Here is a 55,338-nt window from a genome sequence, read left to right on the forward strand (position 1 = left end):
GCCCTTTCCGTTCATCGTCGACACCGGTGCGCAGCGGACCGTCATCGCGCGCGAGCTGGCCGCCACGCTCGGCCTCGCGCCGGGCCGGACGGTGCGCGTGACGGGAATGACCGGATCGGAGCGGGTCGCCACCGTCGTCATCCCCTCGCTCAAGGTCAGCGTGATTGGCAGCGCGCCGATCGAGGCGCCGGCGATCGGCGCGATCAACCTGGGCGCGCGTGGGCTGCTCGGAATCGACACGTTGCAGGATCACGCGGTGACGATCGACTTCGACACCAACGTGATGACGGTCACCCCGTCGCGCAAACGCCGCATCCGCGAGCGTGCCGCCCCCGACGAGATCGTCATCCGCGCGCGCAGCCTGTTCGGGCAGCTTGTCGTCACCGACGCCTATTGCAACGGCATCCGCATCCGCGTGATCCTGGATACCGGCACCTCGATCAGCATGGCCAATGGCGCGCTGCGCCGGAGGGTGACTCGCAAGGCGCTGGGGGGCGCGGATCGGACTCAGACGGTCTCGCTGACCGGGGTCACCGGCGAGACGGTGGTGGCCGACTATACCACGATGGACCGGGTCTCGATCGGCAGCCTGTCGCTGGGCGACCTACCCGTCGCGTTCACCGCGGTCGACGCGCCGCCGTTCGCGGTGTTCGGTCTGGCCGAGCGGCCCGCGATGCTGCTGGGGATGGATGTGCTGCAACTGTTCCGCCGCGTCGACATCGATTTCGCCAACCGCGAGGTGCGGCTGGCGCTGCCGCGCGACACCCGACGCCGCTGAGGTTGCGTAACCGCGCATTCGCTGCAACTCTCCTGCACGACACGAAAAAGGGGACGATGATGCGCGCTACGGGCTGGCTACTTACGGCGGCGATACTGACCACGCCGATCTCCGCGCAGGCGCAATCGCGGCCCGACCAGAAGGCGTTTTTCGGGCTCTACAAGGAACTGGTCGAGACCAACACGACGCTGTCGGCGGGCAGCTGCACGCAGGCCGCGGCGCAGATCGGCGCGCGGTTGAAGAGCGCAGGCTATGCGGATGCCGACATCACCTATTTCTCGGTGCCCGAGCATCCCAAGGACGGCGGGCTGGTCGCGGTGCTCAAAGGATCGGACGCGAGCGTCAAGCCGATGCTGCTGCTCGCGCATCTCGACGTGGTCGAGGCCAAGCGCGAGGACTGGGTGCGCGATCCGTTCAAGCTGATCGAGGAAGGCGGCTATTATTACGCGCGCGGCACCGTCGACGACAAGGCGCAGGCGGCGATCTGGTCCGACGCGATGATCCGCTTCAAGATGTCCGGGTACAAGCCGAAGCGCACGATCAAGCTGGCGCTGACCTGCGGCGAGGAGACCACGTTCGCGTGGAACGGCGCGCAATATCTGGCGAAATCGAAGCCCGACCTGATCGCGGCGGAGTTCGCGCTGAACGAAGGCGGCGGCGGGCGGCTCGACGACAGCGGCAAGCGCCAGTTGCTCGCGATCCAGGTGGGCGAGAAGGCCGCGCAGAACTACACGTTCCTTGCCACCAACCCCGGCGGGCACAGCTCGCAACCGACGCCGGCGAACGCGATCTACGAACTCGCTGATGCGGTGAAGGCGGTGCAGGGCTATGAATTCCCGGTGAAGTTCACCGACACGACCAGGGCGTTCTTCGCGGCGAGCGCAAAGGCGATGCCGGGCGAGATGGGGGCCGCGATCACGAAGCTGCTCACCAATCCGGAGGACAAGGCGGCGGACGCGATCGTCAGCCGTGACAAGGCGATGCATTCGACGCTGCGCACGACCTGCGTGGCGACGCTGCTGAACGCAGGGCACGCGGAGAACGCGCTGCCGCAGCGCGCGACCGCGAACATCAACTGCCGGATCTTTCCGGGGGAGACGGTCGACGGCACGCTCGCCAAGCTGAAGGAGCTGGCGGGCGCGAAGGTGACGGTGACCGCGAACCAGCCGGTCCGCCCGACCGCGATCCCGCCGACGCTCGACCCGAAGATCATGGGGCCGATAACCAAGGTCGCGGCCAAGCACTTTCCCGGGCTGCCGATCCTGCCGCTGATGTCGACCGGCGCGACCGACGGGATCTTCTTCGAGGCGATCGGGATACCCGTCTATGGCGCGCCCGGCGTGTTCATCGACAAGGATATGGGCGGGATCCACGGGCTGAACGAGCGGATCCGCGTGGCGTCGCTCTATGACGGCCGGGATTATCTGTTTGATCTGGTGAAGGCGTTTGCGGGGTAATTGTTACGTCCCTCTCCCCTTCGGGGAGAGGGAGGGAGGAGCCGCAGGCGACGGAAGGGTGAGGGGGAGTTGGGACGAGCTCCCGAGCCTCACGCCCCTCTCCCTTCCCACCCGGCTTCGCCGTGCGGGCCCCTTCCCTCTCCCCGGAGGGGCGAGGGAGGTTAGACGGTGACCTGTTCGCCTAGCTCGAGCACCTTGCCGGGCGGGATCTTCAGGAAGTCGGTCGGGTCGCTGGCGTTGCGCTGCAGGAACAGGAAGATCCGGTCCTGCCAGGGCGGCATGCCCTTTTCCGCATCGGGCTTCAGCGTGTTGCGGCCGATGAAGAACGAGGTGCGCATCGGGTCGAGCCCGAGCTGCTCGGTCTTGTTGCCCACCCCGAGATCGCGCGGCACGTCGGGCGATTCCATGAAGCCGTAGGTCAGCACGACGATCGAGAAATTCTCGTCGACACGCTCGACCTTGGCGCGGCTCGCCTCGTCGACGAACGGGCGGTCGGCGGTGCGGATGCTGACGATCAGGTTGCGCTCGTGCAGCACCTTGTTGTGCTTGAGGTTGTGCAGCAGCGCGCCCGGCGTCGCATGCGGGTTCGCGGTCAGGAACACCGCGGTCCCCGAGACGCGCTCGGGCGGGCGCTTCTCCAGCGCGGCGGCGAGGTCGCTGAGCGGGATGCTCTGACGCTTCTCGAACGCGCTGACGATTTTCTTGCCGCGGACCCAGGTGTAGATGATGAGGCCGATCGACGCGGCGATCACGAGCGGCACCCAGCCGCCCTCGATCACGCGGAGGATGTTCGCGCCGAAGAAGATCAGGTCGAGCGTCAGGAACGGCAGGATCGCCGCCAGCGCCAGCGGCCGCGACCAGTTCCAGCGATGCCGCACGACGATGTAGGCGAGCAACGTGGTGACGACCATCGTGCCGGTCACCGCGATGCCGTACGCCGCGGCCATCGCCGACGAGGTCTTGAACTGGACCACGAGCACCAGCACGCCGATCAGCAACAGCCAGTTGATCGCGGGGAGGTAGATCTGGCCGGCGAACACCGCGGAGGTCTGGCGGATGCGCAGGCGGGGCAGCAGGCCGAGCTGGATCGCCTGCTGCGTGAGGCTGAACGCGCCGGTGATGACCGCCTGGCTGGCGATCACGGTGGCGAACCCGGCGAGGATGATCAGCGCCGGGCGCAGCGATTCGGGCGCCATCAGGAAGAACCAGTCCTGATTGACAAAGGGGATGCCCTGCCGCGCCGCATCCTCAAGCTTGGCGAGCGCGAACGCGCCCTGCCCCAGATAGTTGAGCGCGAGCGCGGGGAACACGAGGAAGAACCAGCCGATGCGGATCGGCAGCTTGCCGAAATGGCCCATGTCCGCGGTCAGCGCTTCGGCACCGGTGACGGTCAGGAACACCGCACCGAGCACGAACAGCCCGGTGACGCCGTGCGTGGCGAGGAACGAAATGCCATAGGTCGGCAGGAACACGCGGACGATCGAGGGCTCGTCGGCGATGTGCCAGATTCCGAGCGCGCCGATCGTGACGAACCAGAGGATGCAGACCGGGCCGAACAGTTTCGACACCTGTGCGGTGCCGCGCGCCTGGATCATGAACAGCGCTATCAGGATGCCGATCGTCAACGCGCGCACGACGCCTTCGTTGAAGATGTGCGCCGCGCTCGGGATCGTCCGCAGGCCCTCCATCGCGGACAGCACCGACAGCGCCGGGGTGATGATCGCATCGCCGTAGAACAGCGACGCCCCTGCCGCGCCGAGCACGATCGCGATCCGCGACCGCATGCCGAGCGCGCGACGGGCCAGCGCCGCCAGCGCCAGTACGCCGCCCTCGCCCTGGTTGTCCGCGCGCATCAGGAAGATGACGTATTTGACGGTGACGACGAGGAACAGCGACCAGAGCGCGAGGCTCAGCACGCCGAGGATCTCGCTCGGGTCGATGCCGCCCGCCGACGTCTGGCCCAGCGCCTCGCGGAACGCGTAGAGCGGGCTGGTGCCGATATCGCCGAACACGACGCCGATCGCGCCGACGGTCAGCGCGGCCAGCGCCGGATGAGGATGCAGATGCGCCGCGGACAGATCGGCCGGCGCCGATTGCTCGGCGGTCGGTTCGGTTACAACTGCGGTTTGGGGTGTTCCGGCTACGGACGTCATGGCGCGAAGAGCGCTCCTCCTGATGGGACGGCGCGCTTTACGCCGATTGGGGGCATGCGCAAGTCCTGCCGACCTCTCGCGACTTTGCGGCGAAGGCGGGTTGATTCACTGCGCGCGCAGCGGCATGGCAGGCAAATGGTTCCCTTTTCGTTCGGCGGACATGCGCTTCTGGCGTTGGCGCAAGGCGCGCTGTTCTGGCCGGAGCGGCGCGCGCTGCTGGTCGCCGACCTGCATTTCGAGAAGGCGAGCTGGTTCGCACGGTCCGGCCAGATGCTGCCCCCCTATGATTCGATCGCGACGCTGGCCGATCTGACCGCGCTGGTCGCGGCGACCGGTGCGCGCGAGGTCTGGTGCCTGGGCGACAGCTTCCACGACAGCGACGGGTGCGAGCGGCTGCCGCAGCGGGCGCAGGCGATGCTCCAGGCGATGACGCAGGCCACGCGCTGGACGTGGATCACGGGCAACCACGATCCGGCGATCCTCGACCGGTGCGGCGGGACCGTGGTGGACGAGGTCGTCGTCGATGGGCTGATGCTGCGCCACGAAGCGGACCGTGCGGAGACTAGGCCCGAGCTGTCGGGGCATTTCCACCCGAAGCTGCGGTTGCGCGTGCGCGGGAAATCGGTGGCGCGGCGGTGTTTCGTGGCGACCGCGACGAAGCTGATCCTGCCCGCGTTCGGATCGCTGACCGGGGGGCTGGATGTGGACCACCCCGAGATCGTCCGCGCGGTCGGGGCGGGTGCGGAGGCGATGGTGCCGGTGGCGGACCGGATGCTGCGGTTTCCGGTCGCGGCCTGACCGCGTCCGTCATCCTGACGCCCCATGACAAAGAAGCACCGTCATCCTGACGAAAGTCAGGATCCAGGATCACGAGCGTAGCCCCTATTGGCTCTGGATCCTGACTTTCGTCAGGATGACGGGGGGGGGGGGGGGGGGCGTCGAACGCTGTCAGTTCGAAATCGTCGGGAACGCCGCGCGGAATGCGGCGACCTTCGGCTTGTCCCACGTTACGACATACGGATGCGTCGGGTTCCGGTCGTAGAAATTCTGGTGATACGCCTCGGCCGGGTAGAAGGCGCCGGTCTCGAGCTTGGTCACGATGGGCCCGGAGAACACGTGCGCCGCCCCCAGCTGGGCGATGTACGCACGAGCCACTTGCGCCTGCGCGGGCGACTGCGGGAAGATCGCCGAGCGATAGCTGGTGCCGCTGTCGGGGCCCTGGCGGTTCAGCGTCGTCGGATCATGCGCAATCGAGAAATAGACGCGGAGCAACGTGCCATAGCTTATGACTCGGGGATCATAGGCGATCCGGATCGCTTCGGCATGCCGAGTCGTCTCGGCGGAGACCTGATCATAGGTCGCGGTCGCCTTGGTGCCGCCTGCATAGCCGGTCGTGACCGTCTTCACGCCCTTCACATGCTCGAACACCGCCTCCATCGTCCAGAAGCAGCCGCCGGCGAGCACCGCGGTCTGGATACCGGGCGCGGGCGGCAGGTCTGTCTTGACGGCGGGGATGACGACGGCGCGGGCGCCTTGCGCTGCACCAGTGGAGAGAATCGCACCGGCGATACCGACGGCGGCGAGCGTGGCGATGAGCGGCTTTTTCATGTTTAGATACATGGGGTTGCCGCTCCGTTTCGCCAAGCCGTCCGGGTGTTTATCGCGTGATGGACGCGCTGTGTTCGAAATGGCTTGCGAAGGTCTGGCGCGCCTCGGCTGGCTGCAGCGCGAGCAAGCCGATGGCGCCGAGGACGAAACCGCCGCTGAACTGCCAGAAGAAACTCGACTTTACGATGCTGCGCATGATGCGATCCCAATGAAACCAATGACGATGCCAACCGGATAGGTCAGCATCAGCTACGTACCGGCATGTCGTGGAGATGCCGGCCAACCACAATGTCGTTTTTAGAAACTCTCGATTAACGCGGCGTGGCCGATGCGTTCATCGTGCAGCAGGCATCGCCCGGCAGGATTGCCGGGCGATGTCGCCGCGTTTCCGAAATGTTGCTCCAACCTCAAATCCTCCCCCGCCAGGGGGAGGTGTCGCCGAAGGTGACGGAGGGGGAGGACACGGAGCAGAGGTTATTCCTTTCCTCCCCCTCCGTCTGGCAAGGGCCAGCCACCTCCCCCTTGCGGGGGAGGATCAGGCAGTTATTTCAGCGCGGCGCAGGCTGTCTGGATGCGCGTGCATGCCTCGCGCAGCAGCGCGTCCGAGGTCGCGTAGCTGATCCGGAACGCCGGGCTGAGGCCGAACGCAGCACCCTGCACCACCGCGACCTTCGCATCATCGAGCAGATAGCCGACCATCGCCTCGTCGGTGTCGATCAGGCGACCGTTCGGCGTCGTCTTGCCGATCAGTTCGGCGAACGACGGGTAGACGTAGAACGCGCCCTCCGGCGTCGGGCAGTGCATGCCGGGGATCTCGTTCAGCATCGACACGACAAGGTCGCGGCGGCCCTGGAACGCGGTATTGCGCTCGGCGAGGAACGACTGGTCGCCGTTCAATGCGGCGACGGCGGCGGCCTGCGCGATCGAGCACGGGTTCGAGGTCGACTGCGACTGGAGCTTGGCCATCGCCTTGATCAGCCACGCCGCACCGCCGGCATAGCCGATCCGCCAGCCGGTCATCGCATAGGCCTTCGAACAGCCATTGACGGTCAGCGTGCGCTCGAACAGCTCGGGGCACGCCTCGGCGATCGTCGCGAACTTGAAGCCGTCATAGACGATATGCTCGTACATATCGTCGGCGAAGATCCAGACATGCGGGTGCTTCGCCAGCACCGCGCCGAGCGCCTTGAGCTCGTCGATCGTGTAGCCGGCGCCGGTCGGGTTCGACGGCGAGTTGAGGATCACCCACTTGGTCTTGGGCGTGATCGCTGCGTCAAGTGCTGCGGGATCGAGCTTGTAGCCGACATCGGGGCCGGCCTTGACGATCACGGGCACGCCACCGGCGAACTGCACGACGTCGGGATAGCTGACCCAATAGGGCGCGGGGATCACTACCTCGTCGCCCGGATCGATCGTCGCGACCATCGCGTTGAACAAGGTGTGCTTGCCGCCGACGTTCACGCTGATCTGATCGGTGGTGTAGGTCAGGCCGTTGTCGCGCGCGAACTTGGCGACGATCGCCTGCTTCAGCTCGATCGTGCCGTCGACATTGGTGTATTTGGTCTTGCCGTCGCGGATCGCCTGGATCGCGGCTTCCTTGACGAAGTCGGGCGTGTCGAAATCGGGTTCGCCCGCGCCCAGCCCGATCACGTCGACGCCCGCGCGCTTCAGTTCGAGAACGCGGCTGGTGATCGCGAGCGTCGGCGAAGGGCTGATGCGACCGAGCGCGGCAGATGCGTGCATGCTGGAACCTTTGCGGTTGTCCGCAGATTTCGCCTGCGGAATTCGCGCGGGCTATACGCCCCGCGTCACCGATTTCGCAACCGCAACAATCGCCGGAATGAGGCCACGAACCGCATTTCCGATGAAGAATCCGCCGGCAAGGTCCGCGCGGGTGAGCGGCGCCTCGATCGCGCGCGCCGATTCGACCAGCTCGGCCCGCAATATGCCGGGGAGCAGGCCGTTCCGTAGCGGCGGCGTCACGAGCACGTCGCCGCGCGGCACGAACAATGAGGTGAAGCTGCCTTCGGTGAGGAAGCCGTCGGCATCCTCGAACAGCACCTCGAACGTGCCGGCAGCCTTGCGCGCCGCGTCGTAGAAGCCGCGCGCGCTCGTCTTGTGGCGGAGGCGGAAGTCGGCGGGCGCGACCGGCAGCGGGACGATCGCGACGTGCGCCTCGGGCGGCGAATGCGGCAGCGGTGCCGCCTCGATCGCGATCGCGCCCGACGGGCTGAGCAGCAGGCGGATCCGGCGGGGGCCGCGCAACCGGAAGGTCGCGGCCTGCAGCTCGTTGCGCGCGGTATGGCGATCGAAGGTGAAGCCCAGCCGTTCCGCACTGGCCTTCATGCGTGCGAGATGCGCTTCGAGGCGGGTGAGCCCGTCGTCGGGGTCGAACGCCATCGTCTCGATCAGGTCGAACGGGCGCTGGCCGGCGGTGACGAACGCGCCCTTGGCGTGGCATTCCGCCCATTCGGCGTCGGCCGCGCTGTCGGCGACGATCCCCGAGCCGAGACTCATCGTCGCCGCACCGTCTGCGATCGCGATCGTCCGGATCGCGACGTTGAAGATCGCATCGCCACTGGGATCGAAGCGACCGATCGCGCCGGTGTAGATGCCGCGGGTGCGGGCGTGTTCGACCTCGGCGATGACCTCCATCGCGCGTTGCTTGGGCGCGCCGGTGATCGAGCCGCACGGGAACAGCGCGGCGAGCACATCGACCGCGTCGCAATCGGGCTTGAGCGTGGCGGTGACGGTCGAGGTCATCTGGTGGACGGTCGGATAGGTCTCGACGGTGAACAGGTCGGGGACCGCGACGTGGGTCGCGACTCGCGACAGGTCGTTGCGCATCAGATCGACGATCATCAGGTTTTCGGCGCGCTGCTTCGGATCGGCCGCGAGCGCCTCGGCGGCCATGCGGTCGGTATCGGGCGTTTCACCTCGTGATGCCGTTCCCTTCATCGGGCGGCAGGTGAGCGTGTCGCCGTCGAGCGCGAAGAAGAGTTCGGGGGAGAGCGACAGGAAGCGCGTCTCGCCGGTATCGATTAGTGCGCCATAGCCCGCCCGGGCCTGGCGGCGGAGCCGGGCGTAGAGCGCGAGCGGGTCGCCGACGAACGGCACGGCCGCCGCAAAGGTGAGATTCGCCTGGTAGATGTCGCCTGCCGCGATGAGGTCGAGCACGCGATTGAGGCTGGCGTCGTAGGTGTCGCGGTCGATGAGTGGGCGTGGCGCGCCCGTCCATGCGCCGGCGGGATCGGGGAGCAAAGCGGCGACGTCGTGCGGGGCGATCGTCTCGTACCCGGCGAACAGGCCGAACCAGAGCAGCGGCCCCTCGGTGCGGACGTCGAGCGGCTTCGATGCGAGGGCGGCGCCAGCTTCGTAGGTCAGGTAGCCGGCGGCGTGGAGACCGTCCGCACGGGCGGCGCGCAGGGCGTCGAGCGCGGGGCGGACCTCGGCGAGCGTGTCGGCGCGGACGATCCGGATAGGATCGCGGTACAGCCGTGCCGGAGCCCCGCCCTCGCGGGCGTCGTCGAGCAAAACGAAGGGCGCAGTCCACATCGTTGCGACTGTTGCACGGGCCGCGGGGCAAATCGCAAGCGGCGATTGCTCCAACCGATGCGCTATCCTATTTCGAGGCCATGACAAATCCTCCCCTCCGCGCCGCGATCGTCCCCGTCACGCCGATCCAGCAGAACTGCACCATCCTCTGGTGCACCGCGACGATGAAGGCGGCGGTGATCGATCCGGGCGGCGACCTGCCGCGGATCATGGCGGCGGTCGAACAGGCGGGCGTGACGGTCGAGAAGATCCTGCTGACGCATGGCCATATCGATCATGCGGGCGGCGCCAAGCGGCTGTCGAACGATCTGGGCGTGCCGATCGAGGGGCCGCACGAGGCGGACCGGTTCTGGTTGCAGCGGCTTGATCAGGATGGGCCGAAATACGGGATTTCCGGCGTGAATTTCGAGCCCGACCGGTGGCTGGTCGAGGGGGACACGGTGTCGGTCGGGGATCTGGTGCTCGATGTGTACGAGACGCCGGGGCATACCGAGGGGCATGTGATATTCCACCATGCGCCCTCGAAGTTCGCGCAGGTCGGCGACGTGCTGTTCCAGGGGTCGGTCGGGCGGTCGGACATGCCGGGTGGCAATCACCAGGTGCTGGTGAAGTCGATCGTCGAGAAATTGTGGCCGCTGGGGAGCGATACGAGCTTCATTCCGGGCCACGGGCCGGCGAGCACGTTTGCGCATGAGCGCGCGACGAACATGTTCGTGAGTGATCGGGCGCTGGCGGCCTGACCGCTATGCTTACCTGTTCCCCCGCGGAGGCGGGGGGTCAGGGTACCGGGCGGTAGCGTTCGTGATCCTGGGCTCCCGCCTTTGCGGGAGAACAGGAAGGGGCTGGAGAAGCGCCGCCTCCCTACCGCCCCACCCCGGCGAAGGCCGGGGCCCAATTGGGGGGCGACGATTGGCGGAGGTGGCGCTCCGTCACAGTACCCTTTCCAATTGGGCCCCGGCCTTCGCCGGGGTGGTGGGGAGTGTGGGTTAAGTCCTACTTCCGCTCGCCCGCCGTCTCGGCGCGCACCGACTTGAACTCGGAGCCATCGCGCCATTCCGGCCACAACCGGCTGTTTGCCAGCTTCGACCCGATCGTCTGGAACAGCCCGACATCCTGCGCGGCGCCGCGCAGATCCCAGTCCGGGCCCCAGGCGTCGCACGTCTGGTGATAGCATTTCATATAGCCGTCGAGCCACGCCTGCCCCGCCGTCCGCCCGCCCGTCACCAGATCGGGCGCACCGCTGATCGCCATCAGCAGCAGCGTCGGCACGCCGCGGCGCGCGACCGAGAAATGATCGGCGCGGTAGAACAGCCCGCGTTCGGGGAGCGCTTCGGGGGTTACCGCGCGGCCCTGCGCCTTGGCGGCATCGCCCAGCATGTCCTCGAGGCTGTTCTGGCCTGCGCCGACGAGCATGACGTCCTTTGCGGGACCCGCGGTCTGGAGGATGTCGAGCGTCAGGTTGGCGACCGTCTTGGCCGCCGGATAGACCGGGTTCACCGCATAGGTTTCGGAGCCGAGCAGCCCGCGCTCCTCGCCGCTCCAGAGCGCGAAGACGAGGCTGCGGTCGGTGCGCGGCGCCTTGGCGAAGGTGCGCGCGAGTTCGAGCACGCCCGCCACGCCGAGCCCATCGTCGTTGGCACCGGGCCGGATCGTGCGGCCCTGCGCGTCGGGCGCGCCGATCCCATAGGCATCCCAGTGCGCGCCGAACATCACGACCTCGTCGGGGTGGGTCTTCCCCGGCAGCTTTGCCAGCACGTTGCGGCTCTCGGCGGTGTCGTGCTTGACCGGCAGGTCGGTGGTGAACGCCTGTTTCAGCGGCACCGGGCGGAAGTCGCTGCGGCGTGCCGCCTTGCGCAAGCCGGCGAGGTCGAGGCCGGAGGCGGCGAACAGCCGAGTCGCAGCGCCACCCTCGAGCCAGCCCTGGAGCATCACCCGCGATTCGGGATCCTTCCGCACGATGTCGTAATTCTCGCCAGCCGGCGCCGTCACCGTGGACCAGCCATAGCCGGCGCCCGGCGTATCGTGGACGATCAGCGCCGCGACGGCACCCCGCCTTGCCGCCTCCTCATATTTGTACGTCCAGCGGCCGTAATAGGTCATCCGGCGATCGCCGAACTTGCCCTTCGAATCGTCACCGGCGATCGCCTCGAAGTCGGGATCGTTGACGAGGAAGACCGCGACCTTGCCCTTGAGGTCGAGCCCCTTGAAGTCGTCCCAGCCGCGTTCGGGCGCGCTGACGCCGTAGCCGACGAACACCATCGGCGCGTTGGCGATGGCGACGCGGTCGACCCCGCGGACGGTGCTGAGATAGACGTCGCGGCCCTGCACCAGCGTCGTGGTGCCGGCGCGGACGGTGCCGGTGCCCATGCGCGTGTGGACGAGCGGTACGGGCTGAGTCCAGCTGCCGTTCGGGCCGCCGGGCTGCGCCTTCATCGCCTTGAACTGCGCGATCAGCCAGTCGATCGTCTTGGTCTCGCCCGGCGTGCCGGGGGCGCGGCCTTCGAACGAGTCGGACGCGAGCGTCTTCACGTCGGCGGACAGGCGCTCGGGCGAAATCTGCGCGACGGCAGGCGATGCCGTCAGCAGCGCTGCGGCGGCAAACAGGCGAAGCGCGCTCATGCGCGGCCTCCCGACGGCACGACCTGGAAGGTCTTGGCGGCCGGGACCGTGTTGGCCTGATAGGCGATCGTCAGCGCCCAGCCCGCGAGCAGCGCCATCAGCGCCCAGGTCGCCAGCGCGCCGCCTGCGCGCGGTATGCTCGACGTCGGCCGGTCCATCCCGAACGCGTGCGCGACTCGGGCGATCACGAACACCGCGCCGGCGATCCAGAGCCAGGTCGTCGACCCGCCCGCGAGTTCGATAAGGCCGATCAGGATCAGGATGAACGGCGCATATTCGGTGAAGTTCGCATGCGCGCGCATCCGGCCCTGCAACAGCGCATCGCCATTGTCGCCGATCAGGACGTTCCCCTTCACGCGCATCGGCACGATTCGGAACGCGAGCCATAGATTGACGACGGCAGCAGCCGCTGCGATCGTCAGCGTCACGGGTAATATCACGGCGTTGCCCCTCGTTGGATGTCGGATCGGGTCCTGCCACCCCGGACCAATGGTTGCAACGCGGGGGGCCAATGCTTGCAACGCGGGACGAAATCGCTATAGCGCCACGCTTCGCGAGCGTCAGGCCGCATGGGTTGCTTCAGGCGGCCGGCATTCATGTCGGTTGCCGAGTTCCGTGTCCAGGCGTACTCGGAGCCCCGACCTTTAGATTGAACAAGGTGCCGAAATGGCCGTCCCCAAAAGAAAAACCTCGCCCTCCAAGCGCGGCATGCGCCGTGGCCACGACTCGCTCACGATCGCGTCGTTCCAGGAATGCCCCAACTGTGGCGAACTGAAGCGTCCGCACAATCTGTGCGGGTCGTGCGGTCACTATAACGGTCGTGAAATCCTCTCGATCGAGGGCTGAGGCTTCCGTCCGGAACCTCTAACTTGAACGAAGGATTGACGATGCCCGACAGCGGCTGGATCGCGGTCGATGCGATGGGTGGCGACGACGGGCTGGCAGTAATGCTCGCCGGCGTCGCGCGCGCGCGTCATCGATTCGAGGGCATGCGCTTCATACTGGTCGGCGACGAAGCTGCGATTCGCGAAGAGCTCAAGGCTCATCCGAACCTGTCGCAGAATTCCGAGATCGTCCACGCCCCCGAGGTCGTCGGCTCGAGCGAAAAGCCGAGCCAGGCGATCCGGCGGGCGAAGAAGACGTCGATGGGCATCGCGATCGACTTGGTGAAACAGGGTCGCGCCGCCGCTGCGGTGTCGTCGGGTAACACCGGCGCGCTGATGGCGATGGCGAAACTGTCGCTGCGGATGCTGCCCGGGATCGACCGGCCGGCACTCGCGGCGCGTCTGCCGACCCTGGGCGATACCGACATGGTGATGCTCGACCTCGGTGCGAACACCGAGTGCGATGCGCGCAACCTCGTCCAGTTCGCGATCATGGGCGCCGCCTATGCGCGCACTGCGCTCGACATCCCGCACCCCCGGGTCGCGCTGCTGAACATCGGCAGCGAGGACATGAAGGGCACCGACGAGATTCGCGACGCCGCAGCTCAGCTGCGCGCGACGCCGTCGGTCGACATGCAGTTCAACGGCTTCATCGAGGGCGACCGGCTGTCGCGCGGCGAGGTCGACGTCGTCGTGTGCGACGGCTTTTCGGGCAACATCGCGCTCAAGACCGCCGAGGGCACCGCGCGATTCGTCGCCGACCTGCTCAAGCGTGCGTTCCGCAGCTCGGTACGGTCGAAGCTCGGCTTCCTGATCTCGAAGCCCGCGACCGAATTGCTGCGCGATCACCTCGATCCCAATAATCACAACGGCGCGGTCTTCCTCGGGCTCAACGGCATCGTCGTGAAGAGCCATGGCGGCGCCAACGAGCGCGGTGTCGCGACCGCGATCGGCAATGCCGCCAAGATGGTCCGCAACGACCTGGTACGGCGGATCGCCGACGATCTCGGCAATGTGGAGAAGGCGGCATGATCCGTTCGGTCGTCATGGGCACCGGCTCCGCCCTGCCCGCCCGTCGCGTCTCGAACGCTGAACTCGCGGAGACCGTCGATACCAGCGACGAGTGGATCGTCGAGCGCACCGGCATCCGCTTTCGCCACATCGCCGGCGAAGGCGAGACGACCGCGACGCTGGCGGCCGACGCGTGCAAGGCCGCGCTGGCCGCAGCCGGGATCGACGCGCAGAGCATCGACCTGATCGTGCTCGCCACCGCGACTCCCGACCAGACGTTTCCGTCGAGCGCCACCAAGGTGCAGGCGATGCTCGGGATCGACGACTGCGTCGCGTTCGACGTCGCCGCGGTGTGCTCGGGTTTCCTCTACGCGGTCCAGGTCGTCGACAGCATGATCCGCAGCGGCGTCGCCAAGCGCGCGCTGGTGATTGGCGCGGAGACGTTCAGCCGCATCCTCGACTGGGAAGACCGGACGACCTGCGTGCTGTTCGGCGATGGCGCTGGCGCGATCGTGCTCGAGGCACAGGACACCGCCGACGCGGACGGGCGCGGGATCCTGACGACCAAGCTGCACGCCGATGGGCGGCACAACGAGCTTCTGTACGTCGATGGCGGCGTCTCGACGACCGGGACGGTCGGCAAGCTGCGCATGAAGGGCCGCGAGGTCTTCCGCCATGCGGTGACCAACCTGGCGTCGGTGATGACCGAGTCGCTGGCGATGGCGGGGCTCGGCGCGGACCAGGTCGACTGGGTCGTGCCGCATCAGGCCAATGCGCGGATTCTCGATGCGACCGCGCGCAAACTGGGCCTCGCACCGGCCAAGGTCGTCGTCACCGTCGACCAGCATGCCAACACGTCCGCGGCGTCGGTGCCGCTCGCGCTGGACGTCGCGGTCCGCGACGGGCGCATCCAGCAGGGACAGATCGTCATCCTCGAAGCGATGGGTGGCGGCTTCACCTGGGGCGCTGCGGTTATCCGCTTCTAATCGTTTCCAAACATGCCGGGCCGCTTGTAGAACAAAAGTTCTTCCGCTCGCCTTCGCGCATGTGTAGGAGAAGCGCCGGGTGTGGGAGCTTGCAATGACGATGACCGGTACTTTGACGCGGGCCGATCTGGCCGAATCCCTCCACCGCGAGGTGGGGCTGTCGCGTGCTGATTCCTCCAAGATCGTTGAACAGATCCTTGCCGAGATGTGCGGTGCACTGTCCGGCGGCGAGAACGTCAAGATTTCGGGGTTCGGCACGTTCGTGCTTCGCGACAAGGGCGAGCGCGTGGGGCGCAACCCCAAGACCGGCATCGAGGTGCCGATCGCACCGCGCCGCGTGCTGACGTTCCGGGCGAGCCAGATGATGCGCGAGCGCATTGTCGGCGCCACCGATCCGCGTGCCTGACGACGCCGATGCCGTCTCGATGAACGACGATACCCCGCCGTCGGCGACCAAGGCGGGGGCAGCGTTCCGGACGATCGGCGAATTGTCGCGCGATACCGGTCTGCCACAGCATATCCTGCGCTATTGGGAAACGCGCTTTCCCCAGCTCAAGCCGCTGCAGCGCGCGGGCAACCGGCGCTATTACCGCCCTGAGGACGTTGCGCTGGTGCGGCGGATCGACCAGTATCTGAACCGTGAGGGCTATACCGTCCGCGGAGTCCAGCAGCTGCTGGCGGGCGAGAAGACCACGCCGCCTGCAATCCCCGGCCCCGCCGAGATCGTCGCGCAGGCCGAATCGCCGATGCCCGCGCTGCGCGCGATCCGCGACATGCTCGCCGAGGCGCTGGCGGCGGACTGAGCTTAAGACCACCGGGTTCGTCATCCCCGCGCAGGCGGGGATCCATATTGGCTAACCTTAGCAATCGATCCGCACGCGTTTGAGCATATGGGTCCCCGCCTCCGCGGGGATGACGACCGATTGCGGTCGCGGTCCCTTACCGTTCCCGCGTGGCGGCGAAGCGGATCTTGGAATAACGCTCGGCGATGTAGTTCACTTCCCATGCGCTTTTCGCGAGGAAGACGGGGTTGCCGTCACGGTCCTTGGCCATCGCGCCGCGGTTGATCTCTGCGAAGGTCTTGAGCTCCTGCGGGTCTTCCGCCGAAATCCAGCGTGCGGTCTCGTAGGGCGCGGGTTCGAGCCCGGCTGCGACCTTGTACTCCGCATCGAGCCGCGAGAGCAGCACTTCGAGCTGAAGCTGCCCGACGACGCCGATGATCCAGTTCGAGCCGATGTCGGGGTAGAAGACCTGCGTCACCCCCTCCTCCGCCATGTCGTCGAGCGCCTTGCGCAACTGCTTGGTCTTGGTGAAGTCCTTGAGCACGACACGGCGCAGGATTTCGGGGGCGAAGTTCGGCAGCCCGGTGAAGCGGATTGCCGCGCGTTCGCTGAGCGTATCGCCGACGCGCAGCGTGCCGTGGTTGGGGATGCCGATGATGTCGCCCGGGAACGCCTCGTCCGCCAGCTCGCGATTCTGCGCGAAGAACAGGATCGGCGAGTGGACCGCGATCGGCTTGCCGTGGCCCGTGGGGGTCAGCTTCATGCCGCGCTTGAACACGCCCGAGCACAGCCGCATGAACGCGATGCGGTCGCGGTGGTTGGGGTCCATGTTCGCCTGCACCTTGAACACGAAGCCGGTGACTTCGGGCTCGTCGGGCGAGACGGGGGCAGGCTCGGCGGGCTGCGCGCGCGGCGGCGGGGCATAGTCAGCGAGCGCGGCGATCAGCTCGGCGACGCCAAAATCCTTGAGCGCGGAGCCGAAATAGACCGGGGTCAGGTTGCCCGCACGATAGGCTTCGGCGTCGAAGCTCGAATAGCCGCCCTGGGCGAGTTCGGCTTCGTCGTTCAGGCGGACGATGCCTTCGGGGCTGAGGATCTCGGCGAGCTTGGGGTCGTCGATGCCCTCAAAGGGGATCGCCTTGCCCATGAATTCGCGGCTGTCGCCTTCGGGGCGGCTGAGCGTGTTCGCGTACAGGTCGTACACGCCCTCGAACTCGCCGCCCATGCCGACCGGCCAGCTCATCGGGCAGACGTCGAGCTGGAGCATTTCGGCGACCTCGTCGAGCAGCGAGAACGGGTCGCGCCCCTCGCGATCGACCTTGTTGACGAAGGTGATGATCGGCACGTTGCGCAGGCGGCAGACCTCGAACAGCTTGCGCGTTTGCGGCTCGATGCCCTTGGCCGCGTCGATCACCATGACCGCCGAGTCGACCGCGGTCAGCGTGCGATACGTGTCTTCGGAGAAGTCCTCATGGCCCGGCGTGTCGAGCAGGTTGAAGGTGATCCCCTGGCGCTCGAACGTCATCACCGACGAGGTGACCGAGATGCCGCGCTGCTGCTCGATCTTCATCCAGTCCGAGCGCGCACGGCGGTTCTGGCCGCGCGCCTTCACCTCGCCCGCGAGATGGATTGCGCCGCCGAAATAGAGCAGCTTTTCGGTCAGCGTCGTCTTGCCGGCGTCGGGATGCGAGATGATCGCGAAGGTGCGGCGGGGAAATTGGGTCATGGCGTGGATCCGGGGAGCCGAGTCGGGGCTCGCAAAGAAGGTTAGGCCGGGGGGCGGCTGTCATGCTGCCGCTCTTGGCAGATGCAGCGCGCGGAGGACAGGGGTGTCCGTGACCATACTCTTATCCTCCCCCGCCAGGGGGAGGTGGCGCCGAAGGTGACGGAGGGGGAGGACACGGGACAGAGGCTTCCCTTACCTCCCCCTCCGTCTGGCTAGCGCCAGCCACCTCCCCCTGGCGGGGGAGGATCGTTGGGGTCAGCGTTCGTGTGGGACCAGCGTCACGCTCATGGTGATGATCTTCGTGTCGCCCGCCGCGACCTCGAACACGCCGGGTTTGGCGCGATAGTCGCCGGTATAGCCTTCGGGGTCGGCGATGCCGTGCCAGGGTTCGACGCAGACATAGGCTGCGCCGGGCTTGGTCCAGATGCCGAGCTTGGGCGTGTCGGGGAAGGCGATCCGCAACAGCGGGCCGGTCTTCGCACCGTAGGTGACCGAGTCGGAATGGATCGGGTCCCAGACGAGCGCGTCCTTGGCGAACAGCTCGTCGCGTAGGGCGATCACGCGGTCCTCGACCGGCGAGGGGCGCTCGTCGACGGCGATCTGGCCGTCGGGGCTGATCGCCTTGAGCGTGCCGGGCTCGTCGGCGTCGAACGTGATGCGGTGGTCGGCGCGGGGCTCGCCGTACGGCAGCGGCCAGGCGAAGGCGGGGTGGAAGCCGAAGCTCGCCGGCATGGCGGCGTCGGTGCGGTTGTGGATATGCGCTTCGATCCCGAGCGTCGCGCCGTCGAGCGTGAAGACGATGTCGAGCGCGAAGGCGAACGGGTAGGCGGCGCGCGTATCTGCGCTGTCGGTTAGACGGAAGGTGGCGGAGGTATCGGTCTGCGCGACGACGTCGAACGTCGCGTGGCGGGCGAAGCCGTGCTTCTGCATCGGGTAGGTCTGACCGTCGAGGCGGATGACGCCTTCGTTGACGACCCCGACGACGGGGAAGAGGATCGGCGCGTGGCCGGTCCAATAGGCGGGGTCGGCGTTGGTCATCAGCTCGCGACCGGCGGCGTCGTGGAGATGCGTGAGCTCGGCGCCGTGCGGGTTGATTTTGGCAGTGAGCTGGTCGTTGGCGATCGTGATCAGGTCGGTCATGGGGTTCCTTCCGTTGGGCTCGAACGCACGAGGGTTAATAAGGCTCACCCCACACCACCCCGGCGTAGGCCGGGGCCCAAGCGGGAAAGCCATGGTAACGGAGCGGTGCGCGCCGTTAGCGACGTTTCCCAATTGGGCCCCGGCCTTCGCCGGGGTGGTACCGTTCGGGGCACGCTTACCCGCGCAGGCTCGCGCCCTGCTTGCCCGCCGCGGCGACGACCTTGTCGGCCACCGCCTTGATCTCCTCGTCGGTGAAGCTCTTGGCGGTGGGTTGCAGGACGATCTCGACCGCGACCGACTTGTGGCCGTCCTCGACGCCCTGCCCGGTGAACACGTCGAACACGCGCGCCGAGACGATCGCGGCCTTGTCGGCGCCCTTGACTGCGCGGACCAGCGTGTCGGTGGCGAGCGCCGCCGGCACGAGGAACGCGAAGTCGCGGCGGACTGCCTGGAGCGCGGGCGGCGTGTAGGCGGGACGCGCGAAGCCGGACGCGCGCTTGGGTGGGATCGCGTCGAGATAGACTTCGACGGCCGCGACCGCGCCATCGAGGTCGAACGCCTTCAGCACCGACGGGTGCAGCATGCCGAAGCTTGCCAGCACCGTCTTCGGCCCGAGGCGCAACGTGCCCGACTGGCCTGGGTGCCAGGCATCGCCCGCCTCCCCCATCACTTGCAGATTGTCGACGGGTGCGCCCGAGGCGGCGAGCAGTGCGATCGCTTCGGCTTTCGCATCATACGCGTCGAAGCTGGCGGCCTTGCCGTCGCGCCAGCCGCGCGGGCGGCGGTCGCCCGCCAGTACCACGCCGAGCGTCGCGCGTTCGGCGTCGGCGAGGTAGCGGCGACCGATCTCGAACAGGCGGACGCTTTGCTGGCCGCGCTTGAGGTTGCGGCCGGTCGCGGCGAGCAGGCCGGGGAGCAGCGAGGGGCGCATGACCTTCAGGTCTTCGCTGATCGGGTTGGCGAGCGTCCACGCGCCGCCGCCGAACGGTGCGGCTTCGGCGTCGGAGAGGAAACTCCACGTCACCGCTTCGTCGAGCCCGCGGGCGGCGGCGGCGCGGCGCGCGCGGCGTTCGAGCTTCTGCTCGGGCGTGGCGGTCGGCTTGGCGACGCCCGGCAGGCGCGGCAGTGGGGTCGAGGGGATATTGTCGATGCCCTCGATCCGCACGACTTCCTCGACGAGGTCGGCGGGGCCGTCGACATCGCGGCGCCAGCTCGGGACCGTCACCGGCCATTTGCCCTCGATCGTCGAGAACAGCGCGTCGCTGAACGCATCCGCGCTCTTGATCGCACCGATCGTGAAGCCGAGCGACAACAGCGTGCGCGCCTGGCGTTCGGGGGCGACGTGGAGGCCCCCCAGGTCTGCGCTGAGGCGTGGATCATAATGCACGACGCGAGGTTCGAGCGGTGGCTCGCCCGAGCGCGTGACATCGCTCGCCGTGCCGCCGCAGACGTGCAGTACGAGCGCGGTCGCGATCGCCAGACCATCGTCGAGGAACGCCGGATCGACGCCGCGTTCGAAGCGGCTGCGCGCGTCGGAGGTGAGCGTGAGCCTCTGGCCGGTGCGCGCGATGTGGTCGGGATCGAAATAGGCGCATTCGATCAGCACGTCGGTGGTGTCCGCGGAGACGCCCGAATGCTCGCCGCCCATGATGCCGCCGATGTCGTGCACGGCCACATCGTCGGCGATGACGGTCATGCTGGCGTCGAGCGTGTAGGTCTTGCCGTTGAGCGCGACGACCTGTTCGCCGTCCTTGGCCTTGCGCGCGACGAGGCCGCCGGACAGCTTGGCACGGTCGTAGACGTGCAGCGGGCGGCCGAGGTCGATCATCAGGTAATTGGTGATGTCGACCAGCGCGGAGATCGGCTTCTGGCCGATCGCGAGCAGGCTGCGGCGCATCCACTCGGGCGACTCGCCGTTCGTCACGCCGGTGACGGTTTGGGCGAAGAAGGCGGGGCAGCCCGCGGTGTCGTCGGTGCGGACCGATGGCCCTGCCCCTTCGGTGACGATGGGATCGAAGATCAGCGGCGTGAGCGTGCCCATGCCGGCAGCGGCGAGGTCTCGCGCAATGCCGCGCACGCCCATGCAGTCCTGGCGGTTGGGCGTGATCGCGACGTCGATGACGGGGTCGGTGAGCCCGGCATAATCGGGGTAGGGCGTGCCGATCGGCGCGTCCGCGGGCAGTTCGATGATGCCGTCATGATCCTCGCCGAGCTCCAGCTCGCGCGTCGAGCACATCATGCCGTTCGATTCGACGCCGCGGATGCTCGCGAGCTTGAGTGTCACGTCGAGGCCGGGGACGTAGGCGCCGGGCGCCCCGAACACGCCGATCAGCCCGGCGCGCGCATTGGGCGCGCCGCAGACGACCTGGAGCGGGCCGTCACCGGCGTCGACCGAGAGGATCTGGAGCTTGTCGGCTTGCGGATGGCGTTCGGCGCTGAGCACCTTGGCGACCTTGAACGCGGCGAGCTTCTCGCCGGGATTCTCGACGCCCTCGACCTCGAGGCCGATACGCGTGAGCGCATCGACGATTTGGTCGAGCGTGGCATTGGTGTCGAGGTGCTGCTTGAGCCAGCTGAGCGTGAACTTCATGCGCCGACTCCTGCCGACAGAGTGGGGACGTCGAGGCTCGAGAAACCATAATGTTTCAGCCAGCGGATATCGCCGTCGAAGAACGGGCGGAGGTCGTCCATGCCGTATTTGAGCATTGCGAGCCGGTCGATCCCGCAGCCGAACGCAAAGCCCTGCCATTCGTCGGGGTCAAGCCCGCACGCCTCGATCACCTTGCGGTGAACCATCCCCGAGCCGAGGATCTCGAGCCAGCCATCGGGCTCGGCGCCGCCGACGACGCGCTTGCCCTTGACCAGCGTGTAGCCGACGTCGATCTCGACCGAGGGCTCGGTGAACGGGAAGTAGCTCGGGCGCATCCGGAGCACGATGTCGTCGCGCTCGAAGAACGCCTTCACGAAGGTTTCGAGCGTCCACTTCAAATGGCCGAGCGTGATGCCCTTGTCGATCACGAGGCCCTCGACCTGGTGGAACATCGGCGTGTGCGTCGCGTCCGAGTCCGACCGGTAGGTGCGGCCCGGCGCGATAATGCGGATCGGCGGCTTCTGCGACAGCATCGTGCGGATCTGGACGGGCGAGGTGTGCGTGCGGAGCAGCGAGAAGGTCGTCTTCTCGTCGGCGGTGCCCGCGGCCTTCGCGTCGATCCCCTGCTGGATATAGAAGGTGTCGTGCATCGCGCGCGCGGGATGCGTCTCGGGGATGTTGAGCGCGGAGAAATTGTGCCAGTCGGTCTCGATCTCGGGACCGGTCGCGACCGCGAAGCCCAAGTCGGCGAAGATCTCGGCGAGTTCGTCCATGACCTGGCTGACCGGGTGGATCGTGCCGGCGGGCGCGGCGTCCGCGGGCAGCGTCATGTCGAGTGTTTCGCTGGCGAGGCGGGCGTCGAGCGCGGCGCGTTCGAGCGTTGCCTTGCGCTGAGCGATGCCGTTCGCGACGGCTTCGCGGAGGCCCTGAATGATCGGCCCCTGCACGAGGCGCTCGTCGGGGGTCATCTTGCCGAGCGTCTTCAGCAGCGCGGTGATCGTGCCCTGCTTGCCGAGCGCCTCGACCCGGCACGCCTCCAGCGCGTCGAGGCCGGATGCCGCGGCGATCGCCGTCAACATGTGTTCGCGCATCTGGTTCAGGTCTTGCGTCACTGTGTCGAAATCCTAACTTCGTCATCCCCGCGGAGGCGGGGATCCATACTGGCTGCCGTAGCGCCTCTATACCTGGCCCTTGAGACGAAGCCCCCCGCCTAGCGGGAACTACGACCTGAAACGGGGTCCAATCCCAGGCCGATCGCCAGATCGTCCCAGTCCGGATTGTCACGCTCGATCAGGGTCACCTTCCAGTCGCGGTTCCACTTCTTGAGCTGCTTCTCGCGCGCGATCGCAGCGTCCATCGTGTCGGCCATCTCATAATGCACCAGCCGCACTACGTCGTAGCGGGACGTGAACCCCTTGATCAACCCTTCGCGATGCTGTTGCAGCCGTCCGAGCAGGTTCGACGTCACGCCGATATAGAGCGTACCGTGCTTGCCGCTGGCGAGGATGTAGACGCAGGGTTGCCGGTCCATCACTTCTCCCGTCATTCCCGCGAAGGCGGGTACCCATAGTGGCGGACCGTGCGGATAATCACAACGGCTTGCCAATATGGATTCCCGCCTTCGCGGGAATGACGAAAGTGGGAGCGGCGCAAATCATCGCCGCCAAATGCGAAAAAGGGCGCCGGTGGTTTCCCACCGGCGCCCTTTCCGAAACCCAACCTCAGTCGCGAATTACGCGGCCTGGGGCAGTGCCGCCTTCGCCTGGGCGACGATCGCGCTGAAGGCTGCGCCCTCGTGCATCGCGATGTCGGCCAGGACCTTGCGGTCGAGTTCGATACCCGCCAGCTTCACGCCGTGCATGAACTGCGAATAGGTCAGACCCTCGGCGCGGACGCCGGCGTTGATACGCTGGATCCACAGGCCACGGAACGTGCGCTTCTTAACCTTGCGGTCACGATAGGCGTACTGTCCGGCCTTTTCGACGGCCTGACGGGCGATGCGGATGGTGTTCTTGCGACGGCCATAATAGCCCTTCGCCTGAACCAAAATACGCTTGTGCTTGGCGCGGGTGGTAACACCCCGTTTTACGCGTGCCATTGTCTAATTCCTTCTCAGCTCAACGCAGGCCGTAAGGCGCCCAGGCCTTCACTGCTGCGGTATCGGCCTTGGACAGCAGCTTGGTGCCGCGGTTCTGACGGATGTACTTGCCGTTGTGATGCGCCAGACGGTGACGCTTGCCGGCGACGCCGTGCTTGAGCAGGCCGGTGGCGGTGAGCTTGAAGCGCTTCTTGACGCCGCTCTTGGTCTTCAGCTTGGGCATTTTTATCCTTTCGGTTGACGAAGGAAAACGCTGAAATCGCCGCGGCAGCCCACACTGGCCGGGCGATTCGTCGAACGCGTATCCCTTCGAGGAAGCGGGGCGCATAGACCGATGTGCGACAAGACGCAACCGCGTGTGGAACTGGCGTCTTCCCCGTGCGATAGGCTTTCCATGGACGCCAGCCCGACGCAGCCGATCGACGCCCCCCCGCCCGCCGCGGCGCAGACGAGGCGCAAGCGGCGGATCGCCCGCAACATTCTGATCGGGATCGTCGCGGTGATCGCCGCGATCTGGCTGGTGCTCTACATCACCAAGGGCCGCTTCCTGAAGCATCCGTTCGAGCGGATCGTCGGGTCGATGACGCACCGCACGGTGACGGTCGGCGGCGATTTCCAGCTCTATTTCGCGCCGTTCCGAATCAAGTTCTACGCCGAGCGCTTCACGCTTTCGAACCCCGACTGGGCGAGCAGGCCCAACCTGTTCAAGGCGGACAAGCTCGACACGCGGATCGCGCCCTTGTCGCTGCTCTTCGGCAAACGTCGGCTGTACTGGCTCGATCTCGTCAACGGCGCGGTCGATCTGGAGTGGAATGCCGCGCATACCGCCAACACCTGGACGTTCAGCGAGAAGAAGGGCGGCAAGCCGCTCGAATTTCCGCGGATCGACGTGGCGACGGTGACGGGCACGACGGTGCGCTATCTCGATCCGCGGATGCGCGTGCTGGCCAACCTCGAAGTCGCGGACATCCGCTCGGTCGATGCGACGATCGGGCGCGCGGTCGGCCTCAAAGGCACCGGCCGGCTGCGCGAGACGCCGTTCACGGTGACGGCGCAGCTGCTGTCGCCCGACGCGACCGCCAATCGGGGGCAGAACAAGCTGGTCGCGCGGATGCGCGCGGCGGGCAACGTGATCGACGTCGCGGGCACGCTGCCCAGTATCGCCGATATCGAGAACGTCCCGCTCGCGGTAACCGCACGCGGCGCCAATCTGTCGACGCTGCTCGGCGTGATCGACGTCGCGATCCCGAACACGCGGACCTATCGGCTGCGCGGGCAGCTCGTGAAGCAGGGCGACGAATACCGCTTCACGCGGATCACCGGGATCGCGGGCAAGACCGATCTGGCGGGCACGCTGACCATCACCAATGGCGAGCGGATCCACCTCGATTCGGTGCTGGCGACCAAGAGCCTCGACATCGTCGATGCCGCGCCGTTCATCGGCTATAATCCGGACATCGTCGAATCGAAGGGCGCGGTGGCCGCCGCCGCGGCGACGGGTGCGGGCGCCCAGCGCCTGCTGCCCAATGCAAATCTCCCGATCGAGACGATGCAGATCTTCGATGCCGACCTGAAATGGACGATCGGCGTGGTCCGGTCGAAGAACATCCCGATCTCGAACGTCGACCTGACCCTCGATCTCGAGCGCGGGCGGCTTGCGCTGTCGCCGCTGACGTTCGCGATGGCGCGCGGCAACGTCGCCTCCGACGTGGTCTTCGACACGCGGTCGCGGCCGAGCGCGGTGTCCTACGACATCCGCCTCGCGCCGACGCCGCTGGGGCGGTTGCTCAAGGGCTATGGCCTTGCCGAGGCGGGGACGACGGGAACGATCAAGGGGCGGATCGAGCTGAAGGGGCGCGGCGATTCGATCCACGAGTCGCTGGCGTCGTCGCGCGGGCGGATCGCGTTCGTGATGCCGTCGGGCGCGCTGTCGGTGCGCAACGTCCAGCTCGCCGAGCTAGACATCGGCACGTTTGCGCAGCGGATGTTCCAGGGGAAGCTCAAGGAGCCGGTGCAGGTGAATTGCGGGCTGATCGGCTTTACCGTGCGCGGCGGCGTCGCGGCGGCGGATCCGATCCTGATCGACACGCGCAAGAACGTGATCGTCGGGCGCGGCGGGTTCAGCTTCCGCAACGAGGCGGTCGACCTGGCCTTCCGCGCCGATTCGAAGAAGTTCAGCCTGTTCGCGGGCCAGTCGCCGGTGGGAGTGGGCGGCATGTTCGCCGCACCGCAGCTCAACGTGATCTCGAAGGATCTGCTGGCGCGGGTAGGGACCGGGCTCGGGCTCGCGCTGGTGGCGACGCCGGTGGCGGGGATCCTGGCGTTCGTCGATGTCGGCGATGCGAAGTCGACCGCCTGCGGCCCGGTGCTGGCGGGGGCGACCGCGCAGGCGCAGCGGACGACCAAGGGCCAGCCGCGCGACGACGTGGGACACGGCACCACCGCCAAGGCCGAGGATGGGAAGCCGTCCACTGCCGAGGGGAAAGCGCAGAAGAAGAAGTTCCTCGGGATCTTCTGAATTATGCGCGAGGCTCGCGGGGCGATCGACGGGGTTTGCTCTACCACCCCCGTTACCCCGGCGAACGCCGAGGCCCATGGTTGCGGTTTGGACCGTTAGCGGGCGCTGCGTGTCCGTGGGTCCCGGCGTTCGCCGGGATGACGGAAGGGGGGGAGTTAGTGCCCGTGTCCTTCGTGCCCGTGTCCTTCGTGGTCGGCCCCGTGGTCATGCCCGTCCTGCTGCCGGTGCATCGCCTCGAGCACGTCGTCGAGCCGCGCCGGGTCGCCGATCGCGAGCACATGGCCTTCGCTGTCGGCGGTCAGCGGGTCGCCGTTCCAGTCGCACATCATGCCGCCTGCCCCTTCGACCACCGGCACCAGCGCGGCGAAGTCGTAGATCTTGAGACCCGACTCGCACACGACGTCGAGATGCCCGCTCGCGAGCAGCCCGTAATTATAGCAGTCGCCGCCATAGACCGGGCCCTGGCGCGGATTGCCGCCCGAGATCGCCGCGACCAGCGCGAGGTACGGCGCGACGTCGACCTCGTCGAACAGGTGCGGGCTGGTGGTGGCGATCGTCGCGCCCGTCAGTTCGCGGCACATCCGCGTCCGCACGGGCACGCCGTTGAGCGTCGTCGGACGGCCCGCGACGCCGACCCAGCGTTCGCGCTGGATCGGCTGGTCGATGATCCCGAGCACCGGCCAGCCGTCCTCGACCAGCGCGATCAGCGTCCCGAAGATCGCGCGGCCGACGGTGAAGCTGCGCGTGCCGTCGATCGGGTCGAGCACCCATTTGCGGTTGGTGACGCCAGCCTTCTCGCCATATTCCTCGCCGATGATGCCGTCACCCGAGCGCTCGGCATCGAGCAGCCGGCGCATCGCGGCTTCGGCTTCGCGGTCGGCGCGCGTGACGGGGGACTGGTCGTCCTTGATCTCGACGCCGTGCTCGTGGCGGAAATAGGGTCGGATGACGTGGCCCGCGGCATCCGCGAGGCGGTGCGCGAGATCGATATCGGCTTGGGTCACTGGCATTGTCCCTGCCTATCGGCGACCGGCATCAGGAGCAATGGCGCGAGCAATGGACGGATCGTCCGCGGCGGCGTAGGCCGTTGCAATCCAACCGGAGTATCGTCCATGCGCCTCGTCTCGACCCTCGCCACCGCCGCTCTTCTCGCCGCAACGCCGGCGTTCGCGGCGCTCGCCCCCGGCGCCAAGGCGCCCGACTTCACCACGCGCGGCGCGATCGCCGGCAAGGTGTTCACGGTGCACCTCGCCGACCAGCTGAAGAAGGGCCCGGTCGTGCTCTACTTCTTCCCCGCGGCCTATACCGGCGGCTGCAACGCCGAGGCGCACGCGTTTGCCGAGGCGATTCCCGCCTTCACCAAGGCTGGCGCGACGGTGATCGGCATGTCGGCGGACAATGTCGAGACGCTCAGCAAGTTCTCCGCGGAGAAGTGCGCGGGCAAGTTCGCGGTCGCCAGCGCAGGCCCCAATGTGGTCAAGGGCTATGACGTCGCGCTCGGCCAGCAGATTGCGGGTCGCGACGTGACCAAGCGCACCAGCTACGTCATCGCCAAGACCGGCCGGATCGCATTCGTGCACGACGAGATGAACCCCGCCGCGCACGTGTCGTCGACGCTCGCCGCGGTCGAGAAACTGACGGGCAAGTAAGCGGCAGCGTCGCTCTCTCGGAATGCCCGCCTGTCCGGCATGTGCTGGTAATGACCGGGCAATTACAACCAAACCGGCAAATACTTGCCGGTTTGGTGACGTAATCCTAACGCTTTCGGGTGTATCGGGCGATCTGGAAAGGCGGGGGACGTAATGCGCGACGTACAGGCGGCCAGACCGATGGCCGGGTCATTGCAGGACGCCTCGCTGTTCCAACGGATCGGCCGGTTTCTCGACGAGCAGAAACTGAGCCCCGATCCGGCGCATTATGCGTTCGCCTTCGCCGTCCTGTCGGCACCCGATAGCGAGCTTGCAAAGGCGGTACGGGAGCATACCGATCTCGACCTGCGATTGACCAGGCAGGATATCGAACGGCTCGGCGGCCGGGTGGTCGAGGGGCCGCCCCCTGCCCTTGCGCGGTCGGCTGCGGATACCGCCGGACCCAGCCTTGCCGACCGGACCGATTCGGCGATCGCGCTGGTGATCGAGACCCAGCAACAGGTCGACGGGTTCGCGCAGATCGTCCGGACGATCCAGGCCGAGACCGAGGATTTCGGGCATGACCTGGCAAAGAGCGCGGCGGCGCTCACGCAGCTCGCCGAGCTGGACGAGATCACGCGAATCACGAGCTCGATGATCGCCAGGATCCACGACAGCGAGGTCCGGCTGGCGCTGGCCACCGCCGAAACCGATGCGCTGCGCTCGAAACTGGCGGAGGCGCGCGACACGGCGCGGCGCGACGTGCTGACGGGCCTGCCCAATAGGCGCGCGTTCGAGGAGGCCTATGCCGCGCGCGATGCGAAGGCGGGGCCCTATTGCCTCGCGGTCTGCGACATCGACCGGTTCAAGCGCGTCAACGACATCCACGGCCACAGCGTCGGCGACCGCGTGCTGACCGCGATCGGCCAGGCGATGGCGGCCGAATGCGCGCCGCATCTGGTCGTGCGCCACGGCGGTGAGGAATTCGCCGTGCTGCTCGCCGGGCTGAGCCTGTCCGACGCGGCGGCGCTGCTCGATTCGGTGCGCGCGGTCGTCGCGGCCAAGCGGTTCCGCAACCGCGAGACCGATACCCCGCTCGGGACCATCACCTTTTCGGCCGGCGTTACCGCGATCCACGCCGCCGAACCCGCCGAAGCTGCGTTCCTGCGCGCAGACCGCCTGCTTTATGCCGCCAAGGAGCATGGCCGCGACCAGATTTGCGCGGGCTGATCCCGGTAGTTGGTGGAATCTACGATCATTTACTGGTGGATTTCACCAGTTGGCGGTCGAGCATAACGGAAAAATCAAGTAAATCAGCGCGTTCCGAAATTGGCACGGCGCATGCAAATCCCTCGATATCGGCAACCGGATGGTCCGGAGCCTGAAAATCGAGGATAATCACCATGTCGTTCCGTTTCGAAGCCGCCCAGCGCATCGCCGTCTCGTTCGTCGGCGCGGTCCTCTTCGCCGCGATCGCTGTCACCTCCGCCACGCCGATCATCCCGATCGCCTGATCCCGTTTCACAGGAGAGCCATCATGGGTCGCAGCATCCTTATCGGGCTTGCCGCCTTCTCGACCACCATCCTGCTGATCGTCACGCATAGCGGCGCGGCGCTGGTCTGACGTCAGCGCGTCGGGTTACGCCGACGCAGTCACGCCTACCGGACCGACCGGCGCCTCGGTCTCGCGCGAGTAGGTCCCGATCAACAATCCCGCCGCCAGGACATGCCCGCTTATGGCGTCGATCACCGCCGAGCGTCCAGGGGTCTCACCGACCGCGCCGGCGCCCGCATCGACCGCAAACAGCTGAAATGCGTAGCGATGCTCGCCATGCCCACTGGGCGGATCGGGCGGCAACCAGCCTTCGCGCAGATAGGAATTACGACCGACGTCGCTCCCGGCGGACTCGGCGCCCGCCGCGTCACCAGCGCCATCGGCGACGATCGCACCCTCGGGCAGGCGCCCTGCATCGGCGTCGAGCCCCCATATGATCGCGTGGACGAGCGGTTGCGGAGTCGGCGCGTCGGCATCCTCGACGATCAGCACCATATGCGCGGTTCCGGCCGGCGGTGCGTTCCAGACGAGCGGTGGTGAGACGCCTTCGCCGTCGGCGGTGAAGCGCGGTGGCATCCGGGCTTCGTGCGCGAACGCCGGGCTGTTCAGGTCGAGCGTCTCGAAACTGGTACCGAGCTGGGCGATCGCGAGTTTGTCGGCGCCCGCGCGCAGACCGCTCATCGCGTGGCCGAGCCAGGCCGGGATATGCTCGAGCATCTTCTATCCTTCCGAAGGGCAGGTTTCGGCACGGCGTACGGGGGCGGCGCCGTCATACCAGTCGCTGCGCGTGCCCATCGTCGCGGCATCGTGGTAGCAGACCTGGGTCTTGGCCGCCTTGCTGTCGACGATCACCGTCCAGTTGTGATCGCCGCAATTATGCTCCTCGCAGCCCCAGGCGGCGACTCGCTCGCCCATCCTGAACACCGGTGTGGCGGGTCCCGACCGACCCCGGATCGTCTCGCGCAGCTTGGCATCGCCGACCGCCGTCACGAGCCCCGAGGCGACATCGGTGCGATCGTAAAACGCGACCCCGCCGACCGCGTCATGCGGGTATTTGCCGACATAGGCGGTGATCGGCGTGGTCTGCGCCTGCCCCGGGAGCGGCGTCGGCGCGCGCGTCTGCGGCGGCGTGAAATTGCCCGCGGCCAACGTGTCGGTCGGATCGTCCTTCTGCCCGCAACCACCCAGCAGCGGGAGGGCGAGCATCGCGACCATCATCATCGTCTTCATGCGCCATCCTCTTCTTCGTCGATCAACGCATCGGCGCTTCCAGGGGTTGCGTCGAGCGCGATCGCGACCATCTCGCGGGCATGTCGCAGGACCTGACCCGCTTCGTCGCCGCGCAGGACGGCGTGTACCGCCAGGCGATCGCCGAACTGCGCGCCGGCGCCAAACGCAGCCACTGGATGTGGTTCATCTTTCCGCAGATCGCAGGGCTTGGCCAGAGCGCGATGGCGCGGACCTATGCGATCGCCGATGCGGACGAGGCTCGGGCGTATCTGGCGCACCCGGTGCTCGGGCCGCGGCTGATCGAGGCGACGGAGGTCGTGACCGCAGCGCAGGGCTCGGCAGAGGCGATTCTCGGGGGCATCGATGCGGTGAAGCTGCGCTCGTCGATGACGCTGTTCGCCGCGGTCGCCGAAGGGCCGGCGCCGTTCCGCGCGGCGCTCGCGCGGTTCTTCGACGGGGTCGAGGACGCGGCGACATTGCGCCTGCTGCGATAACAGGCGCGCCTCGCCCTATAAGGGTGTAGGACCGGGTCGAGGCCTCCCGCCTCACGAGGTGTCGTCATGGCCAAGAGCCAGAAGAAATCGAACAAGGAAGTCCGCAAGCCCAAGGCCGAAAAAGCGCCCAAGGCAAACGCGTCGAACCCGACCTCCAAGGGCAAGGCCGTGGAGATGACGACGCTCAACTGAGCGTCCGTCGCGCCCATCGCCTGCCCCCATCCAAGGATGGGAGAGGCGATGGGCAGGCCGCCCCCCAGTTAGTCTAGCGCCGCCCGGATCGCCGCCGCGGCGATGAACGGCGCGCCTGCGACCAGCACGAGGCTGACCGCCGCGAGCAGCTTGATCGCGCCGGCCCCGCCCGCCGCATCGAGCGTCCCCGCGCCGAAGATGAGCAGCGGCACCGCGAGCGGCAGCATCACCAGCCCGGTCACCGCACCACCGCCCCGCACGCCCGCGACGAGCGCGCTGGTGACGACCGCGAGCGCCGCCAATCCCGGCGTGCCGATCGCCAACCCGATCTCGACCCGAAGCAGCGTCTCCGCCGACAGGTTGAGCAGCCCCGCCGCGAGGATCGCGGCCAGCATCAGCGGCGGCCCGAAACTGAGCCAATGCGCGATCGTCTTGGCCATCGCGACGGACACCATCGACAGCCCGCGCACCGCGAACTGGTCGAAGATCCCCGCCTCAAGGTCCGGCCCGACCAGCCGCTCGACCGGCAGCAGCGCGGCAAGCAGCGCCGCGGTCCAGATCACGCCGCCGCCGATCCGTGCGAGCAACGCCGCATCGGGGCCGATCGCGAACGGGAACAGCGTCGCCACCAGCAGGAAGAACGCGACGACCAGCGTGGCGCCCCCGCTCGACACGCTGCGTCGCAGATCGCGGCGGATGAGCGCGATCACAGCGCGATCTCCTGCGCGCCCGGCAGCCCGAGCGGGAGGTGGGTGGCGACCAGCGCGATGCCTCCGCCTGCACGGTGCCGCGCGATCACCGCCTCCAGCCTGGCGACAGAGACTGAGTCGAGCCCGTTGGCGGGTTCGTCGAGCAGCCAGACGGGCGCCTCGCTGGCCGCGACGCGCGCGATCGACGCGCGCCGGCGTTGACCGGTCGAGAGCAGGCGAATGGGAATGTCCGCCAGCGCATCGAGATCGAGCGCCCGTACCGCGCGGGCGACGCGCGCGTCCGGATCGGGTGCGCGGTCGAGGCTGGCCCAGAAGCGGAGCGCGGCGACCAGCGGGCGCTCCGCGTCGAGCGCTGCCGCTTCGGTGAGCAGCGCCTTGTCCCCGTCGCAGGCGACACGCCCCTCGAACGGCGCGAGCAGGCCGGCGGCGATCCGGATCAGGCTGGATTTTCCGACCCCGTTCGGGCCGGTGACGATCGCGGCATCACCGGCGGCAAGATCGAACGACACATGCGAGAACAGTAACCGTCCGCCCCGCACGCATGCGACGTCGCGAAAGCCCAGGCTCACGCCGCCGGATCTTCCACATCGTCCTCCAGCGCGTGCATGTCGTCGTCGCTGAGGCCGAAATGATGGCCGATCTCGTGGATCGTCACATGCGCGACGAGATCGTCGATGCGGACGCCGGTGTCGATCCATTCCTCCAGGATCGCCCGGCGGTAGAGGACGATGCGATCGGGCATCGCGCCTGAATCCATCGACGATTTCTCGCCGAGCGGGCGGCCATGATAGAGGCCCGAGAGGTCGAGCGGGTGCTCGAGCCCGAGCGCGGCGAGCGTCTCGTCGTCGGCAAAGTCCTCGACCGCGAAGACGATGTCGCCGAGATGCTGCGCGAACTGCGCGGGCAGCCTGGCAATCGTCGCCCGCGCGATGGCCTCGATCGCGTCGGCATCGGGGGCTTCCCCCCGGAATGGTGCTTGCCCGCTCATCCCGCCAGCCATAGTCGTTGGCGAACCAAGGCGGCAAGGGAGAGCCCGATGATCGAAGCGCTGAACGATACGGAACGGGCCGAGGCCCTCGATGGCCTCGACGAGTGGGATTATGACGATGCGCGCGACGCGATCACGCGGACGATCGTGTTCGCCGATTTCGTCGAGGCGTTCGGTTTCATGACTCAGGTCGCGCTGATCGCCGAGCGCGCGAACCATCATCCCGAATGGAAGAACGTGTGGAACCGGGTGGAAATCCTGCTGACCACGCACGACGCCGGCGGCCTGTCCCCGCGCGACATCGAGATGGCCGAAGCGATCGACGCGATCGTCGGCGACGCGTGACGCGCGCGTTGCGCTGAGGCGTCGGCGCGGCGTTACTGCGGCTCGCGCAGGGTCCGCCGCATCCGCTTGCGCAAGCTGCCGGGCATCCACCGCGCGGCGAACGCCATGCGGTGCGCGGTCTTGCCGACCAGCGTATGGACCTTGTCGCCGTGCACCGCGGCCCATGCCGCCTCGGCGACCTTCTCGACCCCGGTCAGCTCCAGCCCTGCCCCTGTCACCGTCTCGCGGATCGAGCGGTTGCTGCCGCCGGCGCCCGTGTCGAGCAGCGGCGTGTCGATGAAGCTCGGCACGATCGAGCGCACCTTGATGCCGTCCGCCGCCCATTCGCCGTCGAGCGCCTCGGTGAGCGCGCGCACGCCGAACTTGGTCGCCGAATAGGGCGCGAGGCCCGACGACCCGTAGATCGCCGAGGCGGAGGCAGTGTTGAGCAGGCACGATCCGGGCGTCCGCTTGAGATAGGCATGGCCGATCCGCGCGCCATTGAGCACGCCGACCAGGTTGATCGCGATCACCCGGTCGATCTCGGCGAAGTCGGTCTCCGCGAGCGGCCCGCCCGAGCCGATGCCCGCATTGTTGAACAGCACGTCGAGCCGTCCACCGGTGGTCGCGACGAACGCATCGAGCGTCGTCACCCAGGCCTCGCGGTCGCGGACGTCCATCTGGTAGGCGCTCGCCATTCTCGCCGGCAGCAGCGCCGTGGTTTCCGCAAGCCCGCACGCGTTGACGTCGGCCAGCCCGACCCGCCAGCCCTTGCTTGCGAACAGGATCGCGGTGGCGCGGCCGATCCCCGACCCACCGCCGGTGATGAAAATGCTCTGCTGGGTCATGGCGCCGCTCCTGATTTGATTTTCCGGTATGTTTCCCGCATCCTACCGCAACATGCCAGACAATTTGCCAGCGCTCGCCTTCGACCGCGTCACCAAGCGATACGGGGCGACGATCGCGGTCGATTCGGTCTCGCTGGAGATCGCCCGCGGCAGCTTCGTCGCGCTGGTGGGCACGTCGGGATCAGGCAAGTCGACGCTGCTGAAAACGCTCAACCGGCTCGTCGAGCCGAGCGAGGGGCACGTCACGATCGACGGTACCGACGTCACGGCCGAACCCGCGCCGATGCTGCGTCGCCGGATCGGCTATGTCTTCCAGAATATCGGCCTGTTCCCGCACATGACGATCGCGCAGAACATCGCGATCGGCCTGAAGATCGCAGGGCGCAGCGACGAGGCGAAGGTCGCCGAGCTGCTCGATCTCGTCGACCTGCCGCGCGCGATCGCCGACCGGATGCCCGACGCGCTCTCGGGCGGCCAGCGCCAGCGCGTCGGCATCGCACGCGCGCTCGCGCCCGGCGCCAAGCTGCTGCTGCTCGACGAGGCGTTCGGCGCGCTCGATCCGGTGACGCGCGATGCGCTGGGCACGCGGATCCGCGCGCTGCACGACCGGCTCGGGCTGACCACGATCCTCGTCACGCACGACATGGCGGAGGCGCTGTTGCTGGCGGACCGGGTGCTGGTGATGAAGACGGGGCGGATCGTCGCCGACGCGACCCCGGCGGATTTGGTCGCGGGCAAGGGCGGCGGCGATGCGCAGGCGCTGGTGCAGGTCCCCCGCGCGCAGGCCGAACGCCTGCAGGCGCTGGTCGCATGAGCGCGTTCGTCGACGCGCTCGGCCGCGTACCGCCGTTGCTCGCCGCGCATGTCCTGCTGTCGGCATCGGCGTTGCTGCTGGGCATCGCGATCAGCCTGCCGCTCGGCATCTGGTCGGCGCGCAACGCGACCGTGGCGCGCGTCTCGCTCGGCTTTGCCAGCCTCGTCCAGACGGTCCCGAGCCTCGCGCTGCTCGCTCTGTTCTACCCCGTGCTGCTCAGCCTGTCCGCGCTGGTCGGCGGCGGGATACCCGCGCTCGGCTTCCTGCCGTCGCTGATCGCTCTCACGCTGTATGCGCTGCTGCCGATCATCCGCAACGCGGTGGCGGGGCTGCACGGCATCGACCCGGCGGTGATCCAGGCAGCGGATGCGGTCGGGATGACGCCCGCGCAGAAGCTGCGACTGGTCGAAGCGCCGCTGGTCGCCCCCGTGCTGATCGCTGGCATCCGCACCGCCGCGGTGTGGACGATCGGCGCGGCGACGCTGTCGACGACGGTCGGCCAGCCGAGCCTGGGCGACATGATCTTCGCCGGGTTGCAGACGCAGAACTGGGCACTGGTGCTGGCGGGCTGCCTTTCGGCGGCGGCGCTCGCGCTGGCGGTCGATGCGCTGATCGGCGGCATCGAATATGGCATCCGCGCACGTCGCCGCTGGCTGTGGATCGCGAGCGCGGTGGTGCTGGTCGCGGGCACGGCGATAGCGACGCTGCCGCTGTGGCCGAAGAGCGGCGGCGATCGGACGGTCGTGGTCGGCGCAAAGAACTTTTCCGAGCAATATATCCTCGCGCGGCTGATCGGCGATCGGCTCGAACGGGCGGGCTATACCGTCGAGTATCGCGACGGGCTGGGCTCGGCGGTGGTGTTCGGGGCGCTCTCGGGCGGGGATATCGACGTGTATGTCGATTATGCCGGGACAATCTGGGCCAACGAGATGAAGCGCCGCGACGTGCCCGAGCATCGCGCGATGGTCGCGGCGATCGCCGATTGGGCGGCGCGCGAACACGGCGTCGGGCTGATCGGCTCGCTCGGCTTCGAGAATGCGTATGCGTTCGCGATGAAGGGCGCCGACGCGCGCGCCAAGCGGATCGCGAGCCTCGACGATCTGGTCAGGGTGGCACCGCAGATGACGCTCGGCAGCGATCTCGAATTTCTCGAGCGCCCCGAATGGGCGGCGGTGAAGCGCGCCTATCCGTTGCGGTTCGCCAAGACCACGCCGTACAGCCCGACCTTCATGTATCGCGCGCTGGAAAGCGGCAATGTCGACGTGATCTCCGCCTTCTCGTCAGACGGACGGATCGCGGCGGATTCGCTGACCGTGCTGACCGACCCGCGCCACGCGATCCCGGGCTATGACGCGATCCTGATGGTGGCGCCGTCGCGCGCAAAGGACGCAATGTTCCGCGCCGCGCTGACGCCGCTGGTCGGGCGGATTCCCGTCGAGGCGATGCGCGCGGCGAACTATCAGGTCGACCGCGACGCGGACAAGCAGACGCCCGAGGCCGCCGCGCGGTGGCTGGCGGCGAAGGTCGGGCTCTAGGCGCTAGAAGAACAGCTTGCGGACGCTGAGCCGGACGGTGCGGCCCAGCGGGTCGAGATAGTCCGGCTGATAGGTGTTGGGCGTCGCGCCCGTCGCGTCGGTCACGCGCTGCCGCGTGTTGAAGACGTTGTCGACCGACAGGCTGATCCGCATCCCGCGCAGCCACGGGTGCGCCTTCACCCATTCGAGCCGCTGGCCGAGATCGGCGAACAGGCGCGCATTGGCGGTCGCGAGGCCGCCGAAGTTGAGCGTCTCGGGTGCAGCGATCGTACCACCGTTGACGCGCGTGCCCGTCGCATAATTGGCGGAGATGCGCGCGCCGAGACCGTTGTTGGTATAGCCCGCCTGCGCCTCCAGTTCGTGCCGCGACTGGCCGCCGCTGCTGCCGATCGCGTCGCCATCGAGCAGGTTGAGGCTCGGACCGCCGTTCGCGACGAGCACGCGGTCGGTAAAGTGCCAGGTGTGATAGACCGCGAACTGGACGCGCCCGCCGGTCTGCCCGCCACGACCGCCGAAGCCGCGGCCGCCACCGCCGCCGCCACGACCGCCGCCGCCGCCGCCACCCGGACCACCGTCTCGGCCACCACCTGGGCCAGCACCGGGTCCGCCACGCGGACCATCGCCGCCCGCGCCGTCGGGACGGCGGAAGCCGCCGGGGGGCTGCATCCCCTCGAATGGATTGGGGCCGGTGCCGGCGCGATACGCCTCCAATTCGCGCTGGATCTTCGACTTGAGCGGTGCGGAGAAGTTGATCCCCCAGCGGAGTTCGGAGCGGTCGCTGCGCGCGAAATTGATCGGGCGACGGTCGACCTGCACGAGGGTGCCCGCGCCATCGCGGACGAAGCGATCCGGAAACGCCGATTCGATCGCGGCAGTCGCCGCCGGGAAGGCGGCGATCGGGTTATCGACGCGACTCTCGACATAGTTGGCGGTGATCGAAAGGTCCCTGGCGCTCCACGGCTTGAGCGTCACCCCGACCTTCTTGACGTGGTTGTTGTCCGCGACGAGCCCGGCATTGCCGCCGCTGATCGTCGTGACCGTCGCGGTGGTGCCGCGCACATAATCGAACACGCGGACGTTGGGCGTGGTGATCGACGGGTTGCCGAGCTGCTGCGCGGTCGGCGCCTCGTCGGTGTCGGTCACCGAGGCGATCACGCGCACGCCCTCGATCGGCGACCAGTTCGCGCCATAGCCGAGCGTGGTCAGCGTGCCGAAATCCGACAGATGATCCTGCGCCAGGTTGAAGTTGGCCGACAGCGTGCCGAGGAACGGGAGGACGTCCTTCGACCGGCTGGTCAGCGGCACGTCGACATTGACCTGGCTGCTGAGCGTATCGCGCGACACCGCGCCGCGCCGCTCGGTCTGTCCGACCTGAGTCTGCCCGTCCTGCAACAGGCTGGAGCTGTACGAGCGGCTGCTGAAATCGGCGGTTTCCGCCCCCAGCTTCAGCGTCGTCGAGATCGCGCCTGCAGGCAGGTTGAACAGGTTGCCGTTCGCCACGGCGTCGAGCCCGCCGGTGCTCTGCGAGGCATAGGCGCGGTTGCCGGGGGCGGCGCCGATATCGCTGGCGGTGAGGCGGTTGAACGGACTGGCGGTCGGATCGCCCGCGGTCAGGCGCGCCTGGAAGGCGGTCGCGTCGACGCCGGTATCGGTGAAGGTCTGCGTGTCGCTGCGGTCGTAATTGCCGGTGACGTTCCAGCGCCACGTGCCGATATCGCCGTTCAGCGTGGTGCCGAGATGCGCGGCGATCGACGACACGCGCTGCGCGAGCGGCAGGAAGCCGTCGTCGTTGAGCGCGCGGTTCACGGTGCTGCCGTCCGCCAGCGTCAGCGTGGCGCTGGGCAGGCCGTTGAGGCTGCGGCTGTCGGTCGATTCGATCCGTCCGTTGATCGTCGCGCCGATGTTGCCGAAGATGTTGCGCGCATAGACGCTGTTCGCGGTGAAGGTGCTGGTCGCCGCCTGGAGGCTGCGGAACGGGCGCTGATCGACGATCGCATTGTCCGCGCCGCGCGGGCTCTGCGCGGTCGGCGTCGTTGCATCGATGTCGCGCTCGGCCTCGGTCAGCGCCGACGCCGCGCTATATTCGACGTGCAGGTTCACGCGGCGATCGCGGGCGATGGTGAGCAGATCGAGCTTGGCGTTCGGGGCGTTGGTGCCACCCTCGGTCGGTACCGTGTCGACCGCCTCGGCGGTGACCGCGCGAAAGCGGCGGCGCAGGACGAAGTTCACGACCTTCTGGTCGGCGCGATAGCCGTATTTGAGCGCGACCTCCTCGGGCAGGATCTCGACGCGCTGGATCGCCTCGGTCGGGATGTCGCGGATCTCGCTGAAGCTGGAGATCCGGCGGCCGTTGAGCAGCACCACCGGCGCGCCGCCGCTGCCGCGCCCACTGGTGGTCTGCGGGCTGAGTTCGCTCAGCAGGTCGGAGATCGAGCTGACGCCGTAGGAGCGGATCTCGGCCTGGCCGAGGCTCTGGTCGGGCGGAATGTCGCCGATCACCGACCCCGGCAGCTTGCGCGATCCGGTGACGACGATGTCCTCGGACTCGGCGGCCTCGTCCGGCTCCGCAGCCTGCGCCGCGGGCGCTGCCGTGGCAGGCGTCGAGGGCGCCTGTTGCGCCGCCGCCATTGCGGGCACGCTTACCGCCAGAACCAGACCCAGTGTACGCATAACCGTCAATTCCCGATGATCGCCGTCGACCAAGCTGCTCGACTAAGCGGCAATTGTCGCAGGATTATGCCGGTTCACCGTGCCAGATGCGCGTCCATATCCTCCAGCGGTACGCCCTTGGTCTCGGGGAAGTAGAACAGCACCGTCACGAACTGCACCGCCATCATCGCGGCGAAGACCAGGAACGGCACCCCCGCCGACCACGCCGCCACGATCGGGAAGGCCTGCGCGATCACCGCGTTCCAGCCCCAATGGCTCGACGACCCGATGCTCGATCCGCGCGCGCGGACGCTCTGCGGGAACACCTCCGAGATATACACCCAGATCACCGCGCCCGAGCCGGGGGCGAAGAACATGATGAACACGATCAGCGAGGGCAGCAGCAGCCAGCTCGGCAGCACGCCCAGCAACGCGAGCCCGCCGACGGTGAGCGCCGCGGTCATGCCCGCCGAACCCCACAGCAACAGCGTCCGCCGCCCGATCCGGTCGATCAGCAGCATGCCCAGCAGCGTGAACACCATGTTGGCGACACCGATCATCACCGCCTGCAGGTCGGGGGACAGGCTGCCCCCCGACGCCTTGAAGATGTCGTTGAGGTAATAGAGGAACGCGTTGATGCCGCTAAACTGGTTGAACATCGCGACCAGGAAGGCGAGCGTGATCGGCTTGCGATGCCGCGTCCAGGAGAGCGTGGCGTCGCCCTTGGGCGCGTCGAGTTCGCGGCGCGCGATGTCGGCGCTCATCCCGACCATTGCCAGCACGCCCCTCGCCTCCGCATCGCGCCGCTTGGCAAGCAGCCAGCGCGGCGAATTGGGGATGCGGAACAGCAGCGCGAAGAACACCAGCGACGGCAGCGCGACGATCCCCAGCTTCCACCGCCACTCGACATCGCCGAGCCCGAGCGACCCGATGATCGCGTTCGAGACATAGGCGAGCAGGATGCCGAGTATGACCGCGAACTGGAACCCGCCGACCATCTTGCCGCGCTGCGCCGGCGGCGCGAGCTCGGCGATATAGGCCGGCGCCAGCACAGACGATCCGCCGATCGCGATGCCGTTGATGAAGCGGAAGCCGATGAAGCTGTGCCAGTTCCACGCCAGCGCACAGCCCAGCGCGGTGACGACGTACAGGAAGGCGAGCATCCGCAGGACGTTGCGGCTGCCATAGCGATCGCCGGGCATGCCGACGAACAGCGCGCCGATCAGCGTCCCCCAGAGCGCCGAGGACACGGTGAAGCCGAGCCACGCCTCGCTGAGCGCGAACTTCGCCTTCAGCGCACCGGTGACGCCCGCGATCACCGCGGTGTCGAAGCCGAACAACAGCCCGGCGAGTGCCGCGGTGACGACGCTGGCGATCAGGACATTGCTGGCGCGTGGCGTTTCGGCGTGCGCACTCATGCGCGGCAGATTTCGGAGTGGGGGAACGTCATCCTTGCTGTTTCGAACAGTTCAACGCGGCGGACAAGGCCATCGCAGACCATTTCGGCGTGCGCAAACACCCGAATCCGGTTCTTCAAAGCGCATTAACGAATGCCGGCCAAGCTCGCGCAGACCTAAATCGAGGGGGCGAAGCGTTGACGACCGGACTGCCGAAACTGTTCCTCGCCCTCCTTGCCTGCGCGCCGTCCTCGGCATGGGCAGCCTGCGCGGTCACCAATACCGGCCCGACCGCGCTCGGCACCTATTCGCCCCCGGCGCTGGTCAATGGTGCGCCGCCATACGGTGCGGTACCGGGCGGCTTCGACTGCCCGGGAACGGTGATATCGCTGCTGACGGGCAATTTCCTGCGCGCGACGGTGACCAGCGCGGACGGGTTCAAGCTGACCTCGACCAACGCTGCGGACACCGTCACCGCACGCTATGTGATCGCCGCGGACAGCGCGGGCGCATATCCGTTCACGCCTGGCACACCGTTCGTCTACATGAACGGCGGGGTCATCAACCTGCTCGGATTGCTGGGCGGAGCGGCGCGCAACGTCCAGGTCTATGTCCGCCCGTCGTCGCTGACGGCGGTCAAACCGGGGACCTATACGGGCAGCTTCACGATCGGTTGGGAGTGGCGATTCTGCTCGTTGCTCGGCGCGCTGGGCGTCTGTGCCGGTACGCTCGACCAGAGCAGTGGCGTCACCCCGGCGAGGGTCGACGTGACGATGGTCGTCTCGGCGAGGCCGGTCGGAGTCGTGATCACCACCCGCACGACCTATGATCCGATCTCGACCACCAATAATCCGCGCGCGATTCCCGGCAGCAGACAGCGGACGACAATCACGCTCACCAACACCGATATCGTCGCAGTCGACGCCAATTCGGTCGCCGTCGTGCTGCCGACACCGGCTCGCGCCACGGTTGCGCTCGACGGCGACGGGACCGCCTCAACCGCGTATCTCGTCCCCACGGAAGGATCGCCCGCGTCGTCGCTCGGCGCCACCTACACCGCGCCGGGAAGCACGACCGACGACGTCGATTTCTCGTCGGACAACGGCGCCACCTGGACCTACGATCCGACGACCGCGCCGAAGGCCGTCACCAACGTCCGCGTCCGCCCGCGTGGCACGATGGCGGCGGGATCGAGCTTCAGCGTGTCATTGCCCTACGCGCTGTTCTAGCCGGAATTATCGTCCCCGGGCTGCGGGGTCGGCGCGAACGACCCGACCAGCTCCATCTTGGTCGCGGTCGATCCGACCTCGATCCCCGCCTCGCGAAACTGGCGGAGCAGCGTGAACAGCAATTCGCTGCGGATCGGATAGGCATCGCGCGGGCTCGCCACATAAGCGAAGCAGTTGAACTTGGCGCGGCCGGCGTCGATCGAATCGATGAACACCTTCGCCTCCGGGTCGTCGAGCACCTCGTGCTTCTCGGCAAACGCGGCGAACAACATGGTGCGCACGGCATCGAGATCCTCCTCGAGCGGAACCGAGAATTGCAGCTGGATCCGGCCCAGCGGCGCGGCCAGCGTCATGTTCTGGATCGTCTTTGTGATCAGCTCGGAATTGGGCACGATCAGCGTCGATCGGTCCGCGACCTGGATCTCGGTCGAGCGGACGTTGATCCGTTTCACGTCGCCCTCCATGTTGCCGATGCGGACGAGGTCGCCGATCTTGACCGGGCGTTCGGCGAGCAGGATCAGGCCTGAGACGAAGTTCTGCGTGATCGCCTGGAGGCCGAAGCCGATCCCGACCGACAGCGCGCCGAGCACGACAGCGAGCTTCTCCATGCCGATGCCGAGCGCGCCCAGCGCCCACAGCACCGCGGCGATGATCCCCGCATAGCGCGCGACCATCGTCACCGAATTCTGCGCGCCGGCATCCATCGACGTGGTCGGCAGGTAGCTGTTCACCAGCCAATGCTGCAGCCCGCGCATGATCGCCAGCGCGACGAACAGCACCGCGATGGAGCGCAGCACCGCCCCTGGCGAGATGGTGATCTGGCCGATCGTGACTCCGTTCGCGACCGTCCCGAACAGCTCGAACGCCGACCCGACTCCCGCGCCGAACGGGGCCATCACCGCGCCCACCGCCAGCATGATCAGCAACAGCCGCAATACGGCCGACAGCAGCACGCCGATCTGGTCGACCGTCTTGTTGTCGACCCCGAAACCGCTGTTCGCCGAGCGGCCGAGCCGGTTGCCACTCGACAACAGCGTCCGGCAGGCGTCTTCGGTGAAGGTCATCATCAGGTACAGGCTCGCCCCGACGATCGCGCCCCAGACCAGCCACGTCGCAACCTTGAGTGCAAAGTTCACATAGCCGATCAGCCCCGCGACGAGCGCCGCGATCAGCACCAGCCAGACCAAAGTCGCGACGATCGCGAGCAGCGTGTTGCGCGCGGGCTTGGCCGGATCGGGCAGCGCGGCGGCGCGCAGCCGCCCGAGCGTCACCAGGATCGCGCCGAGCAGGACGATGTGCAGCAGCGCGACGACCGCGTTGGCCGCACTCGACGCCGGCGCGCTGACGCCGATGAGCAGGTTGGTCGCGATCAGCAGCTGGCCGACGAAGATCAGCGCGGCCGCCATCCAGCTATACGGCCTGAGCGCGTACGCGGCGGCATCGCCGATCGGCAGCAACCGCCACGTCGGCTGGGTCCGCAGCAGCAGCGCGCCGCCAAGCGACGAGACGAAGGCTGCAAACCACGAAATCCCGACGAAGATCGCACCGAACCGGCTGAACGCGGGCGAGACGAGCCCGCCCCAGCGCAGCGACGCAACGACTGCCCAGGCGGCGAGCCCCGGCAGCGCGGTGCCAATCACGACCAGCCACAGTGCATAGGCCGAGCGCCGCAGCCGACCGCCCGGCGTGTGATTGGCCGCATAGCGACGCCCGACGCCGTGCAGCCAGCGCCGCAGCGGTATGAGCAGGACGAGCGCGGCGAGCAGCCCGACCAGCAGGCCGGTGCCCGTGCGCGTATCGAACCGCGCCGCGAACTGGCGAAACTCGGTCGTGGCGAACCGCTTGAGCCGCGCGGTATCGCGGGGCAGGTGATCGACGATCGCCGCCCACAACGTCGGCGACAGCGGCGAGCCGGTGTTCTCGGACAGTTGCTGGCCGAGTTCCTCCGCCTCGGCCGCGCCGATATCGTCGATCTGCTGCTTGGCCTCGATCCCGATCAGCCGCGCGCGCTTGATCGCCGAGTCGATCGCCGACTGGCTTTGCGCGAGGAGCTTGCGTTGCGCGCGGATCTCGGGGGCCTCGACGACGCCGGGGGTCGCGGTGCCGAGCTCGGTGACGCGCGCCTGGACCAACGCCATCTCGGGCGTGAGCGTGCGCACCGCGTCGGCGGCGGTGGTCTGCACCGCCTGCGCCCGGTCGCGCAACGCCTGCCGCGCCTTGTCGTCGCGCGCCGCGGGGGTGGCGTCGTCGATCGCCTGGAGCTCGGCCGACGCCTGGGTGAGACCGGCGGCGACGGTCGCGACCTTCGCCTCGTCCTGTGCGGCGGCGGGGAGCGCGGTGATCGCGGCCACCGCCAGGAGCAGCGCGGCGAGGTAACGGAGGAGTGTCATCCGCGGCGCTGTACAGCGATGGCCGGGTAAACGGGAGGGGGCGGCGGAATCACCGGGTCGGTATGCCCGTCGCTCCCCCCGATAGACGCCACCCCGGCGAAGGCCGGGGCCCAATTGGGGGCCAATCATGATCGAGGTCCGCGTGCCATTACGACGACCTTACCATTTGGGCCCCGGCCTTCGCCGGGGTGGTGTACCTGTGGGAAGGTGTTCGCAAAACACAGACGCCCCGCATTGTTCTCCCGCGAAGGCGGGAGCCCAGACTGGGTCCCCGCCTTCGCGGGGAAACAGTTTGCCGCCCCCGTCATGCTGGCCGAGGCCGGGCCAACCGGCCCGGTCGCGCGCGGTCAGTCGAGTTCGAGGATCACCTGATCGACCGCGAGGCTGTCGCCGGTCTTCGCCGCGACCGACTTGACCGTGCCGGTCTTCTCGGCGCGCAGGATGTTCTCCATCTTCATCGCCTCGACCACCGCGAGCGGCTGCCCCGCCTCGACCCTGTCGCCCGCCGCGACGTCGAGCCGGACGAGCAGCCCCGGCATCGGGCAGATCAGGAACTTCGACAGATCGGGCGCGACCTTCTCGATCATGTGCGCGGTATAGGGGGCGACGCGCGCCGGCAGCACGCGCGCGACATGGCTCGCGCCGCGGGTGGTGAGCTTGAAGCCCGCGCGCGCCTTGGCGATGCGGATCGTGAGATGCTCGTCGCCATCGACGCCGTGGCCGTCGGCGACCACCATCCGGTCGCCGGGCGTGTATTCTAGCGCCAGGTCGAGCTCCTCGCCGTCGACCGCGATGCCGTCGGTCGAGACGCTTACCGCATGGTCGATTTTGTCGATCGTCACCGACCAGTCGGCGGGCGGGCGCAGGCGCTTGCCGAGTTGGCCGTCGATGCGGCGGGCGCGATCGGCCTCCGCAGTCGCGGCGAACGCGGCAACGGCGGCGAGCGTCTTGAGCAGCTCGGCATCGGCGGGGGCGCCGTGGAAGCCGTCGGGATATTCCTCGGCGATGAACCCGGTGGTCAGCGCACCCGACTGGAAGCGCGGATGCTGCATGATCGCCGAGAGGAAATCGATGTTGTTGCCCGGCCCTTCGAGCTCGAACGCGTCGAGCGCGGCGATCTGTGCGGCGATCGCGGCGTCGCGGGTGGGGGCCCAGGTGATGAGCTTGGCGATCATCGGGTCGTAGAACATGCTGACCTCGCCGCCCTCGCGGACGCCGTCGTCGACGCGGACATACGCATCCCCCCTCCCGCTTGCGGGAGGGGTCGGGGGAGGGGCCGACCCGGCGGCGTCGTGGTCGGCGTGTATGTCACGCCCTCCCCTAACCCCTCCCGCAAGCGGGAGGGGAATGCTTGTCTCGGGCGGGTTATACCGCACCAAACGCCCGATGCTCGGCAGGAAGCCGCGATACGGATCCTCCGCATACACCCGGTTCTCGATCGACCAGCCGTTGAGCTTGACCTCGTCCTGCCCGAACCCGAGCGGCTCGCCCGCCGCGACGCGGATCATCAGTTCGACCAGATCGAGCCCGGTAATCTCCTCGGTCACGGGATGCTCGACCTGAAGCCGCGTGTTCATCTCGAGGAAGTAGAACCCCTCTCCCGTCGTGTCCGCGCCCGACACGATCAGCTCGACCGTCCCGGCGGAATAATAGCCGACCGCGCGCGCCAGCGCGACCGCCTGCTCGCCCATCGCTTTCCGCATCTTCGGGGTGACGAATGGCGATGGCGCCTCCTCGACGACCTTCTGGTGCCGCCGCTGGATCGAGCATTCGCGCTCGTTGAGATAGACGATGTTGCCGTGCTGATCGCCGATCAGCTGGATCTCGATATGCCGCGGGCTTTCGATGAACTTCTCGATGAACACGCGGTCGTCGCCGAACGACGCGAGGCCCTCGCGCTTGGTCGCCTCGAAGCCCTCGCGGACGTCCTGCTCGCTATAGGCAAGGCGCATGCCCTTGCCGCCGCCGCCGGCCGACGCCTTCATCATCACCGGGTAACCGATGCCGCCCGCAATCTCGACCGCGTGATCGGTGCTGTCGATCTCGCCGAGATAGCCCGGCACGACGTTGACGCCCGCCGCCTTGGCGAGCTTCTTCGATTCGATCTTGTCGCCCATCGCGGCGATCGCGGCCGGCGGTGGCCCGACGAACGCGATGCCCGCCTCGGCGCACGCCAGCGCGAAACTCTCGCGCTCGGACAGGAAGCCGTAACCGGGGTGGATGCAGTCCGCGCCGGTCTCCTTGGCGGCGAGCAGGATCAGCTCGGCCTTGAGATAGCTGTCGGCGGCGGGTGCCGGCCCGAGCCGGACCGCCTCATCCGCCATCAGGACGTGCGGGCTGCGCGAATCGGCATCGGAGTAGACCGCGACGGTCTTGATGCCCATCGCCTTGGCGGTCCGCATGACCCGACACGCGATCTCGCCGCGATTGGCGACCAGGATTTTCTTGAACATCTCTCGCCCTACTCTGTGCCGTCTCCCCGGACATGGCCCGGGTGCGGACTTGGGGTTACTGGTACCAAATCATCGATTTGAGCTGCGCCGTCCGGGCCTTGGTCAGATCGGTGCGGCACCCGGCGGTCGTCATGCCCTGCGCCGAACCGCCGGCATATTGCCCGCCCTCGATCACGCATTGCGTGTCGCGGAACTTGAGCCAGGCGCGCTGGCTCTCGAGCAACGCCGCGGCATAACCGAACCCGCCGCCGCGCGACCCGTCCTGCCCGTCGCGCTGCTTCATATAGGCATAGGTGCGCTTCCACTGCGCGGTCATCGCCGCATCCGCCTGCGTGTAGCTCGTGCCCGCGGACCGGTTCATGTCGGCCTGCGTCTGGATCGGCGCGGCGGCGGTCAGCAGCAGCGCAATCAGCAGCATGTCTTGGCCTCGCGCATCGGTTCCGGGCCGACCATCGGTGTCATCCCGAGCTTCGTGAGCAGCGTCGCGTCGGCACTGTCGCCGGCGTTGCCCGTGGTGAGCAGCTTGTCGCCGGTGAAGATCGAGTTCGCGCCCGCCATGAAGCACAGTGCCTGAGTCGCCTCGGACATGCTCTCGCGCCCGGCGGACAGCCGAACCATGCTGAGCGGCATCGTGATGCGCGCGACCGCGACGGTCCGGACGAATTCGATGTCGTCGATTCGGCCCAGCGGCGTGTCGGCGAGCATGTTGCCGAGCACCGTCCCCTTGACCGGGACGAGCGCATTGACGGGGACGCTCTCGGGGTGGCGCGGCAACGTGGCGAGCGCGTGGACGAAGCCGACGCGGTCGCTGCGCGTCTCGCCCATCCCGACGATCCCACCGCAGCAGACCGAGATACCCGCGTCGCGGACGTTCGCCAGCGTCTCGAGCCGATCGCCGAAGGTCCTCGTGGTGATGACGTTGCCGTAATTCTCCGGCGAGGTGTCGATATTGTGGTTGTAGTAATCGAGGCCGGCGTCGGCGAGCTGCTTCGCCTGGTCCGCGTCGAGCATGCCGAGCGTCATGCACGTCTCCAGCCCCATCGCGCGCACGCCCTCGACCATCGCGACGACCTTCGGCATGTCGCGGGCTTTAGGGTTGCGCCAGGCGGCGCCCATGCAGAAGCGCTGCGAGCCGGCCGCCTTGGCCTGCGCGGCGTCGGCGAGGACCGCGTCGACGTCCATCAGCTTTTCGGCCTTCAGCTGCGTGTCCGCGCTGGCGGACTGCGAGCAATAGCCGCAATCCTCGGGGCAGCCGCCGGTCTTGATCGACAGGAGCGTGCACAGCTGCACTTCGCTGACCGCGTGATGCGCGCGGTGGACGGTCTGCGCGCGGTACATGAGTTCGTCGAACGGGAGATCGAACAGCGCGGCGATTTCCGGGCGGGTCCAGTCGATGCGCACCTCCCCCTCCCGCTCGCGGGAGGGGGTCGGGGGGTGGGCACGCGCTATCGGCGTCGCGTCCGGCTGATGGCGCGAGCCCACCCCCGGCCCCTCCCGCGTGCGGGAGGGGAGAAGATTTGCCATGGTATCGGTCATTCTGCGGCTTCCTCTTGCGGGCCCATATTGTGGCCGAGGAGCTTCAAGACGTCCTCGGCGGCCTGGATCAGGTTGGTGCCGGGTCCGAAGATCGCCTGGACCCCGGCATCACGCAGCGCCTGATAGTCCTGTGCGGGAATAACGCCACCCGCGATCACCTTGATATCCGCGCGTCCCGCCTCGCGCAGGTGGCCGATCAGCTCGGGGATCAGCGTCTTGTGCCCCGCCGCCAAGCTGGAGGCGCCGACGATGTCGACGTCCTTGGCCAGCGCCAGCGCGGCGACCTCCGCCGGGGTCTGGAACAGCGCCCCCGGCACGATCTCGAACCCCAGATCGCCGAACATCGACGAGACGAGGTTCGCGCCGCGATCATGGCCGTCCTGGCCCATCTTGGCGACCAGCATGCGTGGTTTGCGGCCCATCCGCCGCTCGGTCGCCGCGACACCGTCGGTCAGCCGGGTCCAGCGCGCGTCGTCCTCATACGCGCCGCCATAAACGCCCGATACCGGCGTCGGCTGCGTGCCGTAGCGCCCGAACACGTCCTCCATCGCCGAGGAGATCTCGCCGAGCGTGGCGCGTGCACGGGCGCACTCGACCGCAAGCGCGAGGAGATTGCCCGAGTCCTTCGCGCCCTCGCGCAACGCATCGAGCGCGGCGCGGCACGCCGCGTCGTCGCGCGTCGCCTTTACGCGCGCGATCCGTTCGACCTGGCCTGCGCGCACCGCGACATTGTCGACGTCGAGGATCTCGATCGCGTCCTGTTCGGCAAGCTTGTACTTGTTTACGCCGACGATGACGTCCTCGCCGCGATCGACGCGCGCCTGGCGACCTGCCGCGGCTTCCTCGATCATCGCCTTGGGCCAGCCCGCCGCGACCGCCTTCGCCATCCCGCCCTCGGCCTGGATCCGCTCGATCAGCGTCCATGCGCCGTCGACGAGGCTCTGCGTCAGGCTCTCGATATAATAGCTGCCGCCGAGCGGATCGACGACCTTGGTCATCCCCGTCTCTTCCTGGAGCACGATCTGCGTGTTGCGCGCGATCCGGGCGGAAAAGTCGGTCGGCAGCGCGATCGCCTCGTCGAGCGCGTTGGTGTGGAGCGACTGCGTGCCCCCCAGCATCGCCGCCATCGCCTCGATCGTCGTGCGCATGACGTTGTTGTACGGATCCTGCTCGGTCAGCGACACGCCCGACGTCTGGCAATGCGTGCGCAGCATCTTCGAGCGCTCGTCCTGCGCGCCCAGCTGCGTCATCGCGCGGTGCCACAGCACGCGCGCGGCGCGCAGCTTGGCGATCTCCATGAAGAAGTTCATGCCGATCGCGAAGAAGAACGAGAGGCGTCCGGCGAACTTGTCGATGTCGAGACCGCTCGCGACGCCGTACTTCACATATTCCATGCCGTCCGCGATCGTGAAGGCGAGCTCGTGGAGCTGCGTCGCCCCCGCCTCCTGCATGTGATAGCCGCTGATCGAGATGCTGTTGAACTTGGGCATCTCGCGGCTGGTGTAGCCGAAGATGTCCGAGATGATCCGCATGCTCGGCTCGGGCGGGTAGATGTAGGTGTTGCGGACCATGAACTCCTTGAGGATGTCGTTCTGGATGGTCCCGTCGAGCAGGTGGCGCGGCACGCCCTGCTCCTCGCCCGCAACGATGAAGAAGGCGAGGATCGGGATCACCGCGCCGTTCATCGTCATGCTGACCGACATCTTGTCGAGCGGGATGCCGTCGAACAGGATCTTCATGTCCTCGACAGAATCGATCGCGACGCCTGCCTTGCCGACGTCGCCGGTGACGCGCGGATGGTCGCTGTCGTAGCCGCGGTGCGTGGCGAGATCGAACGCGACACTCAGGCCTTTCTGGCCGGCGGCGAGGTTGCGGCGGTAAAAGGCGTTGGAGGCCTCGGCAGTGGAGAACCCCGCATATTGCCGGATCGTCCACGGCCGGCCGGCGTACATCGATGCGCGGACGCCGCGGGTGAAGGGGGCGAAACCGGGGAGGCCAGGGTCGGCGGTGACATCTTCCGCGGTGTAGAGCGGCTTGACGTCGATCCCTTCCGGGGTGGCCCAGGTAAGGTCGGCGCCTTTGACTTCCTTGGCGGCGGCGGCCTGCCAGTCGGCGATCGTTGGATTGGATTTATCAGTCATTACCTAGTTCCCCGGCGAAGGCCGGGGCCCAGCCCCTCAAACAAATCGCGCGCGGGAGCGCGTTCGATGCTGCGCATCGAGACTGGGCCTCGGCCTTCGCCGGGGAACGAGAAGAGCGAGTCGTCACTTGCCCGTGAACACCGGCTTGCGCTTCGTCAGGAAGGCGATGCCGCCCTCCATCGAATCCGCCGACCCGCGCGCCGCGCGCTGGTTGACCGCCTCGGCCTCCATCGCGCCGGCGTAATCGCTCGCATACGCCGCAGTGATCGCGCGCCGCATCAGCCCGAGCGCGACCGTCGGCATCGCCGCCAGCCGCTCGGCCAGCGCGAACGCCTCGGCGTCGAGCGCGTCGTCCGCGACGACCTTGTGCACCATCCCCCAGTCGAGCGCCTTAGCCGCGGGCACCCGCTCGCCGAGCATCATCATCTCGGTCGCCCGCGCTTTGCCGATCAGCCGCGGCAGCATCCACGACGCGCCGCCGTCGGGCACCAGCCCGATATTGACGAATGCCTGGAGGAAATACGCACTCTCGCTCGCGACGCAGAAATCGGCGGCGAGCGCGAGGCTGCAGCCGATCCCCGCCGCCGGCCCGCGCACCGCGCTGACCACCGGCACCGACAGGTCGGCGATCGCCACCATCGTCGGATTATAGCTGCGGGTGAGCGCCTCATAGGTCGCCTCGCCCGGATTGTCCGACCCGAGCGCCCCGCCGCCGACGTCCGCGCCCGAGCAGAACGCCCGCCCCGCGCCGGCGATCAGCACCGCGCGCGCACCGTCGAGATCGGCGAGCGCCGCGGCCAGTTCCTCGAACATCGCAGGCGGCGCGGCGTTCAGCCGGTCGGGGCGGTTCAGCGTCAGCACCAGCACGTCGCCGCGCCGTTCGCTCAGGATATGCTCGGCCATCAGTGCGCGCCCTTCGGTGTTTCCATGAGTTCGACGAGCATCCCGCCAAAGTCCTTCGGGTGCACGAACACGATCGGCGTGCCATGCGCGCCGATCCGCGGTTCGCCGAGCACGGTCGCGCCCTTTGCCTTCAGATCCGCGACCGCCGCGTCGATATCCGCGACTTCGAAGCAGACATGATGCTGACCGCCCGCCGGGTTCTTGCGCAGGAACCCCGCGATCGGGGAGCTGTCGTCATAGGGCTCGATCAGTTCGATCTGCGTGTTGGGCGCATCGATGAAGCACACCTTCACGCCTTGCGCGGGCAAATCGAACGGTTCGCCGATCGCGGTCGCGCCCAGTAGCGTGCGATACGTCTCGATCGACTGCGCGATCGACGGCGTGGCGACGCCGACATGGTTGAGGCGGCCAAGATTGGCAGTCATCCTTCGATCCTCGGCTGGTCGGGCATGCGACGAGCCATCGCAGCGCCCTCGATAATGCCTTCAAGCCGGCTGACGCGGTCGCGCAGCGCGCCATGCGCTTCAGCGAGACGCGCGAGCCGATCGCTCTGTGCGTGCGCGGCGTCCTTCATCAAGCGCAGATCCTCCTGCATGAGCAGGACGGTGCGCATCGCCTTCAACGCATCGCCGACCACGCTCATGCGCGGGGTCGCTCGCCGGCAAGCACCGCATCGACGGCGTCGTTGGCGCGCTGGATCGAGGCGATCGTGTCGCGGATATCGGCGCGCATCACGGGAACGGCAGCCTCGACTTCGCGGACGAGCAGGGCCAGCGCAGCTTCCTCGTCCGCTTCGCCTTCGACGAGGTACCGGGTCGAGGCCTCGCGCAGCACGTGGCCGACGGATTTACCGTTGCTGGCGGCAAAGGCATCAAGCGCCGCCTTGTGATCGGGCGAGGTCAGAAACGTCACGCGTTCGGTCTGCATGTCACGACTCCTTATCATGACATGATAATGTGCGGCTGGCAGCGATACAACGCGTCATTCGGCCGGCTCCGCGGCGGGCTTGGCGGGCACCGGGGGAACGACCCCGAGCGTGTACCCACAGACGCCGAGCACCTGCCGCACCATCGCATCGCTGGCCGGTGCGGCGAAGTTCGCCTGCACTGCGAAGCTCGCGCCATTGGTCGTCTCGACGCGCACCGTCTTCGACTTGACCAGGAAACTGGTCAGCCTGGTGATCGCCTCGGGATCGGTGACATAGGTCCCCGTCCCCGGAAACTGCCAGTTATAGGTGAACGCCGGCCCGCCATCGAACCGCACCGCGACGGGCTTGTCCGCGCCGGGCCCGAGCGGCTGCGGCTGGATGAACTGGATCGACACGATCGGTTCGGACGCGACGTCGCACTTCACGACGAACCGCGAGAGCCCGTCATTGCCGGTAACCGAGGCAGAGATGCTGCGCACGCCCGCGGGATTGGTGCGGTCGGCGAGCTTCCAGGCGGGGGCGGCTGGCGCGGGTGCGGCGGCCTGGAGAAGCAGGAGAAACGCTAGCATGATACCTCCGTCCCCCGGCACGTCATCACTCCAGCGGATGCCGAAGTTTCAGCACGCGAACCGCCGCCCGGCCGCGTCAGATCCCAGCGGTCGCTGGGGTGACGGAGGCTGAGCCGGACCGCATGACACGCGGGATCACAGCGGAATGTTATCATGCTTCTTCCACGGATTCTCCAGGCTCTTGCCGCGAAGTTTCCGTAGGCCGAGCGCGATCCGGCGGCGGGTCGAGTGCGGCTGGATCACCTCGTCGATAAAGCCCTTCGACGCCGCGACGAACGGGTTGGCGAATCGCGCCTCGTATTCCGCGGTCCGCTCGGCGATCTCCTCGGGCGTCTTGCCACGGAAGATGATCTCGACCGCGCCCTTCGCGCCCATCACCGCGATCTCGGCGGTCGGCCACGCATAGTTGAGGTCGCCGCGCAGGTGCTTCGACGCCATCACGTCATACGCGCCGCCATACGCTTTCCGCGTGATGACGGTGATCTTGGGCACGGTCGCCTCGGCATAGGCGAACAGCAGTTTCGCGCCGTGCTTGATGATGCCGTTATGCTCCTGCGCGGTGCCGGGCAGGAAGCCGGGGACGTCGACGAACGTCACGATCGGGATCTCGAACGCGTCGCAGAAGCGCACGAACCGCGCCGCCTTCTTCGACGAATTGATGTCGAGCACGCCGGCCAGCACCATCGGCTGGTTCGCGACGAAGCCGACCGTGCGCCCCTCGATCCGGCCGAAGCCGGTGATGATGTTGGCCGCATGCGCCGGCTGCGTCTCGAAGAAATCGCCCTCGTCGACGACCTTCCGGATCAGCTCGTGCATGTCGTAGGGCTGGTTCGCCGATGCGGGGATCAGCGCGTCGAGGCTGTCCTCGATCCGGTCCCACTCGTCCGCCGTCGGCCGCTCGGGCACGCCGGCTCGGTTCGATTCGGGCAGGAAATCGAAGAAGTCGCGCGCCGCGAGCAACGCCTCGATATCGTTCTCGAACGCGTTGTCGGCGACCGACGTCTTGGTCGTGTGCGTCACCGCGCCGCCCAGCGCCTCCTGCGTCACGACCTCGTTCGTCACTGTCTTCACCACGTCGGGGCCGGTCACGAACATGTAGCTCGAATCCTTCACCATGAAGATGAAGTCGGTCATCGCGGGCGAATAGACCGCACCGCCCGCGCACGGGCCCATGATCAGCGACAGCTGCGGCACGACGCCGCTGGCGAGCGCATTGCGCTGGAACACCTCGGCATAGCCGCCGAGCGAGGCGACCCCCTCCTGGATGCGCGCGCCGCCGCTGTCGTTCAGCCCGATGATCGGCGCGCCGACCTTCATCGCGCTGTCCATCACCTTGCAGATTTTTTGCGCATGACGTTCGCTCAAGCTGCCGCCGAAGACGGTGAAATCCTGGCTGAACACGAAGACGAGGCGGCCGTTGATCGTGCCCGATCCGGTGACCACGCCGTCGCCGGGGATCACCTGGTCCTGCATGCCGAAATCGACGCAGTTATGCTCGACATACATGTCGAGCTCCTCGAACGATCCCTCGTCCAGCAGCACGTCAAGGCGCTCCCTTGCGGTGAGCTTCCCCTTGGCGTGCTGCGCTGCGATCCGCTTGATACCCCCGCCCACTCTTGCGGCTTCGCGGCGTCGTTCAAGCTCTTCGATCGTCGATGACATCGTCTCTCCGTCCTGCTGGTTGCCTTCACAGAGCGGGACGCTTCGCGCAAATGCAATGTTGCAAACTTGTGCCGCCCATATTTGCAAACTAGACTCGTGCGATGACCACGCCCCCTCGCCGCCTCTTTGTCGGACACCGGCTGCGGACCTTGCGCGGTACGGTCGGGATCAGCCAGGCGGCGATGGCGGTGCGGATCGGTATCTCGGTCAGCTATCTTTCGCAGATCGAGAATGGCGATCGCCCGGTCAGCGAAGCCGTGCTCGTCACGCTCGCGCGCGAATTTCCCGCCGACTGGGGCAGCATCGACGCCGCAGACGACACCGCGCTGCTCGTCGCGACGCTCGAGGCGGTCACCGACACGAGCGTTGCGGCGCCTACGCTCGACGAGCGCGCGATCCGCCGCGCGGTGAAGCACCAGCCGCTGCTCGCGCAGCGGCTCGTCGCGATGCATGACGCGTATCGCCGTGCGCAGGAGCAGTTGCGCGCGCTCGACGACCGACTGGTCGCGGGGTCTGGCGCACCCGGGCTGCTGCCGTGGGAGGACGTGCGCGACTGGTTTCACGCGGCGGGCAATTATGTCGACTCGCTCGACCGCCGCGCGGAAGAGATCGGGGAGACGCTGGGGAGCGACCGGATCGCCGCGCTCGAGGCAAGGCTCGCGGCGTGCGGCGTATCGGTGGCGATCTCGGGCGCGCTCGCAGCACCCTTGCGCGAGTATGACGGTGCGACGTTGCGGCTCGACGGATCGCAGCCGGGCGAGACGATCCTGTTCTCACTCGCGCACCAGGTCGCGCGGCACGAGTTCGGCGACGTGATCGGCGGGATCGTCGCCGCATCCGAGATGGTGTCGGAAACCGCGCGCGCGCTGCTGACCGCGGGGCTCACCAATTACGCGGCCGGCGCGATCGTGATGCCTTACACCCGCTTCCGCGCCGAGGCGCGCAGCGTGCGCCATGACATCGACCGGCTGCGCCGGATCTTCGGGACGAGCTTCGAACAGACCTGCCACCGACTCTCGACGCTGCAGCGCCCCGGTGCGCTCGGCATCCCGTTCTTCTTCTGCCGCGTCGACATGGCGGGCAACATCACCAAGCGGCATTCGGCCACGCGGTTGCAGTTCGCGCGGTTCGGGGGGGCGTGTCCGCTGTGGATCGTGCACGAGGCGGTCGCGATTCCGGACCGGATCCTGACGCAGCTGATCGAGACGACCGACGGGATCCGCTATGTCTCGATGGCGAAGGGGCTGGTGAAACCGTC

54 protein-coding genes (2 of these 54 running past the window's edge) are annotated in these 55,338 nt (G+C 67.7%); 19 read left to right on the forward strand and 35 right to left on the reverse strand.

Annotated elements, in window-relative coordinates:
• Positions 1-778: the 3' portion of an aspartyl protease family protein gene (locus C8J26_RS00280; protein ID WP_107956280.1), read on the forward strand. The gene continues 191 nt to the left of window position 1, outside the view; 778 of the gene's 969 nt are visible here — the last part of the coding sequence; the start codon falls outside the window, past its left edge; its stop codon occupies positions 776-778.
• Between the two features lie 56 nt (positions 779-834).
• Positions 835-2,235 carry a M20/M25/M40 family metallo-hydrolase gene (locus tag C8J26_RS00285; protein ID WP_425275384.1) on the forward strand — a complete coding sequence of 467 codons (1,401 nt, stop codon included), beginning with the start codon at positions 835-837 and terminating at the stop codon, positions 2,233-2,235.
• Between the two features lie 161 nt (positions 2,236-2,396).
• Here the strand turns inward: C8J26_RS00285 and C8J26_RS00290 are convergent, their stop codons facing one another.
• Complete coding sequence (locus C8J26_RS00290) at positions 2,397-4,388, reverse strand: potassium transporter Kup (RefSeq protein ID WP_107956282.1); 1,992 nt, start codon at positions 4,386-4,388, stop codon at positions 2,397-2,399.
• Between the two features lie 135 nt (positions 4,389-4,523).
• Between C8J26_RS00290 and pdeM the strand changes: the two genes are divergently transcribed.
• Positions 4,524-5,186, forward strand: a complete 663-nt coding sequence (gene pdeM / locus C8J26_RS00295) for a ligase-associated DNA damage response endonuclease PdeM (protein ID WP_107956283.1) — start codon at positions 4,524-4,526, stop codon at positions 5,184-5,186.
• A 150-nt stretch (positions 5,187-5,336) separates the two neighbouring features.
• Here pdeM and msrA read toward each other — a convergent pair whose 3' ends face one another.
• From msrA to pabB, 4 genes are all read right to left on the reverse strand, one after another.
• On the reverse strand, positions 5,337-5,996 hold the full coding sequence (gene msrA, locus C8J26_RS00300; protein ID WP_107956284.1) for a peptide-methionine (S)-S-oxide reductase MsrA: 660 nt from the start codon (positions 5,994-5,996) through the stop codon (positions 5,337-5,339).
• 49 nt (positions 5,997-6,045) lie between these two features.
• A complete protein-coding gene (locus C8J26_RS20295; protein ID WP_167398750.1) occupies positions 6,046-6,192 on the reverse strand; it encodes a hypothetical protein in 147 nt (48 codons plus the stop codon).
• A 347-nt stretch (positions 6,193-6,539) separates the two neighbouring features.
• On the reverse strand, positions 6,540-7,739 hold the full coding sequence (locus tag C8J26_RS00305) for a pyridoxal phosphate-dependent aminotransferase (RefSeq protein WP_107956285.1): 1,200 nt from the start codon (positions 7,737-7,739) through the stop codon (positions 6,540-6,542).
• Positions 7,740-7,790: 51 nt separating this feature from the next.
• Complete coding sequence (gene pabB, locus C8J26_RS00310) at positions 7,791-9,551, reverse strand: aminodeoxychorismate synthase component I (RefSeq protein ID WP_107956286.1); 1,761 nt, start codon at positions 9,549-9,551, stop codon at positions 7,791-7,793.
• Between the two features lie 80 nt (positions 9,552-9,631).
• Between pabB and C8J26_RS00315 the strand changes: the two genes are divergently transcribed.
• Complete coding sequence (locus C8J26_RS00315) at positions 9,632-10,291, forward strand: MBL fold metallo-hydrolase (RefSeq protein ID WP_107956287.1); 660 nt, start codon at positions 9,632-9,634, stop codon at positions 10,289-10,291.
• A 253-nt stretch (positions 10,292-10,544) separates the two neighbouring features.
• Here the strand turns inward: C8J26_RS00315 and C8J26_RS00320 are convergent, their stop codons facing one another.
• Together C8J26_RS00320 and C8J26_RS00325 are read right to left on the reverse strand one after the other, a co-directional pair.
• Positions 10,545-12,170, reverse strand: a complete 1,626-nt coding sequence (locus tag C8J26_RS00320; protein ID WP_107956288.1) for a M28 family metallopeptidase — start codon at positions 12,168-12,170, stop codon at positions 10,545-10,547.
• Positions 12,167-12,610, reverse strand: a complete 444-nt coding sequence (locus tag C8J26_RS00325; RefSeq protein ID WP_056419531.1) for an MAPEG family protein — start codon at positions 12,608-12,610, stop codon at positions 12,167-12,169. The genes C8J26_RS00320 and C8J26_RS00325 overlap by 4 nt, the downstream gene beginning before the upstream one ends.
• A gap of 226 nt (positions 12,611-12,836) precedes the next feature.
• On the opposite strand from C8J26_RS00325, the gene rpmF reads away from it, so the two are divergent.
• From rpmF to C8J26_RS00350, 5 genes are all read left to right on the forward strand, one after another.
• The gene (gene rpmF, locus C8J26_RS00330) at positions 12,837-13,016 is read left to right on the forward strand and encodes a 50S ribosomal protein L32 (RefSeq protein WP_056054400.1); all 180 of its coding nucleotides are present in this window, start codon (positions 12,837-12,839) and stop codon (positions 13,014-13,016) included.
• 41 nt (positions 13,017-13,057) lie between these two features.
• The gene (gene plsX / locus C8J26_RS00335) at positions 13,058-14,086 is read left to right on the forward strand and encodes a phosphate acyltransferase PlsX (protein WP_056419528.1); all 1,029 of its coding nucleotides are present in this window, start codon (positions 13,058-13,060) and stop codon (positions 14,084-14,086) included.
• A complete protein-coding gene (locus C8J26_RS00340) occupies positions 14,083-15,051 on the forward strand; it encodes a beta-ketoacyl-ACP synthase III (protein ID WP_107956289.1) in 969 nt (322 codons plus the stop codon). The genes plsX and C8J26_RS00340 overlap by 4 nt, the downstream gene beginning before the upstream one ends.
• A gap of 94 nt (positions 15,052-15,145) precedes the next feature.
• Positions 15,146-15,457, forward strand: coding sequence for an integration host factor subunit alpha (locus C8J26_RS00345; RefSeq protein WP_056419521.1), 312 nt, complete (start codon positions 15,146-15,148; stop codon positions 15,455-15,457).
• 19 nt (positions 15,458-15,476) lie between these two features.
• Positions 15,477-15,854 carry a MerR family transcriptional regulator gene (locus C8J26_RS00350; RefSeq protein WP_107956982.1) on the forward strand — a complete coding sequence of 126 codons (378 nt, stop codon included), beginning with the start codon at positions 15,477-15,479 and terminating at the stop codon, positions 15,852-15,854.
• A 136-nt stretch (positions 15,855-15,990) separates the two neighbouring features.
• Here the strand turns inward: C8J26_RS00350 and C8J26_RS00355 are convergent, their stop codons facing one another.
• From C8J26_RS00355 to rpmI, 7 genes are all read right to left on the reverse strand, one after another.
• The gene (locus tag C8J26_RS00355) at positions 15,991-17,559 is read right to left on the reverse strand and encodes a peptide chain release factor 3 (protein ID WP_107956290.1); all 1,569 of its coding nucleotides are present in this window, start codon (positions 17,557-17,559) and stop codon (positions 15,991-15,993) included.
• Positions 17,560-17,814: 255 nt separating this feature from the next.
• A complete protein-coding gene (locus C8J26_RS00360; RefSeq protein ID WP_107956291.1) occupies positions 17,815-18,699 on the reverse strand; it encodes an aldose 1-epimerase family protein in 885 nt (294 codons plus the stop codon).
• Between the two features lie 175 nt (positions 18,700-18,874).
• Entirely contained in the window at positions 18,875-21,289 is a 2,415-nt protein-coding gene (gene pheT / locus C8J26_RS00365) for a phenylalanine--tRNA ligase subunit beta (RefSeq protein ID WP_107956292.1), read from the reverse strand.
• Positions 21,286-22,380 (reverse strand): phenylalanine--tRNA ligase subunit alpha, encoded by a 1,095-nt coding sequence (gene pheS / locus C8J26_RS00370; RefSeq protein WP_167398774.1) that lies wholly within the window; start codon positions 22,378-22,380, stop codon positions 21,286-21,288. Before pheS ends, pheT begins: the two co-directional genes overlap by 4 nt.
• Positions 22,381-22,499: 119 nt before the next feature.
• The gene (locus tag C8J26_RS00375) at positions 22,500-22,820 is read right to left on the reverse strand and encodes a GIY-YIG nuclease family protein (protein ID WP_107956294.1); all 321 of its coding nucleotides are present in this window, start codon (positions 22,818-22,820) and stop codon (positions 22,500-22,502) included.
• 201 nt (positions 22,821-23,021) lie between these two features.
• Positions 23,022-23,387 carry a 50S ribosomal protein L20 gene (gene rplT, locus C8J26_RS00380; protein ID WP_031395288.1) on the reverse strand — a complete coding sequence of 122 codons (366 nt, stop codon included), beginning with the start codon at positions 23,385-23,387 and terminating at the stop codon, positions 23,022-23,024.
• 19 nt (positions 23,388-23,406) lie between these two features.
• Positions 23,407-23,610: a 50S ribosomal protein L35 gene (rpmI, locus tag C8J26_RS00385; protein ID WP_031395289.1), complete on the reverse strand. Its 204-nt coding sequence runs from the start codon at positions 23,608-23,610 to the stop codon at positions 23,407-23,409.
• A 171-nt stretch (positions 23,611-23,781) separates the two neighbouring features.
• Here rpmI and C8J26_RS00390 point away from each other — a divergent pair, with 171 nt between their 5' ends.
• Positions 23,782-25,905 carry an AsmA family protein gene (locus C8J26_RS00390; RefSeq protein WP_107956295.1) on the forward strand — a complete coding sequence of 708 codons (2,124 nt, stop codon included), beginning with the start codon at positions 23,782-23,784 and terminating at the stop codon, positions 25,903-25,905.
• A 155-nt stretch (positions 25,906-26,060) separates the two neighbouring features.
• Here the strand turns inward: C8J26_RS00390 and C8J26_RS00395 are convergent, their stop codons facing one another.
• Positions 26,061-26,915 carry an inositol monophosphatase family protein gene (locus C8J26_RS00395; protein WP_107956296.1) on the reverse strand — a complete coding sequence of 285 codons (855 nt, stop codon included), beginning with the start codon at positions 26,913-26,915 and terminating at the stop codon, positions 26,061-26,063.
• 102 nt (positions 26,916-27,017) lie between these two features.
• Between C8J26_RS00395 and C8J26_RS00400 the strand changes: the two genes are divergently transcribed.
• A complete protein-coding gene (locus C8J26_RS00400; protein ID WP_107956297.1) occupies positions 27,018-27,554 on the forward strand; it encodes a peroxiredoxin in 537 nt (178 codons plus the stop codon).
• Positions 27,555-27,707: 153 nt separating this feature from the next.
• Positions 27,708-28,763 carry a GGDEF domain-containing protein gene (locus tag C8J26_RS00405; protein ID WP_107956298.1) on the forward strand — a complete coding sequence of 352 codons (1,056 nt, stop codon included), beginning with the start codon at positions 27,708-27,710 and terminating at the stop codon, positions 28,761-28,763.
• Between the two features lie 25 nt (positions 28,764-28,788).
• Here the strand turns inward: C8J26_RS00405 and C8J26_RS20300 are convergent, their stop codons facing one another.
• The 3 genes from C8J26_RS20300 to C8J26_RS00415 are packed head-to-tail and all read right to left on the reverse strand — an operon-like array spanning position 28,789 to position 30,318.
• The gene (locus C8J26_RS20300; RefSeq protein WP_167398751.1) at positions 28,789-29,136 is read right to left on the reverse strand and encodes a hypothetical protein; all 348 of its coding nucleotides are present in this window, start codon (positions 29,134-29,136) and stop codon (positions 28,789-28,791) included.
• 36 nt (positions 29,137-29,172) lie between these two features.
• Positions 29,173-29,805 (reverse strand): YbhB/YbcL family Raf kinase inhibitor-like protein, encoded by a 633-nt coding sequence (locus tag C8J26_RS00410; protein WP_107956299.1) that lies wholly within the window; start codon positions 29,803-29,805, stop codon positions 29,173-29,175.
• 3 nt (positions 29,806-29,808) lie between these two features.
• Positions 29,809-30,318: a hypothetical protein gene (locus tag C8J26_RS00415; RefSeq protein ID WP_107956300.1), complete on the reverse strand. Its 510-nt coding sequence runs from the start codon at positions 30,316-30,318 to the stop codon at positions 29,809-29,811.
• A gap of 80 nt (positions 30,319-30,398) precedes the next feature.
• On the opposite strand from C8J26_RS00415, the gene C8J26_RS00420 reads away from it, so the two are divergent.
• Complete coding sequence (locus C8J26_RS00420) at positions 30,399-30,812, forward strand: DUF1810 domain-containing protein (protein WP_107956301.1); 414 nt, start codon at positions 30,399-30,401, stop codon at positions 30,810-30,812.
• 66 nt (positions 30,813-30,878) lie between these two features.
• Positions 30,879-31,004 (forward strand): hypothetical protein, encoded by a 126-nt coding sequence (locus C8J26_RS21040; protein WP_259466878.1) that lies wholly within the window; start codon positions 30,879-30,881, stop codon positions 31,002-31,004.
• Between the two features lie 68 nt (positions 31,005-31,072).
• Here the strand turns inward: C8J26_RS21040 and C8J26_RS00425 are convergent, their stop codons facing one another.
• The 3 genes from C8J26_RS00425 to C8J26_RS00435 are packed head-to-tail and all read right to left on the reverse strand — an operon-like array spanning position 31,073 to position 32,702.
• Entirely contained in the window at positions 31,073-31,714 is a 642-nt protein-coding gene (locus C8J26_RS00425) for a heme exporter protein CcmB (protein WP_107956302.1), read from the reverse strand.
• Complete coding sequence (ccmA, locus tag C8J26_RS00430; protein ID WP_107956303.1) at positions 31,711-32,283, reverse strand: heme ABC exporter ATP-binding protein CcmA; 573 nt, start codon at positions 32,281-32,283, stop codon at positions 31,711-31,713. The genes C8J26_RS00425 and ccmA overlap by 4 nt, the downstream gene beginning before the upstream one ends.
• Positions 32,280-32,702 carry a metallopeptidase family protein gene (locus C8J26_RS00435; RefSeq protein ID WP_425275385.1) on the reverse strand — a complete coding sequence of 141 codons (423 nt, stop codon included), beginning with the start codon at positions 32,700-32,702 and terminating at the stop codon, positions 32,280-32,282. The genes ccmA and C8J26_RS00435 overlap by 4 nt, the downstream gene beginning before the upstream one ends.
• Positions 32,703-32,750: 48 nt before the next feature.
• On the opposite strand from C8J26_RS00435, the gene C8J26_RS00440 reads away from it, so the two are divergent.
• Positions 32,751-33,047 carry a 4a-hydroxytetrahydrobiopterin dehydratase gene (locus C8J26_RS00440; RefSeq protein ID WP_055881974.1) on the forward strand — a complete coding sequence of 99 codons (297 nt, stop codon included), beginning with the start codon at positions 32,751-32,753 and terminating at the stop codon, positions 33,045-33,047.
• 32 nt (positions 33,048-33,079) lie between these two features.
• Here C8J26_RS00440 and C8J26_RS00445 read toward each other — a convergent pair whose 3' ends face one another.
• Positions 33,080-33,874 (reverse strand): SDR family oxidoreductase, encoded by a 795-nt coding sequence (locus C8J26_RS00445; RefSeq protein WP_107956305.1) that lies wholly within the window; start codon positions 33,872-33,874, stop codon positions 33,080-33,082.
• Positions 33,875-33,902: 28 nt separating this feature from the next.
• On the opposite strand from C8J26_RS00445, the gene C8J26_RS00450 reads away from it, so the two are divergent.
• Positions 33,903-34,688: an ATP-binding cassette domain-containing protein gene (locus tag C8J26_RS00450; RefSeq protein ID WP_244185093.1), complete on the forward strand. Its 786-nt coding sequence runs from the start codon at positions 33,903-33,905 to the stop codon at positions 34,686-34,688.
• A complete protein-coding gene (locus C8J26_RS00455; protein WP_107956306.1) occupies positions 34,685-36,223 on the forward strand; it encodes an ABC transporter permease/substrate-binding protein in 1,539 nt (512 codons plus the stop codon). The genes C8J26_RS00450 and C8J26_RS00455 overlap by 4 nt, the downstream gene beginning before the upstream one ends.
• A gap of 3 nt (positions 36,224-36,226) precedes the next feature.
• On the opposite strand, the gene C8J26_RS00460 is transcribed toward C8J26_RS00455, so the two are convergent.
• Entirely contained in the window at positions 36,227-38,893 is a 2,667-nt protein-coding gene (locus C8J26_RS00460; protein ID WP_107956307.1) for a porin family protein, read from the reverse strand.
• 74 nt (positions 38,894-38,967) lie between these two features.
• A complete protein-coding gene (locus tag C8J26_RS00465; protein WP_107956308.1) occupies positions 38,968-40,290 on the reverse strand; it encodes a sugar porter family MFS transporter in 1,323 nt (440 codons plus the stop codon).
• Positions 40,291-40,466: 176 nt separating this feature from the next.
• On the opposite strand from C8J26_RS00465, the gene C8J26_RS00470 reads away from it, so the two are divergent.
• Positions 40,467-41,498: a spore coat protein U domain-containing protein gene (locus C8J26_RS00470; protein WP_107956309.1), complete on the forward strand. Its 1,032-nt coding sequence runs from the start codon at positions 40,467-40,469 to the stop codon at positions 41,496-41,498.
• On the opposite strand, the gene C8J26_RS00475 is transcribed toward C8J26_RS00470, so the two are convergent.
• The 11 genes from C8J26_RS00475 to C8J26_RS00525 all read right to left on the reverse strand — a co-directional run bounded on the left by C8J26_RS00475 (position 41,495) and on the right by C8J26_RS00525 (position 54,080).
• Entirely contained in the window at positions 41,495-43,888 is a 2,394-nt protein-coding gene (locus tag C8J26_RS00475) for a DUF3772 domain-containing protein (protein WP_167398752.1), read from the reverse strand. The two genes, C8J26_RS00470 and C8J26_RS00475, sit on opposite strands and share 4 nt — an antisense overlap.
• A 347-nt stretch (positions 43,889-44,235) precedes the next feature.
• Positions 44,236-46,341: an acetyl-CoA carboxylase biotin carboxylase subunit gene (locus tag C8J26_RS00480; protein WP_107956311.1), complete on the reverse strand. Its 2,106-nt coding sequence runs from the start codon at positions 46,339-46,341 to the stop codon at positions 44,236-44,238.
• A 55-nt stretch (positions 46,342-46,396) separates the two neighbouring features.
• A complete protein-coding gene (locus C8J26_RS00485) occupies positions 46,397-46,759 on the reverse strand; it encodes a lysozyme inhibitor LprI family protein (protein ID WP_107956312.1) in 363 nt (120 codons plus the stop codon).
• The gene (bioB, locus tag C8J26_RS00490; RefSeq protein ID WP_244185094.1) at positions 46,750-47,742 is read right to left on the reverse strand and encodes a biotin synthase BioB; all 993 of its coding nucleotides are present in this window, start codon (positions 47,740-47,742) and stop codon (positions 46,750-46,752) included. Before bioB ends, C8J26_RS00485 begins: the two co-directional genes overlap by 10 nt.
• Positions 47,743-47,873: 131 nt before the next feature.
• A complete protein-coding gene (gene scpA, locus C8J26_RS00495; protein WP_107956313.1) occupies positions 47,874-50,018 on the reverse strand; it encodes a methylmalonyl-CoA mutase in 2,145 nt (714 codons plus the stop codon).
• A gap of 123 nt (positions 50,019-50,141) precedes the next feature.
• A complete protein-coding gene (locus tag C8J26_RS00500) occupies positions 50,142-50,921 on the reverse strand; it encodes an enoyl-CoA hydratase-related protein (RefSeq protein ID WP_208631303.1) in 780 nt (259 codons plus the stop codon).
• Entirely contained in the window at positions 50,921-51,346 is a 426-nt protein-coding gene (gene mce / locus C8J26_RS00505) for a methylmalonyl-CoA epimerase (RefSeq protein ID WP_107956315.1), read from the reverse strand. The genes C8J26_RS00500 and mce overlap by 1 nt, the downstream gene beginning before the upstream one ends.
• Positions 51,343-51,564, reverse strand: a complete 222-nt coding sequence (locus tag C8J26_RS00510) for a hypothetical protein (RefSeq protein WP_056419446.1) — start codon at positions 51,562-51,564, stop codon at positions 51,343-51,345. The genes mce and C8J26_RS00510 overlap by 4 nt, the downstream gene beginning before the upstream one ends.
• Complete coding sequence (locus C8J26_RS20305) at positions 51,561-51,848, reverse strand: hypothetical protein (RefSeq protein WP_056419443.1); 288 nt, start codon at positions 51,846-51,848, stop codon at positions 51,561-51,563. Before C8J26_RS20305 ends, C8J26_RS00510 begins: the two co-directional genes overlap by 4 nt.
• 54 nt (positions 51,849-51,902) lie before the next feature.
• Positions 51,903-52,418: a hypothetical protein gene (locus C8J26_RS00520; RefSeq protein ID WP_107956316.1), complete on the reverse strand. Its 516-nt coding sequence runs from the start codon at positions 52,416-52,418 to the stop codon at positions 51,903-51,905.
• Positions 52,419-52,553: 135 nt separating this feature from the next.
• Positions 52,554-54,080 (reverse strand): acyl-CoA carboxylase subunit beta, encoded by a 1,527-nt coding sequence (locus tag C8J26_RS00525; RefSeq protein ID WP_107956317.1) that lies wholly within the window; start codon positions 54,078-54,080, stop codon positions 52,554-52,556.
• Between the two features lie 101 nt (positions 54,081-54,181).
• Between C8J26_RS00525 and C8J26_RS00530 the strand changes: the two genes are divergently transcribed.
• On the forward strand, positions 54,182-55,338 hold the 5' portion of the coding sequence (locus tag C8J26_RS00530; RefSeq protein ID WP_056419433.1) for a helix-turn-helix domain-containing protein. 238 nt of this gene lie beyond the right edge of the window; 1,157 of the gene's 1,395 nt are visible here — the first part of the coding sequence; it begins with the start codon at positions 54,182-54,184; its stop codon lies off the right edge, out of view.

This window comes from Sphingomonas aurantiaca, from assembly GCF_003050705.1.
Classification (GTDB): Bacteria; Pseudomonadota; Alphaproteobacteria; order Sphingomonadales; family Sphingomonadaceae; genus Sphingomonas; species Sphingomonas aurantiaca.

What these genes read in the sequence shown, in the direction of transcription:
- C8J26_RS00285 (WP_425275384.1), top strand. Translation starts at nt 835, where the DNA reads ATGATGCGCGCTACGGGCTGGCTACTTACGGCGGCGATACTGACCACG.
- C8J26_RS00290 (WP_107956282.1), bottom strand. Translation starts at nt 4,388, where the DNA reads ATGACGTCCGTAGCCGGAACACCCCAAACCGCAGTTGTAACCGAACCG.
- pdeM (WP_107956283.1), top strand. Translation starts at nt 4,524, where the DNA reads ATGGTTCCCTTTTCGTTCGGCGGACATGCGCTTCTGGCGTTGGCGCAA.
- msrA (WP_107956284.1), bottom strand. Translation starts at nt 5,996, where the DNA reads ATGAAAAAGCCGCTCATCGCCACGCTCGCCGCCGTCGGTATCGCCGGT.
- C8J26_RS20295 (WP_167398750.1), bottom strand. Translation starts at nt 6,192, where the DNA reads ATGCGCAGCATCGTAAAGTCGAGTTTCTTCTGGCAGTTCAGCGGCGGT.
- C8J26_RS00305 (WP_107956285.1), bottom strand. Translation starts at nt 7,739, where the DNA reads ATGCACGCATCTGCCGCGCTCGGTCGCATCAGCCCTTCGCCGACGCTC.
- pabB (WP_107956286.1), bottom strand. Translation starts at nt 9,551, where the DNA reads ATGTGGACTGCGCCCTTCGTTTTGCTCGACGACGCCCGCGAGGGCGGG.
- C8J26_RS00315 (WP_107956287.1), top strand. Translation starts at nt 9,632, where the DNA reads ATGACAAATCCTCCCCTCCGCGCCGCGATCGTCCCCGTCACGCCGATC.
- C8J26_RS00320 (WP_107956288.1), bottom strand. Translation starts at nt 12,170, where the DNA reads ATGAGCGCGCTTCGCCTGTTTGCCGCCGCAGCGCTGCTGACGGCATCG.
- rpmF (WP_056054400.1), top strand. Translation starts at nt 12,837, where the DNA reads ATGGCCGTCCCCAAAAGAAAAACCTCGCCCTCCAAGCGCGGCATGCGC.
- plsX (WP_056419528.1), top strand. Translation starts at nt 13,058, where the DNA reads ATGCCCGACAGCGGCTGGATCGCGGTCGATGCGATGGGTGGCGACGAC.
- C8J26_RS00340 (WP_107956289.1), top strand. Translation starts at nt 14,083, where the DNA reads ATGATCCGTTCGGTCGTCATGGGCACCGGCTCCGCCCTGCCCGCCCGT.
- C8J26_RS00345 (WP_056419521.1), top strand. Translation starts at nt 15,146, where the DNA reads ATGACGATGACCGGTACTTTGACGCGGGCCGATCTGGCCGAATCCCTC.
- C8J26_RS00350 (WP_107956982.1), top strand. Translation starts at nt 15,477, where the DNA reads ATGAACGACGATACCCCGCCGTCGGCGACCAAGGCGGGGGCAGCGTTC.
- C8J26_RS00355 (WP_107956290.1), bottom strand. Translation starts at nt 17,559, where the DNA reads ATGACCCAATTTCCCCGCCGCACCTTCGCGATCATCTCGCATCCCGAC.
- C8J26_RS00360 (WP_107956291.1), bottom strand. Translation starts at nt 18,699, where the DNA reads ATGACCGACCTGATCACGATCGCCAACGACCAGCTCACTGCCAAAATC.
- pheT (WP_107956292.1), bottom strand. Translation starts at nt 21,289, where the DNA reads ATGAAGTTCACGCTCAGCTGGCTCAAGCAGCACCTCGACACCAATGCC.
- pheS (WP_167398774.1), bottom strand. Translation starts at nt 22,380, where the DNA reads ATGCGCGAACACATGTTGACGGCGATCGCCGCGGCATCCGGCCTCGAC.
- C8J26_RS00375 (WP_107956294.1), bottom strand. Translation starts at nt 22,820, where the DNA reads ATGGACCGGCAACCCTGCGTCTACATCCTCGCCAGCGGCAAGCACGGT.
- rplT (WP_031395288.1), bottom strand. Translation starts at nt 23,387, where the DNA reads ATGGCACGCGTAAAACGGGGTGTTACCACCCGCGCCAAGCACAAGCGT.
- rpmI (WP_031395289.1), bottom strand. Translation starts at nt 23,610, where the DNA reads ATGCCCAAGCTGAAGACCAAGAGCGGCGTCAAGAAGCGCTTCAAGCTC.
- C8J26_RS00390 (WP_107956295.1), top strand. Translation starts at nt 23,782, where the DNA reads ATGGACGCCAGCCCGACGCAGCCGATCGACGCCCCCCCGCCCGCCGCG.
- C8J26_RS00395 (WP_107956296.1), bottom strand. Translation starts at nt 26,915, where the DNA reads ATGCCAGTGACCCAAGCCGATATCGATCTCGCGCACCGCCTCGCGGAT.
- C8J26_RS00400 (WP_107956297.1), top strand. Translation starts at nt 27,018, where the DNA reads ATGCGCCTCGTCTCGACCCTCGCCACCGCCGCTCTTCTCGCCGCAACG.
- C8J26_RS00405 (WP_107956298.1), top strand. Translation starts at nt 27,708, where the DNA reads ATGCGCGACGTACAGGCGGCCAGACCGATGGCCGGGTCATTGCAGGAC.
- C8J26_RS20300 (WP_167398751.1), bottom strand. Translation starts at nt 29,136, where the DNA reads ATGCGTGACGATCAGCAGGATGGTGGTCGAGAAGGCGGCAAGCCCGAT.
- C8J26_RS00410 (WP_107956299.1), bottom strand. Translation starts at nt 29,805, where the DNA reads ATGCTCGAGCATATCCCGGCCTGGCTCGGCCACGCGATGAGCGGTCTG.
- C8J26_RS00415 (WP_107956300.1), bottom strand. Translation starts at nt 30,318, where the DNA reads ATGAAGACGATGATGATGGTCGCGATGCTCGCCCTCCCGCTGCTGGGT.
- C8J26_RS00420 (WP_107956301.1), top strand. Translation starts at nt 30,399, where the DNA reads ATGTCGCAGGACCTGACCCGCTTCGTCGCCGCGCAGGACGGCGTGTAC.
- C8J26_RS21040 (WP_259466878.1), top strand. Translation starts at nt 30,879, where the DNA reads ATGGCCAAGAGCCAGAAGAAATCGAACAAGGAAGTCCGCAAGCCCAAG.
- C8J26_RS00435 (WP_425275385.1), bottom strand. Translation starts at nt 32,702, where the DNA reads ATGAGCGGGCAAGCACCATTCCGGGGGGAAGCCCCCGATGCCGACGCG.
- C8J26_RS00440 (WP_055881974.1), top strand. Translation starts at nt 32,751, where the DNA reads ATGATCGAAGCGCTGAACGATACGGAACGGGCCGAGGCCCTCGATGGC.
- C8J26_RS00445 (WP_107956305.1), bottom strand. Translation starts at nt 33,874, where the DNA reads ATGACCCAGCAGAGCATTTTCATCACCGGCGGTGGGTCGGGGATCGGC.
- C8J26_RS00450 (WP_244185093.1), top strand. Translation starts at nt 33,903, where the DNA reads ATGTTTCCCGCATCCTACCGCAACATGCCAGACAATTTGCCAGCGCTC.
- C8J26_RS00455 (WP_107956306.1), top strand. Translation starts at nt 34,685, where the DNA reads ATGAGCGCGTTCGTCGACGCGCTCGGCCGCGTACCGCCGTTGCTCGCC.
- C8J26_RS00460 (WP_107956307.1), bottom strand. Translation starts at nt 38,893, where the DNA reads ATGCGTACACTGGGTCTGGTTCTGGCGGTAAGCGTGCCCGCAATGGCG.
- C8J26_RS00465 (WP_107956308.1), bottom strand. Translation starts at nt 40,290, where the DNA reads ATGAGTGCGCACGCCGAAACGCCACGCGCCAGCAATGTCCTGATCGCC.
- C8J26_RS00475 (WP_167398752.1), bottom strand. Translation starts at nt 43,888, where the DNA reads ATGACACTCCTCCGTTACCTCGCCGCGCTGCTCCTGGCGGTGGCCGCG.
- C8J26_RS00480 (WP_107956311.1), bottom strand. Translation starts at nt 46,341, where the DNA reads ATGTTCAAGAAAATCCTGGTCGCCAATCGCGGCGAGATCGCGTGTCGG.
- C8J26_RS00485 (WP_107956312.1), bottom strand. Translation starts at nt 46,759, where the DNA reads ATGCTGCTGATTGCGCTGCTGCTGACCGCCGCCGCGCCGATCCAGACG.
- scpA (WP_107956313.1), bottom strand. Translation starts at nt 50,018, where the DNA reads ATGACTGATAAATCCAATCCAACGATCGCCGACTGGCAGGCCGCCGCC.
- C8J26_RS00500 (WP_208631303.1), bottom strand. Translation starts at nt 50,921, where the DNA reads ATGGCCGAGCATATCCTGAGCGAACGGCGCGGCGACGTGCTGGTGCTG.
- mce (WP_107956315.1), bottom strand. Translation starts at nt 51,346, where the DNA reads ATGACTGCCAATCTTGGCCGCCTCAACCATGTCGGCGTCGCCACGCCG.
- C8J26_RS00510 (WP_056419446.1), bottom strand. Translation starts at nt 51,564, where the DNA reads ATGAGCGTGGTCGGCGATGCGTTGAAGGCGATGCGCACCGTCCTGCTC.
- C8J26_RS20305 (WP_056419443.1), bottom strand. Translation starts at nt 51,848, where the DNA reads ATGCAGACCGAACGCGTGACGTTTCTGACCTCGCCCGATCACAAGGCG.
- C8J26_RS00520 (WP_107956316.1), bottom strand. Translation starts at nt 52,418, where the DNA reads ATGCTAGCGTTTCTCCTGCTTCTCCAGGCCGCCGCACCCGCGCCAGCC.
- C8J26_RS00525 (WP_107956317.1), bottom strand. Translation starts at nt 54,080, where the DNA reads ATGTCATCGACGATCGAAGAGCTTGAACGACGCCGCGAAGCCGCAAGA.